Below are 57,532 nucleotides of genomic sequence, written 5' to 3'. Positions count from 1 at the left end.
GAGGTCGCCGACGAGGCCGCGCTGAAGGAGCGCAAGGAGGCCGCCGAGCAGGAGCTGCGCAGGGCGCTGCAGCGGGAGGCGCTCCTGGAGGACGAGGTCCGCCGCCTCACCCCACGCCTGCAGCGGGCGCAGCAGACCTGGTACGAGCTGTCCCAGCTCGCGGAACGGGTGCGCGGCACGATCTCGCTGGCCGAGGCCCGGGTCAAGAGCGCGACGTCCGCCCCGCCCGAGGAGCGGCGTGGCCGTGACCCCGAGGACATGGAGCGCGAGGCCCACCGCATCCGCGAGCAGGAGGCCGAGCTGGAGGCTGCCCTGGAGGCGGCCCAGCGGGCCCTGGACGACACGGTCGCCCACCGCGCCGAACTGGAGCGCGAGCTGGCGATCGAGGAACGCCGTCTGAAGGACGCGGCCCGCGCCATCGCCGACCGCCGCGAGGGGCTGGCGCGGCTGAACGGCCAGGTCGGCGCCGCCCGTTCGCGCGCGGCCTCCGCCCAGGCCGAGATCGACCGCCTCGCCGCCGCCCGCGACGAGGCACAGGAGCGCGCCGTCGCCGCGCAGGAGGAGTACGAGGCGCTCAAGGCCGAGGTCGACGGCCTCGACGCCGGCGACGCGGAACTCGCCGAGCGGCACGAGGCGGCCAAGCAGCAGCTGGCCGAGGCGGAGTCCGCCCTCGCCGCGGCCCGCGAGGCGGCCACGGCAGCGGAACGCGAGCGCGCCGCGACCCAGGCCCGCCACGACGCCCTGGCCATGGGCCTGCGCCGCAAGGACGGCACCGGAATACTGCTGGGGGCGCGGGACCGGCTCACCGGAGTCCTGGGTCCGGCGGCGGAGCTGCTGTCGGTGACCCCCGGATACGAGGTCCCGCTGGCCGCGGCCTTCGGTGCGGCAGCGGACGCCATCGCGGTGACGACACCCGCCTCGGCGGCGGAGGCCATCCGGCTGCTGCGCAAGCAGGACGGCGGCCGGGCGGCCCTGCTCCTGTCAGGCGCGCCGACAGCAACGCCCTCCAGGGGCGCGGGGAACTGCGCGACCAACCACGACGAACCCGCAGACGCACGACCCACTGAACCGGCACCTCCCGCCGCGCACTTCGTCCACGGCCCCCCCGACCTCATGCCCGCCGTACACCGCCTCCTGCACGACATCGTCGTGGTCGACACCCTGGAGGCCGCCGAAGAGCTGGTCTACGCGCATCCGCACCTCACCGCCGTCACCGCCGAAGGCGACCTGCTGGGCGCGCACTTCGCGCACGGCGGTTCCGCGGGGGCGCCGAGTCTGCTCGAAGTGCAGGCGTCGGTGGACGAGGCCGCCGCCGAACTCGAAGAGCTGGCCGTGCGGTGCGAGGAGCTGGCCGAGGCGCAGCGGGCGGCCGGTGAGCGGCGCAAAGAGGCCGCCGCGCTCGTCGAGGAACTGGGGGAGCGGCGGCGGGCCGCCGACCGCGAGAAGTCATCCGTGGCGCAGCAGCTCGGCCGCCTCGCCGGTCAGGCCCGCGCCGCCGCCGGCGAGGCCGAACGCAGTGTCGCCGCAGCCGCACGCGCGCAGGAGGCACTCGACAAGGCCCTGATGGACGTCGAGGAACTCGCCGAGCGGCTCGCCGTCGCCGAGGAGATGCCGTTCGAGGAGGAGCCCGACACCTCCGCACGCGACCGGCTCGCCGCCGACGGCGCCAACGCCCGCCAGACCGAGATGGAGGCCCGCCTCCAGGTCCGTACGCACGAGGAACGCGTCAAGGGACTCGCCGGCCGCGCCGACTCCCTCGACCGCGCCGCCCGCGCCGAACGCGAGGCACGCGCGCGTGCCGAGCAGCGGCGGGCGCGCCTCAGGCACGAGGCGGCCGTCGCCGAAGCCGTCGCCTCCGGTGCCCGCCAGCTGCTCGCGCACGTCGAGGTCTCCCTCGCCCGCGCCGAGCAGGAGCGCACCGCCGCCGAGGCCGCCAAGGCGCGCCGCGAGCAGGAACTCGCCGCCGCCCGCACCGAGGGCCGTGACCTCAAGGCCGAACTCGACAAGCTCACCGACTCCGTGCACCGCGGCGAGGTGCTCGGCGCCGAGAAGCGGCTGCGGATCGAGCAGCTGGAGACCAAGGCGCTGGAGGAGCTGGGCGTCGAGCCGGCGGGGCTGATCGCGGAGTACGGCCCCCATCAGCTCGTACCGCCCTCCCCGCCCGCCGAGGGCGAGGAGCTGCCGGAAGACCCCGAGCACCCGCGCAACCAGCCGAAGCCGTATCGGCGGGCCGAGCAGGAGAAGCGGCTGAAGTCGGCCGAGCGGGCCTACCAGCAGCTGGGCAAGGTGAACCCGCTGGCCCTGGAGGAGTTCGCGGCGCTGGAGGAACGGCACAAGTTCCTCAGCGAGCAGCTGGAGGACCTGAAGAAGACCCGTGCCGATCTGCTCCAGGTCGTCAAGGAGGTCGACCAGCGGGTCGAGCAGGTGTTCACCGAGGCCTACTGGGACACGGCCCGGGAGTTCGAGGGCGTCTTCAGCCGGCTCTTTCCGGGCGGCGAGGGGCGGCTGGTGCTGACCGACCCCGACAACATGCTCACCACGGGTGTCGACGTCGAGGCCCGGCCCCCGGGTAAGAAGGTCAAGCGGCTCAGCCTGCTCTCCGGCGGCGAGCGGTCGCTGACCGCCGTCGCCCTGCTCGTGTCGATCTTCAAGGCCCGGCCCAGCCCGTTCTACGTGATGGACGAGGTCGAGGCCGCGCTCGACGACACCAACCTGCAGCGGCTGATCCGGATCATGCAGGAGCTGCAGGAGGCCTCGCAGCTCATCGTCATCACGCACCAGAAGCGGACCATGGAGGTCGCCGACGCGCTGTACGGCGTCTCCATGCAGGGCGACGGTGTGTCGAAGGTCATCAGCCAGCGACTGCGCTGAGGGCGCGCTCGCGATCACACCTGCTCCGACCTGCGCTGGGACCTCTTCAACTGGTCTGATCATTCAAGTAATGAACACAACAGCGGCAGCGTCCAGGATCAAATTCTTAACATCACCTTATTGACTTCGAAACTTGAAGGCATAGTCTCTGCAACGTTGCTTTTACCTTCAGGTTCGCCACCTGCGAGGGCTCACCCCACTCCGGCAGCGTTGCCGGTGGCCCGAGGAGTACACGTGACCAGCACAGCGCAGGCACCCACGTCAGGAGCCAGGTCGGCTCAGCCCGAACATCTCGGGCACGTCATCTTCATCGCGGCGGCGGCCGCGATGGGCGGCTTCCTCTTCGGCTACGACAGTTCCGTGATCAACGGCGCCGTCGAGGCCATCCGGGACCGTTACGACATCGGCTCCGCGGCGCTCGCGCAGGTCATCGCCGTCGCGCTGATCGGCTGCGCCATCGGCGCCGCGACGGCGGGCCGGACAGCCGACCGCATCGGCCGGATCCGGTGCATGCAGATCGCCGCGGTGCTGTTCACCGTGAGCGCCGTGGGCTCCGCGCTGCCCTTCTCGCTGTACGACCTCGCCTTCTGGCGCGTCGTCGGCGGCTTCGCCATCGGCATGGCCTCCGTGATCGGCCCGGCCTACATCGCCGAGGTCGCCCCGCCTGCGTACCGCGGCCGGCTCGGCTCCTTCCAGCAGGCCGCGATCGTGGTCGGCATCGCCGTCTCGCAGCTGGTCAACTGGGGCATCCTGAACGCCGCGGGCGGCGACCAGCGCGGTGAGCTGATGGGCCTGGAGGCCTGGCAGCTGATGCTCGGCGTCATGGTCGTCCCGGCCGTCCTGTACGGCCTGCTCTCCTTCGCCATCCCCGAGTCCCCGCGCTACCTGCTCTCCGTCGGCAAGCGCGACCGCGCCCGCGAGATCCTCTCCGAGGTCGAGGGCCGCGACATCGACCTCGACGCCCGCGTCGCCGAGATCGAGAACGCCATGAAGAGCGAGCACAGGTCCACCTTCAAGGACCTGCTCGGCGGCAGCTTCTTCTTCAAGCCGATCGTCTGGATCGGTGTCGGCCTGTCGGTCTTCCAGCAGTTCGTCGGCATCAACGTCGCGTTCTACTACTCCTCGACGCTGTGGCAGTCGGTCGGCGTGGACCCGACGGACTCGTTCTTCTACTCGTTCACCACGTCGATCATCAACATCGTCGGCACCGTCATCGCGATGATCTTCGTCGACCGCATCGGCCGCCGGCCGCTCGCGATCATCGGTTCGGTCGGCATGGTGATCGGCCTCGCGCTGGAGGCCTGGGCGTTCTCCTTCGACCTCGTCGACGGCAGGCTCCCGGCCACCCAGGGCTGGGTCGCCCTGGTCGCCGCCCACGTGTTCGTCCTCTTCTTCGCCCTCTCGTGGGGTGTGGTCGTCTGGGTCATGCTCGGCGAGATGTTCCCGAACCGGATCCGCGCCGCCGCCCTGGGCGTGGCCGCCGCCGCGCAGTGGATCGCCAACTGGGCCATCACCGCGAGCTTCCCGTCGCTGGCCGACTGGAACCTCTCCATGACCTACGTGATCTACACCGTCTTCGCCGCGCTCTCCGTCCCGTTCGTCCTGAAGTTCGTGAAGGAGACGAAGGGCAAGACGCTGGAGGAGATGGGCTGAGCCTCGTACTGAGGCCCCTCGATCCCGAGGAGACGGGCCAAGTCCCCGCTGCCCCTCTCCTCGTCTCGTGAGAGCACGTGCCGCCCCGGCTCAGCCACTGAGCCGGGGCAGCACGTTCTCGCAGAACAGGTGCAGACTGCGCCAGCCCTCCTCCAGCGGCATCCCGCCCACCAGCGGATGCAGGACGAGGCTGTCGAGCCCCTGCGCCACACACTCGTCCGGCGTGAGCACCCGGTAGACGCCCTCGGCGCGCAACTCGTCCACCGTCGTGGCCCCCGACCGCACGGCCGAGCGGATGTCCGCCGACTGCCAGGACGCGTACGTGCGCGCCTCGTGCAGGAAGTGCCCGCCGTACTGCGCCCACGTCCGGTCCGGGTCCTCGGCGAGGTGCAGCAGCGGGGTCTCGGCGGCGGGCATCATGGTCCAGCCCTCGGTGCCGTACTCGACCAGGCGTTCCTTGTAGTAGGCCTCCAGCTCGGGCAGGTGCGCGCTGGGGAAGAAGGGCAGCCCCAGACGGGCGGCCCGGCGGGCGGCGGCCCTGGAGGAGCCGCCGACCAGGAGGAGGGGGTGCGGGTCGGTGTACGGGCGCGGGGTGACCCGTACCGTACGGCCCCGGTACTCGAACTCCTCGCCGGTCCACGCCTTGAGGAGCGTCTCGAGGAGCTCGTCCTGCAAGCGCCCTCGCCGCTTCCACTCCACGTCGAACAGGGCGTACTCCTCGGGCCGGTAACCGATTCCGGCGACCGTCACCAGCCGTCCGCCGCTCAGCAGATCCAGTACGGCGATGTCCTCGGCCAGCCGCAGCGGGTCGTGCAGCGGCCCGATGACCGCCGACACGGTGACCGCGAGGCGGCGGGTGGCCCCGAGCACCGCTCCCGCGAACGCGAACGGCGACGGCAGCCAGTTGTTCGGCGCGCCGTGGTGCTCCTCCGTCTGCACGGTGGCGATCCCCCGGTCGTCGGCGTACGCGGCCATCTCCAGGGCCGTCCGGTAGCGGGCGTGCAGGGAGGCGGGGGTGGCGCCGGGTTCGACGAGATTGAAACGGACGACCGAGACGGGCATGGGGGTCCCCTTCGCCGGGCGGGTGGGCTTCCGGTGCTGGGGGACGGTAGCTGACGGTGTGTCAGGTGGCCAGAGGTGCCGCCACAGGGTCACGGGTCACTTGTGCGAACGTACAAACTGGGTCCGCCCGAGGTCCATGGCTGATACTGGACGAGTTATGGAAATCGTCATCCTTGCTGTAGTCATCGCCGTGGTCGTGCTCGGCGCGATCGGCGGGCTCGTCGTCGGCAGCCGGCGCAGGAAGCCGCTGCCTCCGCCGCCGCCCACCACGCCCGACATCACCGCCCCTCCGGCCGAGCCGCATGTCGGCGACGAGGCCGAGACGCCGCGGGAGGAAACGCGCCGCACGATCGAGGAGGTGGACCTCCCGGACGGCTCGGCCCCGGTCGCCGTCGAGGAGCCGCCCGTCGTCGAGCTTCCGCCGACCGAGATCGAGGTCCCGGAGCCCACCGCGGGGCGGCTCGTCCGCCTCCGCGCCCGTCTGTCCCGCTCACAGAACGCCCTCGGCAAGGGGCTGCTCACGCTGCTCTCGCGCGAGCACCTCGACGAGGAGACCTGGGAGGAGATCGAGGACACCCTACTCACCGCCGACGTCGGTGTGCAGCCCACCCAGGAGCTGGTCGAACGGTTGCGCGAGCGGGTGAAGGTGCTCGGCACCCGCACCCCCCAGGAGCTGCGCGGCCTGCTGCGCGAGGAGCTGCTCACGCTCGTCGGCACCGACTTCGACCGCACCGTGAAGACCGAGCCCGAGACCAGCAAGCCCGGCATCGTGATGGTCGTCGGCGTCAACGGCACCGGAAAGACCACCACCACCGGCAAGCTCGCCCGTGTCCTGGTGGCCGACGGCCGCAGCGTCGTCCTCGGTGCCGCCGACACCTTCCGGGCCGCCGCCGCCGACCAGCTCCAGACCTGGGGCGAGCGGGTCGGCGCGTACACCGTGCGCGGGCCGGAGGCCGGCGACCCCGCCTCCGTCGCCTTCGACGCCGTCAAGGAGGGCAAGGAGATGGGCGCCGACGTGGTGCTCATCGACACCGCCGGGCGGCTGCACACCAAGACCGGGCTCATGGACGAGCTCGGCAAGGTCAAGCGCGTCGTCGAGAAGCACGCCCCGCTGGACGAGGTGCTGCTCGTCCTCGACGCCACCACCGGTCAGAACGGCCTCGTCCAGGCCCGCGTCTTCGCGGAGGTCGTCGACATCACCGGCATCGTCCTCACCAAGCTGGACGGCACGGCCAAGGGCGGCATCGTCGTCGCCGTGCAGCGCGCGCTCGGCGTCCCGGTCAAGCTGGTCGGGCTCGGCGAGGGCGCGGACGATCTGGCGCCGTTCGAGCCGGAGGCGTTCGTGGATGCGCTTATCGGAGAGTGAACACCCACGGCCATCCGTACACCAGGAAGCGCCCGCCCCGAGATGTCATCGGAGGCGGGCGCTTCGCTGTGTGCGGACGTGAAGGGAGGCGCGCCATGTACGGATGCGCAGGGATGCGCACCCGGTGTCGCGTGCGGCTACGCCCGCGACCGGTGCGCCACGTAGGCCAGCGTCCCCAGCAGCAGCCGCGCCGCCGGCGGTTTCCGTGCCGAGTCCAGGTCCGGTGGGCGCAGCCAGCGCACCGGGCCGAGGCCGGCGCGGTCGGAGGGCGGGGCCGTGATGTGCGTACCGGGGCCGAGCCCGCGCAGGTCGAGGTGCGGGTCGTCCCAGCCCATCCGGTACAGCAGCGCGGGCAGCTCGTACGCGGAGCCGGGGGCGACGAGGAAGTGGGCGCGGCCGTCGGGGGTGGCGGTGACGGGGCCGAGGGGCAGGCCCATGCGCTCCAGCCGGACCAGGGCCCGCCGTCCGGCGGGCTCGGCCACCTCGATCACGTCGAACGCCCGCCCGACCGGCAGCATCAGCGCCGCGCCCGGGAACTCCGCCCAATACGTGGTCACCTCGTCCAGCGTCGCCCCGGCCGGTACCTCCGGCGCGAAGTCCAGCGGATGCGCGCCCGGCGCCGGGCACTCGGGGTGCCCGCAGGAACAGACACCCGCGGCGGCCCGGGCGCCCGGGACGACGGCCCAGCCCCACAGTCCGGTGTACTCGGCCACGGCGGTGCACTCCGACGAGCGGCCGCGGCGGCGCGAGCCGGACCGGATGTCGCGGATGCCCCGACTACTGCCGATCGTGAAGCCCATGCCCCCTCCAACGGGTCCGGCGCACCGGTGGTTACGAGACGGAATCAGAACGTTACTCTCCGTATTCCGACTTCCCGGCTGGCGCGCGGTCCAGACGGCTTCCGGAAGCAAACCCGGGTGGTGCGCCCAGGTGTTCGCGCCCCGGCGTGCACCCGTCCGCCCACTTCCGTCCGTCCTATGTCAAGTGAATCGTGCGGAGGCGACCGGTAGTTCATTCGAAGGGGTGGCGAATGGTGGCGTTTCCGGGATCGCCGTGGCCGGGCGGGTGATCGTAGGATTACCGTGTGTGCACGGCAGTCGGGGCACATGCACTGCCGGGTATGCCGGAGGCAAGCCGGTTCCTCGTTCGAAGGCTGAGAACCGCCGGACGGGGGCTGCATTGACAGGCATTCTGATAAGGCTTGGCGCACTTGGTGACAGGCGATCTGAGGGATGGGGGCGTTCCAGTGGGCGGCAACGGCGGAGGCGGGATGAACGCTGAGAAGCGCCCGAATGAGCTGTTGGGCTCGTGGTTCGTGCGCAGCGGCTGGTCGAAGGGCGAGCTGGCGCGTCAAGTGAACCGCAGAGCACGCCAGTTGGGTGCCAACCACATCTCCACCGACACCTCCCGGGTACGCCGCTGGCTGGACGGCGAGAACCCGCGCGAGCCGATCCCAAGGATCCTGTCGGAGCTGTTCTCCGAGCGGTTCGGCTGCGTCGTCTCCATCGAGGACCTCGGCCTGCGCACCGCCCGCCAGTCGCCCTCCACCACCGGCGTCGACCTGCCCTGGACGGCCCCGCAGACGGTCGCCCTGCTCGGCGAGTTCTCGCGCAGCGACCTGATGCTGGCCCGCCGCGGCTTCCTCGGCACCTCGCTGGCCCTGTCCGCCGGCCCGGCCCTGATCGAGCCCATGCAGCGCTGGCTGGTCCCCGCGCCGCCCGCCCCCCGGCCCGAGCCCGCGTCGGTGCCGTCCACCCGCGCGCGGGGACGGCTCTCCAAGCCGGAGCTGGACCTGCTGGAGTCCACCACGGTGATGTTCCGCCAGTGGGACGCCCAGTGCGGCGGCGGCCTGCGCCGCAAGGCGGTCGTCGGCCAGCTGCACGAGGTGACCGACCTGCTCCAGGAGCCCCAGCCCGAGGCCACCACCCGCAAGCTGTTCAAGGTCGCCGCCGAGCTGGCCGAGCTGGCCGGCTGGATGTCGTACGACGTGGGGCTCCAGCCCACCGCGCAGAAGTACTTCGTGCTCGCCCTGCACGCCGCCAAGGAGGCCGGCGACAAGCCGCTCGGCTCGTACATCCTGTCCAGCATGAGCCGCCAGATGATCCACCTCGGGCGGCCCGAGGACGCCCTGGAGCTGATCCACCTCGCGCAGTACGGCAGCCGGGACTGCGCGAGCCCGCGCACCCAGTCGATGCTGTATGCGATGGAGGCCCGGGCGTACGCCAACATGGGCCAGCCCGGCAAGTGCAAACGGGCCGTGCGGCTGGCCGAGGACACCTTCACCGACGCCGACGACTGGGACGAGCCGGACCCCGACTGGATCCGCTTCTTCTCCGAGGCCGAGCTGTACGCCGAGAACAGCCACTCCTTCCGCGACCTCGCCTACGTCGCCGGCCGCAGCCCCTCCTACGCCTCCATGGCCGAGCCGCTGATGCGCCGGGCCGTGGAGCTGTTCGCGCAGGACACCGAGCACCAGCGGTCGTACGCGCTCAACCTCATCGGCATGGCCACCGTGCATCTGCTCCAGCGCGAGCCCGAGCAGAGCGCCGTGTTCGCCGACCGGGCCATGACGGTCGCCAAGAAGGTCCGTTCCGAGCGCGTCAACACTCGTATTCGAAAGACCGTCGACACCGCCGCCCGTGACTTCGGCGACGTCGCCGACGTCGTGGACCTTACCGACAAGCTCGCCGCCGAGCTGCCGGAGACCGCCGAGGCGGTCTGAGCACAGCGCCGAACCCCTGACCCCGGCCGCGGCCGGCCCTCCCGAACTGCCCGACTCGGCTCCCCCATGCCAGGTCATCGGAAGGCCGTCCGCGGCCGGTCTGTCTCCCCTGCGGAAGCATCCACGGAAGGTTGCGCCACGATAACGATCGGACTGCGGAACATCAGGCAGTTCATCGAGGTGTAACACGACACGCCTCTTCGTCACGGCCGGGAAACATCGAGGGGCCACGACGGAAACCCCGCTGCGCCAATCTCGTGGCTCATCGGCGGGCTCATCCCCCCTCAAAACCGCTCAGGCTTCGCCCGCACGGGGCCGTACCAACGATGAGGAGACACCGGCATTGAACGGCACAGATACCGGATTCGTACTGATCAGCGCGGCGCTCGTCATGCTGATGACGCCTGGCCTGGCCCTCTTCTACGGCGGCATGGTGCGGGCGAAGAGCGTGCTGAACATGCTCATGATGTCCTTCATCTCGCTGGGCATCGTGACCGTGCTCTGGGTGGCCTTCGGCTACACCCTGGCCTTCGGCGGTGACGCCGGCGGGTTCATCGGGAACCTCGACTTCCTGGGCATGAAGGGCATCACCGTCGAGTCGACGATGGAGAGCTTCACCGGGAACCAGATCTCCGTCCTCGCCTTCGCGCTGTTCCAGATGCTGTTCGCCGTGATCACCGCGGCACTGATCAGCGGTGCGCTCGCGGACCGCGTGAAGTTCGGCTCCTGGATGGTGTTCATCGCGCTCTGGGTGACCGCCGTATACTTCCCGGTCGCCCACTGGGTGTGGGGCGGTGGCTGGCTGGCCAACCTCGACCCGGCCGTGATCGACTTCGCGGGTGGCACCGCGGTCCACATCAACGCCGGTATCGCGGCGCTCGCCGTGGTACTCGTGGTCGGCAAGCGGGTCGGCTTCAAGAAGGACCCGATGCGGCCGCACAACATGCCGCTGGTCTTGCTCGGCACCGCCCTGCTGTGGTTCGGCTGGTTCGGCTTCAACGCCGGCTCCGAGCTCGGCGTCGACGCCACCACCGCCAACATGGCCATGAACACCCAGGTCGCCACCGGAGCGGCCGTCCTCGGCTGGCTCATCTACGAGCGCATCCGCCACGGTGCGTTCACCACCCTCGGCGCCTGCTCCGGCGCGGTCGCGGGTCTCGTCGCGATCACTCCGTCCGGCGGCAACGTCAACGTCTGGGGCGCCATGCTCATCGGTGTCGTCGCCGGTGTGGTCTGCTCCTGGGCGGTCAGCCTGAAGTACAAACTGGGCTACGACGACTCCCTCGACGTCGTCGGTGTCCACCTGGTCGGCGGTGTCATCGGCACGCTGATGGTCGGCTTCCTCGCCACCGGCGGGACCGGCGGCCTGGACCAGTTCGTGTCCCAGGCCATCGGTGCCTTCTCGGTCATGGGTTACACCTTCGTCGTGACCTACATCCTCGCCTTCGCGATCCAGAAGACCATCGGCTTCCGGGCATCCGAGGACGACGAGGTCAGCGGTATCGACCAAGCGTTCCACGCCGAGACTGCATACGACTTCAGCTCCACGGCGGCTTCGCACATCTCCACGTCCGCACCCGCCCAGACCAGCACCGCCGCAGCATCCAAGAAGGTTGAGGCATGAAACTCATCACCGCCGTCGTCAAGCCCCACCGGCTCGACGAGATCAAGGAAGCCCTCCAGGCGTTCGGAGTGCACGGACTGACGGTCACCGAGGCGAGCGGCTACGGTCGTCAGCGGGGCCACACCGAGGTCTACCGCGGTGCCGAGTACACCGTCGACCTGGTCCCCAAGATCCGTATCGAGGTGCTGGCCGAGGACGACGACGCCGAGCAGTTGATCGACGTCATCGTGAAGGCGGCCCGCACCGGCAAGATCGGTGACGGCAAGGTCTGGTCCCTTCCGGTCGAGACCGCCGTCCGGGTCCGCACCGGCGAGCGCGGCCCGGACGCGCTCTGACCGACAGAAGAACAGGAGTCGCTGGGTGACGAGTACGGACGTAACGGCGGAAGCAGAGGACTCGGGACCCAGCGGCTACGCGGCGGCCCGGCTGCGCCTCCTCACGGAGGGGGCGCGGTCCGGGCCGCCGCGCCGTGCAGCACTGGCCGAGCTGACCGACGACTGGCTGGCGGGGCTGTTCACCGCGGGGGCCGCCGGGCTGCGCGGGGTATCCCTCGTCGCCGTCGGCGGCTACGGCCGCGGTGAGCTGTCCCCGCGGAGTGATCTGGACCTCCTGCTGCTGCACGACGGGGGCGACTCCGCCGCGATCGCCGCCCTCGCCGACCGCATCTGGTACCCCGTCTGGGACCTGGGGCTCGCCCTCGACCACTCCGTGCGCACCCCGGCCGAGGCCCGCAAGACGGCCGGGGAGGATCTGAAGGTCCAGCTCGGGCTGCTGGACGCCCGCCACATCGCGGGCGACCTCGGCCTGACGGCGGGACTGCGTACGGCGGTCCTCGCCGACTGGCGCAACCAGGCGCCGAAACGTCTCCCCGAACTCCAGGAGCTGTGCGCGGAACGCGCCGAACGTCAGGGCGAGCTGCAGTACCTCCTGGAGCCGGACCTCAAGGAGGCCCGCGGCGGCCTCCGCGACGCCACGGCCCTGCGCGCCGTCGCCGCCTCCTGGCTGGCCGACGCCCCGCGCGAGGGCCTCGACGACGCCCGCCGCAGGCTGCTCGACGTCCGCGACGCCCTGCACCTCGCCACCGGGCGCGCCACCGACCGGCTCGCCCTGCAGGAACAGGACCAGGTCGCCGCCGAGCTGGGCCTGCTCGACGCCGACACGCTGCTGCGGCAGGTGTACGAGGCGGCGCGGGTCATTTCGTACGCCAGCGATGTCACCTGGCGGGAAGTGGGCCGCGTGCTGCGGTCGCGCTCCGTGCGGCCGCGGCTGCGTTCCATGCTGGGCGGCGGGAAGCCGACCGCAGAAAGGTCACCTCTGGCCGAAGGCGTGGTCGAGCAGGACGGCGAGGTGGTGCTCGCCCGTGCCGCGCGCCCCGATCGCGACCCCGTGCTCCCGTTGCGCGCCGCGGCCGCCGCCGCGCAGGCCGGACTGCCGCTCTCCCTGCACGCCGTACGGCGCATGGCTGCCGGTGTGCGCCCCTTGCCGACGCCGTGGCCCGCCGAGGCGCGCGAACAGCTGGTGACGCTGCTGGGCTCCGGCCGCCCGACCGTCGAGGTCTGGGAGGCCCTGGAGGCCGAGGGCCTGATCACCCGGCTCATCCCCGACTGGGAGCGGGTGCGCTGCCGCCCGCAGCGCAACGCCGTGCACATCTGGACCGTCGACCGGCACCTCATCGAGACGGCCGTCCGCGCCTCCGAGTTCACCCGCCGGGTCAGCCGCCCCGACCTGCTCCTGGTCGCCGCGCTGCTGCACGACATCGGCAAGGGCTGGCCCGGCGACCACTCGGTGGCGGGCGAGATCATCGCGCGCGACGTGGCGAGCCGGATCGGCTTCGACCGCGACGACGTGGCGGTGCTCGCCACCCTCGTACGCCACCATCTGCTGTTGGTGGAGACGGCCACCCGGCGTGACCTGGAGGACCCCGCCACCGTGCGCTCGGTCGCCGAGGCGGTCGGTTCGCAGGGCACGCTGGAGCTGCTGCACGCCCTCACCGAGGCCGACGCGCTGGCCACCGGGCCGGCCGCCTGGTCGTCCTGGCGGGGTTCGCTCGTCGCCGACCTGGTGAAACGGGTCTCGGCGGTGCTGTCCGGGGACGAGCTGGAGGACCCCGAGTCCGCCGCGCCCACCGCCGAGCAGGAGCGGCTCGCCATCGAGGCGATCGCGACGGGCAGCCCGGTGCTGGCGCTGCGGGCGCAGACCGAGGTGCCCACCGAGGAGCCGTCCGGTGAGCCCGAGCCGCTCGGCGTCGAACTGCTGATCGCCGTACCGGACCAGCCCGGTGTGCTGCCCGCCGTGTCCGGTGTCCTCGCCATGCACCGCCTGACCGTCCGCACGGCCGAGCTGCGGGCCCTTCAGCTGCCGGACGGCGTCGACGGCTCGGTACTGCTGCTCGACTGGCGGGTCGCCGCCGAGTACGGCTCCCTGCCCCAGGCCGCCCGGCTCCGCGCCGATCTCGTCCGTGCCCTGGACGGCACCCTGGACATCGCGAGCCGCCTCGCCGAGCGGGACGCCGCGTACCCGCGCCGCCGGGGTGTGGTGGCGCCGCCGCCGAGGGTGTCGGTCCACCCGGCCGCCTCCCGGCTGGCCACGGTGATCGAGGTGCGCGCACAGGACGCACCGGGGCTGCTGTTCCGGATCGGGCGCGCGCTGGAGGACGCCGGGGTGCGGGTGCGTAGCGCGCATGTGTCAACGCTGGGCGCGAACGCCGTCGACGCGTTCTATGTCACAGGGCCGGAGGGCGCGCCCCTGCCGGGCGCGGAGACGGCGGCGGTGGCGCGGAAGCTGGAGGAGACATTGCGCGGCTGACCCGTGACCCGCTCCAGTGGAGCCGGGATACCCTGGAGGGCGATTCATCCGTCAGCCACCGACCCTGAGGACCGCGAGCGCCGTGTTCGATACTCTCTCCGATCGCCTCTCAGCGACTTTCAAGAACCTGCGTGGCAAGGGACGGCTCTCCGAAGCGGACATCGACGCCACCGCGCGCGAGATCCGGATCGCGCTCCTCGAAGCGGACGTGGCGCTGCCGGTCGTCCGGGGCTTCATCAAGAACGTCAAGGAGCGGGCCCTCGGTGCCGAGGTCTCTCGCGCGCTGAATCCGGCCCAGCAGGTGCTGAAGATCGTCAACGACGAGCTCGTAACGATCCTCGGTGGCGAGACCCGGCGGCTGCGCTTCGCCAAGCAGCCCCCGACCGTGATCATGCTGGCGGGTCTGCAGGGTGCCGGTAAGACCACCCTCGCGGGCAAGCTCGGCAAGTGGCTCCAGGAGCAGGGGCACTCCCCGCTGCTGGTCGCCGCCGACCTCCAGCGCCCGAACGCGGTCAACCAGCTGAGCGTCGTCGCCGAGCGAGCCGGGGTCGCGGTCTTCGCGCCGGAGCCGGGCAACGGCGTCGGTGACCCGGTCAAGGTCGCCAAGGACTCCATCGACTTCGCGAAGTCCAAGGTCCACGACATCGTGATCGTGGACACCGCCGGCCGTCTCGGCATCGACCAGGAGATGATGCAGCAGGCCGCGGACATCCGGGACGCGGTCTCGCCGGACGAGATCCTGTTCGTCGTCGACGCGATGATCGGTCAGGACGCGGTCAACACCGCCGAGGCCTTCCGCGACGGCGTCGGCTTCGACGGCGTGGTGCTCTCCAAGCTCGACGGTGACGCCCGCGGTGGTGCGGCCCTGTCGATCCGCCAGATCACCGGCAAGCCGATCATGTTCGCGTCGAACGGCGAGAAGCTCGACGACTTCGACGCCTTCCACCCGGACCGGATGGCCTCCCGCATCCTCGACATGGGTGACCTGCTCACCCTGATCGAGCAGGCGGAGAAGACCTTCGACCAGGCCGAAGCCCAGAAGATGGCCGAGAAGCTGGCCTCCAAGAAGGGCCAGGACTTCACCCTCGACGACTTCCTGGCCCAGATGGAGCAGGTCAGGAAGATGGGCTCCATCTCCAAGCTGCTCGGCATGCTGCCCGGCATGGGCCAGATCAAGGACCAGATCAACAACCTCGACGAGCGGGACGTCGACCGCACCGCCGCGATCATCAAGTCGATGACCCCGGCCGAGCGCCAGGAGCCGACGATCATCAACGGCTCGCGGCGCGCCCGTATCGCGCGCGGTTCCGGTGTCGAGGTCAGCGCGGTCAAGAACCTGGTCGAGCGGTTCTTCGAGGCCCGCAAGATGATGTCCCGCATGGCCCAGGGCGGTGGCATGCCCGGTATGCCGGGGATGCCGGGCATGGGTGGCGGTCCCGGCCGTACGAAGAAGCAGCAGAAGAAGGCCAAGGGCAAGCAGCGCTCCGGCAACCCGATGAAGCGCAAGCAGCAGGAGCAGGAGGAGGCCGCCCGCCGCGCGGCCGCCGCTCAGGGCGGAGGCGCCTTCGGGCTGCCGCAGCAGGGCGGCAAGGACTTCGAGCTGCCGGACGAGTTCAAGAAGTTCATGGGCTAGAAGGCTGCTGAAAATCTCGGGTTCTGGCCCCGGTTCGGTTGAGTCGGGGCCAGTCTTGTGGGCATGCAGGGCGAATGGGCCGGGGAGATGGTCGGGCCGGATGTGTGGGAGACCTGCCGGGAGTTGATCCCGGCAGGCAGTGTGTTCGCGTTCCTGGCCGAGCATCGCGAGGTGCTGTTCCCGCCGGGGATGTTCGCGGACATGTATCCGTCGTCCAACGGCCGTCCGAGTCTGCCGCCGCAGGTCCTGGCCGCGACCGTGGTGCTGCAGAGCCTGCACGGGCTGTCGGACTTCGAGACAGTCCAGGAGTTGCGGTGTGATCTGCGGTGGAAGGCCGCCTGCGGGCTCGGTCTGTACGACACCGCTTTCGATCCGTCGCTGTTGACGTATTTCCGGCGCCGTTTGCGTCACTCGGCCGATCCAACGCGGATCTTCACCAAGGTCAAAGAGGTCGTGGCCGCGACCGGCGTACTCAAGGGCAGGCAACGGCGAGCACTGGACTCCACCGTCCTCGATGACGCGGTGGCCACCCAGGACACCGTCACCCAGATCATCTCCGCCATCCGCCGGGTGATCCGCGAGGTCCCCGGCGCGAAGGAGACCGCGCAGCAGTGGTGCACGGCGCACGACTACACCGACCCGGGCAAACCGAGGATCGCCTGGGACGACGAGGCCGCCCGCGCCACGCTGGTCGACGCGCTGGTCACCGACGCGATCAACCTGCTGGCGCACCTGCCCGAACAGGAACTGGGCGAGAAGGCGGCGAACGCGGTGGGCCTGCTGGCTCTGGTCGCGGGCCAGGACGTGGAACCGGCCGAGGACTCCGACGGACGCGACGGCCGTTGGCGCATCGCCCAGCGCACGGTCGCGGACCGGACCGTGTCCACCGTCGATACAGACGCACGCCACATCCACAAGAACCGCACCCGCCACCAGGACGGTTTCAAAGGGCATGCGTCCTTCGAGCCGGAGAGCGGGCTGTTCACCGCCGTCGCTGTCACCGGCGGCTATGGCCCCGACAGCCACGAGGCCGCTGTCGCCTGCGATCTGCTGGCCGACGAGGACGAGGGCCAGGAGTTAACCGTGCTCGGCGACTCCGCCTACGGCACCGGCCACCTGCGCGCACACCTGCAGGCCGCGGGCCACACCCCGGTGATCAAGCCGCCGCCGCTGCGGCAGGCCATCCCCGGCGGCTTCACCATCGACGACTTCCGCATCGACTCGGCAGCCGGCACCGCGACCTGCCCGGCCGGACACACCGCCAACCTCGGCCAGGTCAAAGCGGACGGCGCCCGCACCGCCCAGTTCAAGCGACTCTGCGCCGGCTGTCCCCTGCGCGGACGCTGCACCACCTCCAAGACCGGGCGCACCCTCAACGTCCACCCCCAGCACGAACTGCTCACCGCAGCCCGCCGAGAGGCCGCCGACCCCATCTGGCAGGACGAATACCGCAGATGGCGGCCCCCGGTCGAACGCGCCATCGCCTGGCTGGTCGCCAAGGGCAACCGGCGAGTCCCGCACCGCGGCGTCATCGCCAACAACATCTGGCTCCACCACCGCGCTGCCGCCCTCAACCTCCGCCGACTGATCAACCACGGACTCACCCGGGCCAACGGCAACTGGCACCTCACCCCGGCCACCGCATAAGCAAGAAGGGCCGCCCCGCCCACGGCCGGACAGCCCTCGACAAGATTTTCAGCAGCCTTCTAGACGCTGGGCTAGACGGGCTGGCACTTCCCGTTACGGCGCCGGGGGCGCCCCTCTCCGCGGGGGCACCCCCGGCGCCGTATCCGCACATGCTTGCGGCGCCGGTGTGGCGTAACGTCCCGATATGACCAACCCCGCGCCGCCACGCAAGTCGCCGGACCTGCCCTGGCGCACCGAGGGCGCCCCGGAGGAGCCGCCGAAGTCCGCGCCCGGCGGGCGGCGGATGCGCGGCGGCTGGTGGGGCCTCGTCGTCGCCGCGCTGGTCGTGTTCCTGCTCGCCAACCTCGTGCTGTCGTTCCTCGACGAGGAGGAGCCGACCATCTCGTACACGGCATTCAGCAGGCAGGTCGACGACGGCAACGTCAGCAAGATCTACGCCAAGGGCGACGCGATCCAGGGCCAGCTGAAGAAGGCCCAGGACAACCCCGAGGGCGAGGGCACCTACACCCGGTTCAAGACACAGCGGCCGGCCTTCGCGGACGACCAGCTCTGGGAGGAACTGACCCGGCACAACGTCACGGTCACCGCGGAGCCGGTCGTCCAGCAGCGCGGCTTTCTGACCAACCTGCTGATCTCGCTGGCGCCGCTGCTGCTGCTCGTCGTGCTGTGGCTCTTCATTGCGCGGCGGGTGAGGGCGGGGCTGGGCGGGGCGGGCGGCATGTTCGGGCGCAAGCCGCCGCCCAGGCCGGTCGAGCTGGAGCCGGGGCAGAAGCGGACGACGTTCGCGGACGTGGCGGGCATCGACGAGGTGGAGGGCGAGCTCAACGACGTCGTCGACTTCCTGAAGAACCCGGACGCCTATCGGCGGATGGGCGCCAAGATGCCGCGCGGTGTGCTGCTCGCCGGTCCGCCCGGCACCGGCAAGACACTGCTCGCGCGGGCGGTGGCGGGGGAGGCGGGGGTGCCGTTCTTCTCGGCGTCCGCGTCGGAGTTCATCGAGATGATCGTCGGCGTGGGCGCATCCCGTGTGCGGGAACTGTTCGCGGAGGCGCGGAAGGTGGCCCCGTCGATCATCTTCATCGACGAGATCGACACCATCGGCCGGGCACGTGGCGGCGGCGCCGGTGTGGGCGGGCACGACGAGCGCGAGCAGACCCTGAACCAGATCCTGACCGAAATGGACGGCTTCTCCGGCTCGGAGGGCGTGATCGTGATCGCCGCGACCAACCGCGCGGACGTCCTGGATCCGGCCCTGACCCGCCCCGGCCGGTTCGACCGGGTCGTCCACGTCGCGCCGCCGGACCGTGGCGGCCGCGAGGCGATCCTGAGGATCCACACCCGGGAGATCCCGCTCGGCCCGGACGTCGACCTCGCCCAGGTCGCCCGTACGACCCCGGGGATGACCGGCGCCGAGCTGGCCAACCTCGCCAACGAGGCCGCCCTGCTCGCCGTCAAGCGGGGGCAGGAGACGGTGACGCAGTCCGACCTCTCGGAGGCGCTGGAGAAGGTACAGCTGGGTGCCGAGCGCGCGCTGGTGATGCCCGAGGAAGAACGCCGGCGCACCGCCTACCACGAGAGCGGGCACGCCCTGCTGGGCATGCTGCAGCCGGGCGCCGACCCTGTCCGCAAGATCACCATCGTGCCCCGCGGGAGGGCGTTGGGGGTGACGCTGTCGACGCCGGAATCGGACAAGTACGCGTACACCGAGGAGTACCTGCGCGGCCGGATCATCGGCGCGCTGGGCGGGATGGCGGCGGAGCACGTCGTCTACGGGGTCGTCACGACCGGCTCGGAGAACGATCTGGAGCAGGTCACCAAGATCGTGCGCGGCATGGTCGCCCGCTGGGGCATGAGCCGGCAGGTGGGCCGGTTGTCGGCGCTGCCCGACGACGCGCAGCAGGCGTACGGGCTGGCGGCGGCGCCGCAGACGCTGGACGTGATCGACGGCGAGATGCGGCGGATCGTCGACGAGTGCTACGAGGAGGCCTGCCGCAAGCTGCGCGACCACCGCGGCCAACTGGACGCGCTGGCTCAGGCGTTGCTGGAGCGGGAGACGCTGGAGGAGGCGGACGCGTACCGGATCGCGGGGATCACGCGGCTGGCCAAGGCGGATGCGGAGGGGTAGGGCGGCCCCTGGCCCGAGGGCCGCTGCCCGGGGCGCCTCACGCACCCTCCGCTTTTCCTACGGCGTCACCTCTGGGGAGTCCGGGCGATCAGATAGCGGAACACGTTCGGCATCCACACCGTGCCGTCGGGCCGCCGGTGCGGATGCAGCGCCTCGGTCAGCTCCTTGTCGACCTGCTCCTGGTCGGTCGCCATGATCGCCGCGTCGAACAGCCCGGTCGACAGCAGCCCGCGTACCGCGCTGTCCACGTCGGCGTACCCGAACGCGCAGGCGACCCGCCCAGAACCGTCCGGCCTGAGCCCGGCCCGCTGGGCGACCTCCTCCAGGTCGTCGCGGAGCGCCGGGCGCCAACTGCCGCCGCCGCGCAGCGGATCGGCCAGCTTGGTGGCCACCCGCAGCACCGACGACGTCGCGCACCGTTCCGGTGGCCCCCAGCCGGCCAGCACCACCGACGCGTCCCGCTCGGCGAGCGGTGTCGCCGCGGCGAGCAGCCCACTGAGGCCCTCCGCGTCACCCGCGAGACACCCGATGGGCTCGAAGGCGGTGACGAGGGTGTACGCCGGTGCCTGCGCGTCGGCGGCCGCCTCGGGGACGGCGTCTTCGGGGGAGCCCTCGACGAGCCGGGCACCCGTACGCGCGCGCGTGCTCTGTGCCTGCGTCGCCTCGGTCGCCCCCGTCGTCTCCGGCAGCAGGCGCTCGCGCGCGAGGGCCAGTCTCTCCGGGGAGGACGACTCGACACCGGTGACGGCGGCGCCCCGGGCGGCCGCCATCAGCAGGGCGAGTCCGGAACCGCAGCCCAGGCCCAGCAGCCGGGTGCCGGGCCCCACGTCCAGCCGCTCGTAGACGGCCTCGTAGAGCGGTACGAGCATCCGCTCCTGGATCTCCGACCAGTCACGCGCGCGTGCACGCAGGTCCACACGGGGTGCGGGTCCCGCGTGAGGCTGGTGCTGCCGCACGAGCGTAGGTGTCATCGAAGCGCCCCAATCCGCAGAGAGTTGCCGCTGTCCCGGTTTTCGTCGCCCCCGTCGCGTACGTCCACCCTCCCCCCGTATGCCAGGTAACTCCGAGCCCGCGGCGGCGTCCAGGGGTCGCGGCGGCCCGCTTGTGAGGTGCCCCCGTGAGTGGCGAGAATTCACATTCCGGCAACGCCGGTGTCCCTCTTTACGACGGAATTCCTCCGTCCAGGGGGCGCGGAGTGGCGTGTTCATGCCGTAGGCGATGACCGTGGGTCGCGGGGCGGGGCGGCGGCCCGGTTCCGGCCAAGGTCGAGAGCGCCGGCCGCCGCCCGGCCGCTGGGGGTCAGGGAGGTGGCGGACCGCGGACGCGGACCAGGTATGGTCACGGTCGAACCGCGCGTATGCCGGGCGCGGACGCGAGGCGGCCGAAACGGCTCTTGCGCACCCGCGGACCCACACACCCCGGCGTGCGGACACGCTCTACGCGCCGGGTCGTACGTCAGGCTACGCACCACCTTGGTATGAGCTGTGCGGCTTCTCCGCAGATCAGCGCACCCGCCCTCGTCAGGACGCATCAGCGGCAACTGACGGGTACGTGCAAATTATTTGGGATGCCCCGGAATAGGAACACAGCGGGACTCAGGCTCGTTGTCATTACGTGAGCACGACACCACCTGTTCTCGCCGCAGAGCTGGCACAGGCGTGGGCCGACATTCAGCGGTACCACCCCGAGCTGCCGGACCTTGCCGCGCCCGAGTCCCTGATCGGGGAGTCGTCGTCCGCCTGCGGGCACGAACTCTCCTTCGAACGGCTGCTCCATGAGGCAGTCCACGGCATCGCCGCCGCGCGCGGAATCCGCGACACCTCCCGCGCCGGCCGGTACCACAACCGCAGATTCCTCGCCATCGCCGAGGAGCTGGGCCTGGACCACCCCGAGGAGCCGCACCCCAGCAGCGGCTTCTCGCTGGTCACGCTCAACCCCGAGGCGAAGCGGCGCTACCGCCCGACGATCGAGCGCCTCCAGCGCGCCCTGAAGGCCCACACCGCCGCCACCACCGCCGACACCGGCCGCGCCTTCCGTGGCCCGGCCGCCCGCCACGGCTCCTCCGGCGGCGGCGTCCGGGTCAAGGCGGTGTGCGACTGCGGCCGCAATGTACGGGTCGTTCCGTCCGTCCTCGCCCAGGCCCCGATCGTCTGCGGCGGCTGCGGCAAGCCGTTCCGGATCCCCGAGGTGGTGGGCGCGGGCGCGAGGTGAGTGCACGGCTGCTCGTGGCAGCCGTGCGGCACCGTAGTGCCGCGGGTCGCGCACCCGGCGTCGGTCGCGGGGACGCCGGGTGTCGCTCCGGCGTGCCTCGGCGCACCCTCGGTCTGAAGCGGTCCGCGGGGTGTGGCAGAATGGCTAGCTGTACTCGACAGCCGCACAGGACCCCTCTCTCCTCCGGCTGACGCGTCCATCGGGCACTCGGGTACCGCAACCCCACGCGGCCTTCTCGCCGTGCCCAACCACGTCAAATCCAGGAGAACCCACTCCCGTGGCAGTCAAGATCAAGCTGAAGCGTCTGGGCAAGATCCGTTCGCCTCACTACCGCATCGTCGTCGCCGACTCCCGCACCCGCCGTGACGGCCGTGCGATCGAGGAGATCGGCAAGTACCACCCGACGTACCACCCGTCGGTGATCGAGGTCGACGCCGAGCGTGTGGCGTACTGGCTCGGTGTCGGCGCCCAGCCGACCGAGCCCGTGCTCGCCATCCTCAAGAAGACCGGCGACTGGCAGAAGTTCAAGGGTGAGCCCGCCCCGGCGCCGCTGCTGACCGCCGAGCCGAAGAAGGCCCGCCCGTCGTTCGAGGCCCTCGGTGGCGAAGGCGAGGGCAAGGGTGAGGCGATCACCCAGAAGAAGAAGGCTGACAAGAAGGACGAGGCTGCGGCTGAGTCCGAGTCGACCGAGGCCTGAGCATGCTCGAGGAGGCTCTCGAGCACCTCGTGAAGGGCATCGTCGACAACCCTGACGATGTGCAGGTCGCCTCGCGCAACCTGCGCCGTGGACGTGTGCTGGAGGTCCGGGTCCACCCCGACGACCTCGGCAAGGTGATCGGCCGCAATGGCCGCACCGCACGCGCTCTGCGCACCGTCGTGGGCGCCATCGGCGGCCGCGGCGTCCGCGTCGACCTCGTCGACGTGGACCACGTCCGCTGACGCTTATCGCAACCGGCTCGGGCCGGGGAGGGCCATAGGGCCGTCCCCGGCCCGCAGTCGTATGGCCGGTCGTATGACAGGAGAACAAGCACAGTGCAGCTGGTAGTCGCACGGATCGGCCGTGCCCACGGCATCAAGGGCGAGGTCACCGTGGAGGTACGTACCGACGAGCCCGAGCTCAGGCTCGCGCCCGGCGCCGTCCTGGCCACCGACCCGGCCTCCGCCGGGCCCCTCACCATCGAGACCGGCCGGGTGCACAGCGGCCGTCTGCTGCTGCGCTTCGAGGGCGTGAACGACCGCAACGCCGCCGAGGCCCTGCGCAACATCCTCCTGATCGCCGAGATCGACCCGGACGAGCTGCCCGAGGGCGAGGACGAGTACTACGACCACCAGCTGATCGACCTCGACGTCGTCACCAAGGACGGGGTGGCGGTCGGCCGGATCACCGAGATCTCGCACCTGCCCTCGCAGGACCTGTTCATCGTGGAGCGCCCCGACGGCAGCGAGGTCATGGTCCCGTTCGTGGAGGAGATCGTCACCGAGATCGACCTGGAGGAGCAGCGGGCCGTCATCGACCCGCCGCCCGGGCTGATCGACGACCGCGCGGACATCGCCTCGTCCAGGGATGAGTCCTGATGCGGCTCGACGTCGTCACGATCTTCCCCGAGTACCTCGACCCGCTGAACGTCTCCCTGGTCGGCAAGGCACGCGCGCGTGGACAGCTGATGGTGCACGTGCATGATCTGCGCACCTGGACGTACGACCGCCACCACACGGTCGACGACACCCCGTACGGCGGCGGCCCCGGCATGGTCATGAAGACCGAGCCGTGGGGCGACGCCCTCGATTCCGTCCTCGCCGACGGCTACGAGACGGGCTCCCACGGGCCGGCCCTGATCGTCCCCACGCCCAGCGGCCGCCCCTTCACCCAGGAACTCGCCGTGGAGCTCTCCGAGCGCCCGTGGCTGATCTTCACCCCGGCCCGCTACGAGGGCATCGACCGGCGGGTCATCGACGAGTACGCCACCCGGACACCGGTGTACGAGGTGTCCATCGGCGACTACGTCCTCGCCGGCGGGGAGGCGGCCGTACTGGTCATCACGGAGGCCGTGGCGCGGCTGCTGCCCGGCGTCCTCGGGAACGCCGAGTCGCACCGGGACGACTCCTTCGCGCCCGGTGCCATGGCCAACCTCCTGGAGGGGCCCGTCTACACCAAGCCGCCCGAGTGGCGGGGCCGCGGGATCCCGGACGTGCTGCTCAGCGGCCATCACGGGAAGATCGCCCGCTGGCGGCGCGACGAGGCGCTGCGGCGTACGACGGCCCACCGGCCGGACCTGATCGAGCGGTGCGATCCCAAGGCCTTCGACAAGAAGGACCGCGAGATGCTCTCCATCCTGGGCTGGGAACCGGACCCCGCAGGGGAGCCGTACGGCCGATTTTGGCGCAGGACCGAGAGCGTGGAAGAATAGACCGCTGTTGTGCGCCCGTCCGGCGTGCGCCCCTGCCACAGGGGGACACGACGCCCGCTTCGACCCGCACGACTCTCGTACCAGAAACCTAGTTTCCGTTGATGACCTGTGGCATCAGCGAAGAAAGCAGACGAAATGTCGCACCTGCTCGACTCCGTCGACTCCGCGTCGCTGCGCAGCGACGTCCCGGCGTTCCGCCCGGGTGACACCGTGAACGTCCACGTCCGCGTCATCGAGGGCAACCGCTCCCGTGTGCAGCAGTTCAAGGGCGTGGTGATCCGCCGCCAGGGTTCCGGCGTGCGCGAGACCTTCACGGTCCGCAAGGTCTCCTTCTCCGTCGGCGTCGAGCGCACCTTCCCGGTGCACACCCCGATCGTGGAGAAGATCGAGCTCGTCACCAGGGGTGACGTCCGCCGCGCCAAGCTGTACTACCTGCGCGACCTGCGCGGCAAGGCGGCGAAGATCAAGGAGAAGCGCGAGAGCTGAGCGCCTCCCGGGGTTCACAGCGGGGCCGGATAGCATCTGGCTCCGATGGACACCGAAGCACAGCCGACGGAGCGCGACCGCTCCTCCCGCCCTTCCGATGCCGAGGAGATCTCGGACACAGAGGGACCGGAGGGCCGGTCGCGTTTCGCGTTGGTGGCGCGGGTCGCCGGGTGGGTCCCGGGCGGTCGGATCACCCTGACGCTGCTTGCCTGCCTGGTGTTCGCGCTGCTGCTCAACACGTTCGTGGTGCAGCCGTTCCAGATCCCCAGCGGATCGATGGAGCAGGCATTGAGGATCGGCGACCGCGTTCTCGTAAATAAGTTGGCGTACCGTTTCGGTGCTCAGCCGCGCCGCGGCGACGTGGTCGTGTTCGACGGCGCCGGAAACTTCGGGGACGCCGACTACGTCAAACGTGTTGTGGGTGTGGGTGGAGATCACGTCGTCTGCTGCGACAAGGAGGGGAGGCTCCAGGTGAACGGCCGGTCCGTCGACGAGTCGACGTTCCTGTACCCCGGCGACAGCGCGTCCACGGTGCCCTTCGACGTCGTCGTGCCCGACGGCACCCTGTTCGTTCTCGGCGACCACCGCAGCGCCTCCAGCGACTCCCGCGACCGCCTCGGCTCACCCGGCGGCGGCATGATCCCCGTCGGCGATGTGATCGGCCGGGCCGACTGGATCGTCTGGCCCCTCGCCCACGCCACCCACCTGGACCGAACCGGCGCCTACGCGCGCGTGCCCGCGGCGGAGGGCACGCATGGGTAACCGCGGCAAACCGCGCGGTACGCCCGCCAGTGCCGCCGAGAACCTGCTGCCCACCGGTACCCGGCGTGCCGCCGTCCCGGCCGGGGGCGGCCGTACGCGCGCGGAGCGGCGCAAGCTGCAGCGGAAGGTCAAGCGGCGCCGGCGCCGGTCGGCCATAAAGGAGATACCGCTCCTGGTCGGTGTGGCCGTGCTGATAGCCCTCGTCCTGAAGACGTTCCTGGTCCAGGCGTTCGTGATCCCGTCGGGCTCCATGGAGCAGACGATCCAGATCGGCGACCGGGTCCTGGTCGACAAGCTCACGCCGTGGTTCGGTGCCCAGCCGCAACGCGGCGACGTCGTGGTCTTCAAGGACCCCGGCGGCTGGCTCCAGGACGAGCAGCCCACGCCGCAGAAGGAGGACCCCATCGTCGTCAAGCAGGTCAAGGAGGGGCTCACCTTCATCGGCCTGCTGCCGTCCGACAACGAGAAGGACCTCATCAAGCGGGTCGTCGGCGTCGGCGGAGACCGGGTGCAGTGCTGTGACACGCAAGGGCGGGTCACGGTCAACGGCATTCCGCTGAACGAGGACTACCTGTACCCCGGCAACGAGCCGTCCGCGACCGGGTTCGACATCACCGTGCCCCAGGGGCGGCTGTGGGTGATGGGCGACCACCGGTCCAACTCCGCGGACTCCCGCTCCCACCAGGACACCGACTACGGCGGCACCGTCTCCGTGGACGAGGTGGTCGGCCGGGCCGTCGTCATCGCCTGGCCGCTGGACCACTGGACCACGCTGAACGAACCGAAAACCTACGCTTCCGTGTCCGACTCGGCGGGCGGGTCGACCGCGGCCCCCCAGCCGTCGCATAGGGTTGCCCCCAACGATTCGAACGGAACGATCCAGCTCCCGACCCCTGCGGAACTCCCGCTCGTTATGGGAGTGGTGGGCCTGCGTCGTGTGTGGGGCAGGCGGTGGCACAGAGTAAGGAGTTGGCGTGGGGGATGTGGCGGTTGGCGCACGGTCCGGACACGACGGCGAGGAGCACCGCGGACGCCCCGTGGAAGCGGCCCCCCGGGCCACGGACAGCGCCGCAAACTCCGGGAATGAAGGCCAGGCGGCCGAGGACGGCACGGTGACGGACGAACAGAGCCAGACCGGGGACCAGGGGCCGTCGGGCCCCGCCCCCAGGCAGCCGAAGAAGCAGCGCTCCTTCTGGAAGGAGCTGCCGATCCTGATCGGTATCGCGCTGGTGCTGGCGCTGCTGATCAAGACGTTCCTCGTGCAGGCGTTCTCGATCCCCTCCGACTCGATGCAGAACACCCTGCAGGAGGGCGACCGCGTACTCGTCGACAAGCTCACCCCCTGGTTCGGCTCCGAGCCCGAGCGCGGCGAGGTCGTCGTCTTCCACGACCCCGACAACTGGCTGGCGGGCGAGCCGACGCCGGATCCGAACGCCCTGCAGACGTTCCTCAGCTGGATCGGCCTGATGCCGTCCGCCGAGGAGAAGGACCTCATCAAGCGCGTCATCGGCGTCGGCGGCGACACGGTCGAGTGCAACGGCACCGGCCCGCTGAAGGTCAACGGCAAGGCGCTGAACGAGCCGTACGTCTACCCCGGCAACACGCCGTGCAGCCAGGACGACCAGGGCGGCCAGTTCAAGGTGAAGGTCCCCGAGGGCTTCATCTGGGTCATGGGCGACCACCGGCAGAACTCCCGGGACTCCCGCTACAACCAGGGCGACGCCAACAAGGGCATGGTCCCGGTCGACAAGGTCGTCGGACGCGCCATCGTGAAGGCCTGGCCGATCAACCGCTGGGGCACCCTCCCGGTGCCGGACACCTTCGACCAGCCCGGCCTGAACGACCAGTCGGCCACGGCGGCGGCCCTGACCAACGCGCCGAACGCGCTGGCCCTCGCGGGGGTCGTGCCGGTGGCACTGTGGCGCCGTCGGCGGCCGGGGGCGTGAAGCTCGCTCGCGGTTTGGCGGCCGGGGGTCTGATGCGGGTCGTGGTCCGGCGGTCGGTGTGTTCTCGGCGGTTGCGGTCCGGTCGGCGGCCTGGTCGTCGGTGTGGTCTCCGGTCCGCGTGAAGTCATCGTGGAGCTGTCCGCGCGGCGGGACGAAGGGCTGACCGGGCCAGGTACCGCCGGGTAGGGTGCGGATCCATGGGTGGCGAGAGCGCGACACGTACGGCCCCGCACAGCGGTGGGACGAACAAGGGCCCGGCGGGCGGCCGGATCGGACAGGGGTTGTCCGGGCTGGCGGTCGCGCTGGGCCTCGTGCTGTTCCTGGGCGGTTTCGGCTGGGGAGCGGTGACCTATCTGCCGTACACCGTGCCCACCGGCTCCATGACGCCGACCATCGACGCGGGCGACAGGGTGCTGGCCCAGCGTGTCGACGGCGCCGAGGTGCGCCGTGGTGACGTCGTCGTGTTCAAGGACGCGGCTTGGGGCGACGCGCCGCTGATCAAGCGGGTGGTGGCCGTCGGCGGCGACAAGGTCGCCTGCTGCCAGGACGGCAAGCTCACCGTCAACGGCAAGGAGATCGACGAACCGTATCTGTCCAAGGGGCAGCGGGCCTCGGACATGAACTTCGGCGTGACCGTGCCCGAGGGGCGGCTGTTCCTGCTCGGCGACGAGCGGCACGGCTCCCTGGACTCCACCGCCCACCTCACGGACGCCGCGAGCGGCACCGTGGCCCGCGACGACGTCTCCGGCCGGGTGGACGCCGTGGTCTGGCCCATGAACGGCATGCTGGCACGCCCCACGGGCTTCGAGGCCCTCGGCGGCCTGTCCGCGCCGGGGCCGCTGCGGACGATCGGCGCCCTGATCGTCGTAGGCGCCGTGCTGGTGCTCGCTGGTGCCGCGTACGGGCCGATCGCGAAGCGTCTGGGATCCCGGGCGAGGACGGAGCCCGCCGGTGTCCGCTGAGGCCACGGAGGGGTACGAGCTCGTCGGCGCCCGTGCGACGCGCAAGGTGGCGCGGGTCGTGCTGCTCGACCCGGAGGACCGGATCCTGCTGCTGCACGGCCACGAGCCGGACGACCCGGCGGACGACTGGTGGTTCACGCCGGGCGGCGGACTGGAGGGCGAGGAGACCCGTGAGGAGGCCGCGCTGCGGGAACTCGCGGAGGAGACGGGAATCACGGAGGTCCGGCTCGGTCCGGTGCTGTGGCGGCGGATGTGTTCCTTCCCGTTCGCCGGGCGCCGCTGGGACCAGGACGAGTGGTACTACCTGGCCCGTACCACCCAGACGACGACGCAGGCCGCCGCCCTCACCGAGCTGGAGCGACGCAGCGTCGTGGGAGCCCGGTGGTGGACTTGTGAGGAACTGACCCGGGCTCATGAGACGGTGTATCCGACCAGACTCGCCGAGCTGCTGCGCAGGCTGCTCGACGAAGGTCCCCCCGCCAGACCCGAGATCCTCGACACGGAAATCGTCTAGGGGCTCACGGGACTGGCGCACAATGGTGGGATCGCACGGCTGAAGGGGAACATGCCATGAGCGCCGAGGACCTCGAAAAGTACGAGACCGAGATGGAGCTCAAGCTCTACCGGGAGTACCGCGATGTCGTCGGTCTGTTCAAATACGTGATCGAGACCGAGCGGCGCTTCTACCTGACCAACGACTACGAGATGCAGGTGCACTCGGTCCAGGGAGAGGTGTTCTTCGAGGTGTCCATGGCGGACGCCTGGGTGTGGGACATGTACCGGCCGGCCCGGTTCGTGAAGCAGGTACGAGTCCTCACGTTCAAGGACGTGAACATCGAGGAGCTGAACAAGAGCGATCTCGAACTGCCGAGTGGGTGATGTTTCGCCGGTGGGCTGGGCTTTGGTTGCTTGGGCTGGGCTTTGGTCGCTCGTGTGGGTGACGAAGTTGTCCACAACCGCTGAGTAGCCCACCAAGATCCACTTCTTGGTGGTGGATGCGTGACCGTTGGCGCCCAAGGAGGTGCCGACATGAACGCACGAGACGCACTCGGCAGGTACGGCGAGGAACTGGCCGCCCGACGGCTGACGGCCGCCGGTATGACGGTCCTGGAGCGCAACTGGCGCTGTGGCAGGACCGGTGAGATCGACATCGTGGCGCGGGACGGGGATGTCCTGGTCGTCTGCGAGGTGAAGACGCGCAGGGCCGGCCGGTTCCAGCATCCGATGGGGGCGGTGCAGCAGGCGAAGGCCGAGCGGCTGCGCGGCCTCGCCGAACGCTGGATCCACACCCACGGAGGGGCACCACCGGGAGGCGTCCGTATCGACCTGATCGGCGTCGTCCTGCCCGACCGGGGCGCGCCCGTGGTCGAGCACGCGCGGGGGGTGGCCTGAGATGGGCTTCGCACGTACGTGCTCCGTCGCCCTCGTCGGGGTCGAGGGCGTGGTGGTGGAGGTCCAGGCCGACCTGGAACCGGGCGTCGCCGCGTTCACGCTGGTGGGGCTGCCGGACAAGAGCCTGACCGAGAGTCGGGATCGGGTGCGGGCGGCTGTGGTGAATTCCGGCGCCGAATGGCCGCAGAAGAAGCTCACGGTCGGGCTCAGCCCGGCGTCCGTACCGAAGGCCGGCAGTGGGTTCGACCTGGCCGTCGCCTGCGCGGTGCTGGGGGCCAGTGAGCGGATCGACCCGCGGGTGCTCGCCGACATCGTGATGATCGGAGAGCTCGGCCTGGACGGGCGGGTGCGGCCGGTGCGCGGCATCCTGCCGGCGGTGCTGGCGGCGGCGGACGCGGGCTATGAGCAGGTGGTCGTACCCGAGTGCGCGGCCGCCGAGGCGTCGCTGGTCCCGGGGGTGTCCGTGCTGGGCGTCCGCAGTCTGCGCCAGCTGATCGCGGTCCTCGCGGACGAGCCCGTGCCGGAGGAGGAACCGGACGCGCACGACCGCCCCGATCCCCTGCTCGCCGGGCTGCGCGTCCCCGGCACCGGCTCGGCCACGGGCATGCACAGCGTCGGCGCCGCCCAGCACGACCACGGGCACGATCTGGCCGACGTCGTGGGCCAGATCTCGGCGCGCACGGCGGTGGAGGTCGCCGCGGCCGGCGGACATCACGTGTTCCTGCAGGGTCCGCCCGGCGCCGGCAAGACGATGCTCGCGGAGCGGCTGCCGGGGATCCTGCCCCGGCTCACCCGCGAGGAGTCCCTGGAGGTCACGGCGGTGCACTCGGTGGCCGGGCTGCTGCCGCCCGGCAAGCCGCTGATCGACGTCGCCCCGTACTGCGCCCCGCACCACTCGGCCACCATGCAGGCGCTCGTCGGCGGCGGCGCCGGCATCGCCCGGCCCGGCGCGGTGTCGCTCTCGCATCGAGGGGTGCTGTTCCTCGACGAGACGCCGGAGTTCAACAGCCAGGCGCTCGACGCCCTGCGGCAGCCCCTGGAGGCGGGGCATGTCGTGATCGCCCGCAGTGCCGGCGTGGTGCGGTTCCCGGCGAAGTTCCTGATGGTGCTCGCCGCCAACCCCTGCCCGTGCGGGCGCTTCTCCCAGCGGGACGACCTGTGCGAGTGCCCGCCCTCGGCGATCCGCCGCTACCAGGCCCGGCTGTCGGGACCGCTGCTGGACCGGGTCGACCTCCGCGTCGAGGTGGATCGCGTCACGCGGGCCGAGCTCACCGACCGCGGCGCGCGCGGCGAGCCCACCGCGGCCGTCGCCGAACGCGTGCGCGCCGCCCGGGAACGGGCGGCCGCCCGCCTCGCGGGCACTCCGTGGCGGACGAACAGCGAGGTGCCCGGCCGGGAGCTGCGCAGCCGCTGGTACGCCGCGATCGGCGCGATGGACGAGGCGGAACGGAATCTGGAGCGCGGTGTGCTCACGGCTCGCGGTCTCGACCGGGTCCTGCGGGTCGCCTGGACCGTGGCGGACCTCGTGGGGCACGACCGGCCCGACGCGACGGACGTGGCCCTGGCGCTGCAACTGCGCACCGGCGTGCCACGCGGTGTGCCGATGGCCATCGGGGCCCTGACGTGACCGGCGGTGACGATCCGGACGACGAGCTGCTCGGGCGGATCTTTCTCACGCGGGTGCTTGAGCCCGGTGATGAGGTCGCCGGGCGGTGGGTGCGGGAGTTGGGGGTTGGTGAGGTGGTGCGGCATTTGCGAAGCGGTGGGGTGCCGTTGGCGGGGGTGAGCGACAAGCGGTGGGCAGGGCTGTTGGCGCGGGCTCGACGGGCCGAGCCGGAGCGGGATCTTGAGGTGGCTCGGGCGGCCGGGGTGCGGTTCGTGTGCCCGGGGACGACGGAGTGGCCGGGACAGCTCGATGATCTGGGGGACGGCCGGCCGCTGGGGCTCTGGGTGCGGGGGCGGGCCGGCCTGCGGATGTGGGCGCTGCGGTCCGTCGCCGTCGTGGGGGCGCGGGCCTGCACGGAGTACGGCGCCCATATGGCCGTCACCCTCGCCTCCGGCCTCGCCGAGCGCGGCTGGGTGGTCGTCTCCGGCGGCGCCTACGGCGTCGACGGCGCCGCCCACCGGGGCGCCCTCGGCGCCGGCGGAGCCACCGTCGCCGTACTGGCCTGTGGCGTGGACCGGCCCTATCCCCGCGGGCACGCCCAGCTGATCGGCAGGATCGCCGAGCAGGGGCTGGTGGTGGGCGAGCTGCCGCCGGGGGATCATCCGACGCCCAGCCGCTTCATCGTGCGCAACCGTGTGATCGCCGCGCTGACCAGGGGGACCGTGGTCGTCGAGGCCGCCCACCGCAGCGGCTCGCTCGTCACCGCGCGGGCGGCACAGCGGCTGGGGCGGCACACCATGGGCGTGCCCGGTCCGGCCACCAGCGCGCAGTCGGCCGGGGTGCACGAGCTGCTGCGCGGTGAGGCGACGCTGGTCACCGACGCGGCCGAGGTCGTCGAGCTGGTCGGTGACATGGGGGAGCTGGCCCCCGTCCGGCGCGGGCCGGTGCTGCCGCGCGACCTGCTGGCGCCCGGCATCCGGCACGTCCTGGCGGCACTGCCCGGACGCGGGGCGGCCACCGCCGAGGAGATCGCGCGGGGCGTGCCGACGACGGAGGACGACGCGATCGCGAGGCTGTACGAACTCAGGGCACTTGGTTACGTCGAACGACACGGCGACGGCTGGAAGTTGACACGCCAGGCGATGATCGCCCTTCGGAGCGGACGGGACGGATGTTGACAGAGCGTGTTCGGCCGTCCGGGGGAATCCCGATGTCCTTGGGAAATCCGGCAGTTGGCGGGCCATGGCGGTCACGGAGAGCGACCGTCCTGACCCGGTGGAGCGCTCCGTGGAACGTTTCTGCGTACAGTGCCCGCCCCATCCTTCGCACACCGCGACTCTTCAGTCACGCTACGCTCACGAGGATCCCGGCACAGTCCGGCAACTCGACATCAGAGCGACAGCTCACCCAGTACCACCCTTCACGGCAGAACGGCACAAGGCGACGAATGCCCCAGCACACCTCCGGGTCCGACCGGGCGGCGATCCCCCCAGCCGCCCGCGACGGTGGCAGCGATCGGCCGCCCGCTCCCTCGACGCTCGACGAGCTCTGGCGGTCGTACAAGGAGACGGGGGACGAGCGGCTGCGGGAGCAGCTGATTCTGCACTACTCGCCGCTGGTGAAATACGTCGCCGGGCGGGTGAGCGTGGGGCTGCCGCCCAATGTCGAGCAGGCGGACTTCGTGTCGTCCGGGGTGTTCGGGCTGATCGACGCGATCGAGAAGTTCGACATCGACCGGGAGATCAAGTTCGAGACGTACGCGATCACGCGGATCCGGGGCGCGATGATCGACGAGCTGCGGGCGCTGGACTGGATTCCACGGTCGGTGCGGCAGAAGGCGCGGAACGTGGAGCGGGCGTACGCGACGCTGGAGGCGCGGCTGCGGCGGACGCCGAGCGAAGGGGAGGTGGCCGCCGAGCTGGGCATCCCGGTGGATGAGCTGCATGCCGTTTTCAGCCAGTTGTCGCTGGCGAACGTGGTGGCGCTGGAGGAGCTGCTGCACGTCGGGGGCGACGGCGGCGACGGACTGAGCGTCATGGACACGCTGGAGGACACCGCCGCCGACAATCCGGTGGAGGTGGCCGAGGACCGGGAGCTGCGGCGGTTCCTGGCGCGGGCGATCAACACGCTGCCCGAGCGGGAGAAGACCGTGGTCACGCTGTACTACTACGAGGGGCTCACGCTCGCCGAGATCGGCAATGTGCTGGGGGTGACCGAGAGCCGGGTGAGCCAGATCCACACCAAGTCCGTGCTGCAGTTGCGCGCGAAACTGGCCGGCTTCGGCCGGTGACCTGGCTGAACGCCGACGGCGTGGTGTGCTGCACTCCCGCCCGGGGTGGTGCGTCCGTAAAGTGGTCGGCGTGCCTAGGATTCGAGCGGCCTCCGTGGCCGAGCACCGGTCGATGCAGCGAGCCGCCCTGCTGGACGCGGCTCGTTCCCTGCTGTCCGAGGGCGGGACGGAGGCGCTGACCTTCCCGGCCCTCGCCGAGCGGACGGGGCTTGCGCGGTCGTCCGTGTACGAGTACTTCCGGTCCCGGGCCGCCGTGGTCGAGGAGCTGTGCGCGGTCGACTTCCCGGTCTGGGCGGCGGAGGTCGAGACGGCGATGGCCGCGGTGGACGGCGCCGAGGCCAAGGTCGAGGCGTATGTGCGCGCGCAGCTTGCGCTGGTGGGGGACCAGCGGCATCGGGCTGTCGTGGCGATCTCCGCGAGCGAGCTGGACGCCGGGGCCCGGGAGAAGATCCGGGCGGCGCATGGGGGGCTCGTGGCGATGATCGTGGAGGCGCTGCGGGAACTGGGCCACGCGGAGCCCCGGCTGGCGGCGATGCTGGTGCAGGGGGTGGTGGACTCGGCCGTGCGGCGGATCGAGCTGGGGGTGGAGGAGCCGTCGGTGGTGGCTGAGGCTGCGGTGGGGATGGTGCTGCGGGGCGTGCGCGGCTGAAGGTTGGCTGGGGCTGAGCGGCGTTGCGGCTGAGGGTTGGCTGAGCCTGAGCGTCGGCTGGGGCTGAGCGGGGGGAGGGTGCGCAGCCCGGCGCGACGGGGTGCCGCCCGCGCCCACCCGTGCCGCCCCAGGCGGCACGAATGCCCGCGGACTGACGGACTGACGGCTCGCGGCGCGTATGCCCGCGGCGTGACGGCTTGGTGGCGCGTATGCCTGCGGCGTGACGGCTTGGCGTGCGCGTATGCCCGCGGGGTTCACGGACTGACGGCCCGGCGGCGCGCATGCCCGCGGGCTCAGTTGCGTCGGGAGCCGCATGCATGCCCTCAGGCTCGGCTACGACGGCAGTGGCACCCCCAGTACCGGCAACAGGCGGGACGGTCCCCGTCGTAGGAGCCACGGTGGGAGTACGGACAGCGGGTCTACGTACGTGTCGCCTCTGCGCAGGCCCCAGTGGACGCATGTCGTCGTGCAGTGGGAACCCCTCGGCTCCACCGTGCCGACCACCTCCCCCGCCGCCACCTCGTCGCCTTTCCTCACCGACGCCCTCACCGGCTCGTACGTGGTTCGCAGGGGCGGGGTGCCCGTGCCGCTCAGCTCCACCGACACCACGCCCTTCCCGGCCACCCGGCCCGCGTACGAGACACGGCCGGGGGCGATGGCTCGTACTGGTGTGCCGGGTGGGGCCGCCAGGTCCACGCCTCGGTGGCCACGGCCGTAGCGCGTCGCCGGGGGTTCCCAGCCGCGGAGGACCGGTGGGCGGGTGCCCACGGGCCAGGTGCGGCCGATCGCCGGTACCGGGGCGTCCGGCCTCGTCGGGGCCGGCGCCGGGGGGTCGGCCGCCAGGGCCGCGGGGGTCAGGACCACCGGCGCCACCACCAGCAGTAGCGCCCACGTCACTCGTGCGCATCGCTTCGCTCGCATGGACCGAACCGTGCCGTATCAGCCACGATCCCGGCCCAAGCCTGTGGAGTACCGCCGGGTTGTGGACAGCGGCGTCACCCGGCGGGTCGACGGTCCCGTACACTTCTGGTGGCGATCCGGGTCACCGGGTCGACTTCGCACGCCCCGATACGGCCACCGGAGACGGTCCGTATCAGCGCCTCTCGGTCCTTCGTGGCACGGCGCATGTGGGCGTCAGGCGCGGGAGCCACCCGGCATCCGCGGCACAACCGAGAACATTCAAGGAGATACGGCCATGGCCGTCGTCACGATGCGGGAGCTGCTGGAGAGCGGCGTCCACTTCGGTCACCAGACCCGTCGCTGGAACCCGAAGATGAAGCGCTTCATCTTCACCGAGCGCAACGGCATCTACATCATCGACCTGCTCCAGTCGCTGTCGTACATCGACCGCGCCTACGAGTTCGTCAAGGAGACCGTCGCCCACGGCGGCACGGTCATGTTCGTCGGCACCAAGAAGCAGGCGCAGGAGGCCATCGCCGAGCAGGCCACCCGCGTCGGCATGCCCTACGTCAACCAGCGCTGGCTGGGCGGCATGCTCACCAACTTCTCGACCGTCTACAAGCGTCTGCAGCGCCTGAAGGAGCTCGAGCAGATCGACTTCGAGGACGTCGCGTCCTCCGGTCTGACCAAGAAGGAGCTTCTCGTGCTCTCGCGCGAGAAGGCCAAGCTGGAGAAGACCCTCGGTGGTATCCGCGAGATGCAGAAGGTGCCCAGCGCCGTCTGGATCGTGGACACCAAGAAGGAGCACATTGCTGTCGGTGAGGCCCGGAAGCTGAACATCCCGGTCGTCGCCATCCTCGACACCAACTGTGACCCGGACGAGGTCGACTACAAGATCCCGGGCAACGACGACGCGATCCGCTCCGTCACCCTGCTCACCCGCGTGATCGCCGACGCCGTCGCCGAGGGCCTGATCGCCCGCTCCGGTGGTGCCGGTGAGGGCAAGGGCGAGAAGGCCGAGGGCGAGCCGCTCGCCGAGTGGGAGCGCGACCTGCTCGAGGGTGAGAAGAAGGCCGAGGAGGCCCCGGCCGCTGCCGAGGCGCCCGCCGCCGAGGCTCCGGCCGCTGAGGCTCCGGCTGCCGAGGGCGAGCAGGCCTGACCTCCGTCGGGACGTACGGCGGGGCGGTACTGAGCCACTAGCGCCTCCGGCGCGGTGAAGTCCGCTCCCGCCGTTCACCTGTAGGTCAGCGGAAGGACAGTGCCCCCCGGCTACATGGGGGGCGCGTACCCCGTAGATCTTCGATCTTCCAGACTTCGAGAAAGACTCACAGACTCATGGCGAACTACACCGCCGCCGACGTCAAGAAGCTCCGCGAGCTCACCGGCGCCGGCATGATGGACTGCAAGAAGGCGCTGGACGAGGCCGAGGGCAACGTCGAGAAGGCCGTCGAGGCGCTGCGCATCAAGGGCCAGAAGGGCGTCGCCAAGCGTGAGGGCCGCTCCGCCGAGAACGGCGCCGTGGTCTCCATCATCGCCGACGACAACTCCTCCGGCGTCCTGGTCGAGCTGAAGTGCGAGACGGACTTCGTCGCCAAGGGCGAGAAGTTCCAGGCCGTGGCCCGGGCCATCGCCGAGCACGTCGCCAAGACCTCCCCGGCCGACCTTCAGGCCCTGCTCGCCTCCGAGATCGAGGCCGGCAAGACCGTCCAGGCGTTCGTGGACGAGGCCAACGCCAACCTCGGCGAGAAGATCGTCCTGGACCGCTTCGCGCAGTTCGCCGACGGCTTCGTGCTCGCCTACATGCACCGCACGATGCCCGACCTGCCGCCGCAGATCGGTGTCCTCGTCGAGTTCGACAAGCCGAACGCCGAGGTCGCCAAGGGCGTCGCGCAGCACATCGCCGCCTTCGCGCCGAAGTACCTCTCCAAGGAGGACGTCCCGGCCGAGGTCGTCGAGACCGAGCGCCGGATCGCCGAGGAGACCACCCGCGCCGAGGGCAAGCCCGAGGCCGCGATCGGCAAGATCGTCGAGGGTCGCCTGAACGGCTTCTTCAAGGACGCCACGCTGCTCGGCCAGCCGTACGCCCTCGACAACAAGAAGTCCGTCCAGAAGGTCCTGGACGAGGCCGGTGTCACCCTGAAGCGCTTCGCGCGCATCAAGGTCGGCATCTGAGTCCGTACCGCGATCGACGCACGGCCCGGGGCGGAATGCCGCTAGGGTCGACCGCAGTCGTCCGCGTCGCCCACGTGGGCCGGCGCGCACGCGAGCGTGACGGACGACAGCAGATCTGACGAGGAGGCCATTGCCGCGTAGGGGATGAGAAACCCACCACCGGCAATGGCCTTCCTCGTATGTGCAACCCGTAAAAGAGGCGAGAACCCCATGACCACCAAGCCCCAGAAGAGCGACGACGGCAAAGTACGCGGCCGGTTTCTGCTGAAGCTGTCCGGAGAGGCCTTCTCCGGCGGCGGGGGCCTGGGCGTGGACCCCGACGTGGTGCACAAGATCGCCTATGAGATCGCGGCCGTCGTACGTGACGGCGCGCAGATCGCGGTCGTCATCGGCGGCGGGAACTTCTTCCGCGGTGCCGAACTGCAGGTGCGCGGCATGGACCGGGCCCGCTCCGACTACATGGGCATGCTCGGCACCGTGATGAACTGCCTTGCCCTCCAGGACTTCCTGGAGAAGGAGGGCATCCAGTGCCGGGTGCAGACCGCCATCACCATGGGGCAGGTCGCCGAACCGTACATCCCGCTGCGCGCCGTACGGCACCTGGAGAAGGGCCGCGTGGTCATCTTCGGCGCCGGTATGGGCATGCCGTACTTCTCCACCGACACCACCGCCGCCCAGCGCGCCCTGGAGATCGACGCCGAGGCCCTGCTGATGGGCAAGAACGGGGTGGACGGGGTCTACGACTCCGACCCGAAGACCAATCCGGACGCGGTCAAGTTCGACTCGCTCGGCTATGGCGAGGTCATCACCCGCGACCTGAAGGTCGCCGACGCCACCGCCATCACGCTGTGCCGCGACAACAAGCTGCCGATCGTGGTCTTCGAACTGCTGAAGGAGGGCAATATCGCCCGCGCCGTCAAGGGTGAGAAGATCGGCACGCTGGTGGGTGAGCAGGGCAGCCGGGGCTGACCCGGCTTCAGCCATGCCGTCCGCCGGACGCCACCTGTACGGGGGACGGACGGGACGGACCCTGGCCGGGGGATGGACAATGGTCTGCCGGTCGGGAACCGTGCAGGAAGAAGACGCGACGCAGCCGGCCGCCGCCGCAAAGGAACCGCAGCCGGGCCTACTCAAGACACGCAGGAGCAAGTGGTGATCGAAGAGACCCTCCTCGAGGCCGAGGAGAAGATGGAGAAGGCCGTCGTGGTCGCCAAGGAGGACTTCGCCGCGATCCGCACCGGCCGTGCGCACCCGGCGATGTTCAACAAGATCGTGGCCGACTACTACGGCGCGCCGACGCCGATCAACCAGTTGGCTTCGTTCTCCGTGCCGGAGCCGCGCATGGCGGTCGTCACCCCGTTCGACAAGAGCGCGCTGCGCAACATCGAGCAGGCGATCCGCGACTCCGACCTGGGCGTCAATCCGAGCAACGACGGCAACATCATCCGGGTGGTGTTCCCCGAGCTGACCGAAGAGCGCCGGCGCGAGTACATCAAGGTCGCCAAGGGCAAGGGCGAGGACGCCAAGGTGTCCATCCGCTCCGTCCGCCGCAAGGCCAAGGACGCCATCGACAAGCTGATCAAGGACGGCGAGGTCGGTGAGGACGAGGGCCGTCGTGCGGAGAAGGAGCTCGACGACACCACGGCGAAGTACGTCGCCCAGGTGGACGAGCTGCTCAAGCACAAGGAAGCCGAGCTGCTCGAGGTCTGATGAACGACTCTCCCTGGGGGGCGCCGCCCCACGCCGGGTACTGGGGGCCGTCCGACCGAGGGCCTGTCCAGGGGGCCGCCCCGGCGGGTCCCACGTACGATGCGCTTGACGCGCAGCAGACTCGCCCCATGCCCATCGTGCCCGACGTATCCGCCCATGGCGGAAACCAGGATGACGACCGGGGGGCCGCTCGGCTGAGCGGCCCCTTGTTCCGCGACGAGAGCCCGTCGGCGCCGCCCTACGGCGCGGCGCCGCAGAATCCGGAGCCCATGCACGACGCCCCTCAGCCGGCACCCGCACCGCAGAAGAAGAGTGCGGGCCGTGACCTGGGCGCGGCGATAGGGGTCGGGGTCGGACTCGGTGCGGTGATCATCACGTCCCTGTTCATCGTCAAGGCGGTGTTCGTCGGGGTCGTGGCGGTGGCCGTCGTGGTGGGGCTGTGGGAGCTGACCAAGCGGCTGGACGAGCGCAAGGGCATTCACGCGCCGCTGGTTCCGCTCGCGGTCGGTGGTGCGGCGATGGTCGTCGCCGGGTATGTGCGGGGCGCCGAGGGCGCGTGGGTGGCGATGGCGCTCACCGCGCTGGCGGTGCTGGTCTGGCGGATGACGGAACCGCCGGAGGGCTATCTCAAGGACGTCACGGCCGGGGTCTTCGCGGCCTTCTACGTGCCGTTCCTGGCGACGTTCGTCGCGATGATGCTGACCGCGGCGGACGGGCCGCAGCGGGTGTTCATGTTCCTGCTGCTCACCGTGGTCAGCGACACGGGCGCCTACGCCGTCGGCTGGCGCTTCGGGCGGCACAAGCTCGCCCCGCGCATCAGTCCCGGCAAGACCCGGGAGGGCCTGGTCGGCGCGGTCAGCTTCGCCATGGCCGCCGGTGCGCTGTGCATGGAGTTCCTGATCGACGACGGCACCTGGTGGCAGGGCCTGCTCCTGGGCCTCGCGGTCGCCGGCAGCGCGACGCTGGGCGACCTCGGCGAGTCGATGATCAAACGCGACCTGGGCATCAAGGACATGGGCACGCTGCTGCCGGGTCATGGCGGGATCATGGACCGACTGGACTCGTTGCTGCCTACGGCGCCGGTGGTGTGGTTGCTGCTGGTGCTGTTCGTGGGTTCCGGCTGAGCCGTCGGGTGGGCTGGAGAGCCCCTGCACTCTGGGCGGGGGCTCTTGCCGCCCCCGGGAGGTGTTCGGCACCTCACGGCCTGGCCGCACGGGCGGGTGAATTGATCTGCGACACTGGTTGAGCCATGCCTAAGCCCGGAGAACTCACATTCGTCGCCCCGCGCGGAGCCAAGAAGCCGCCGCGGCATCTTGCCGATCTCACGCCTGCCGAGCGCAAGGAAGCCGTTGCCGAGATCGGTGAGAAGCCGTTTCGTGCCAAGCAGCTCTCGCAGCACTACTTCGCGCGGTACGCGCACGATCCCGAGCAGTGGACCGACATCCCGGCCGCGTCGCGGGGGAAGTTGCGGGAGGCGTTGCTTCCGGAGCTGATGACCGTCGTGCGGCATCTGTCGACGGACCAGGGCACCACCCGCAAGACGCTGTGGCGGCTGTTCGACGGGACGCTCGTCGAGTCGGTGCTGATGCGGTACCCGGACCGGGTCACCATGTGCATCAGCTCGCAGGCCGGGTGCGGTATGAACTGCCCCTTCTGTGCCACCGGGCAGGCCGGGCTCGACCGGAATCTGTCCACCGCGGAGATCGTGCACCAGATCGTCGACGGCATGCGGGCGCTGCGCGACGGCGAGGTGCCCGGCGGGCCCGCGCGGCTGTCCAACATCGTCTTCATGGGCATGGGCGAGCCCCTCGCCAACTACAAGCGCGTCGTCGGCGCCATCCGCGCCCTCACCGACCCCGAGCCGGACGGGCTCGGGCTGTCGCAGCGCGGCATCACCGTCTCGACCGTCGGGCTCGTCCCGGCGATTCACCGGTTCGTCGACGAGGGCTTCAAGTGCCGCCTCGCCATCTCGCTGCACGCCCCCGACGACGAACTGCGCGACACCCTCGTCCCCGTCAACACCCGCTGGAAGGTGCGCGAGGTGCTCGACGCCGGGTTCGAGTACGCCGCCAAGTCCGGGCGTCGGCTGTCCATCGAGTACGCGCTGATCCGGGACATCAACGACCAGGCCTGGCGCGGTGACCGGCTCGGCCGACTGCTCAAGGGCAGGCCGGTGCACGTCAATCTGATCCCGCTCAACCCGACGCCCGGGTCCAAGTGGACCGCGTCGCGGCCCGAGGACGAGAAGGCCTTCGTCGAGGCCATCGCCGCGCATGGTGTACCGGTGACGATCCGGGACACCCGTGGTCAGGAGATCGACGGGGCGTGTGGTCAGCTCGCGGCCACCGAGCGGTAGTCTGACGCCGTACACATCCTTATATTCATCTGCATATTCATCTGCATATTCCGGCAGGGGAGCGCCACAGCGCTGAGAGTGCGGCAGCCATGTCTTCGGTGAGCCGCAGACCCTCTGAACCTGGCCCAGGTCATTCTGGGTAGGGAGATCGGTCGTCACTCAAGCTGTTGCGCCCTGCCCGGGAACCCGTTTCAGGTCCCGGGCAGGGCCGCGTCTCTTCCTGGTCAGCCAGGAGGACATCAGTGAGCAACACCAAGAAGTTCACAGCCGTCGTCGTCGGGCTGGGCCTGGTCACGCTGTCCGCGTGCGGGTCCGGCGAGTCCGGCAGCGGGGGTTCCGGGGACTCCAAGACGGTCACCCTCGTCAGCCACGACTCGTGGGTCGTGTCCAAGAGCGTGCTCGCCGACTTCGAGAAGCAGTCCGGCTACCAGGTCAAGGTCCTCAAGGACGGCGACGCCGGACAGGCCGTCAACAAGGCCATCCTGACCAAGGACAACCCGCAGGGCGACGTCCTCTTCGGCGTCGACAACACCCTGCTGTCCCGCGCGCTCGACAACGACCTCTTCCAGCCGTACGAGGCGAAGGGCGCAGACCAGGTCGAGCCGGAGTACCGGGCCGACAAGGACCAGCACCGGGTCACGCCCGTCGACACCGGCGACATCTGCGTCAACTACGACAAGGCCTACTTCAGCGAGCGCGACCTCGACCCGCCGAAGACCCTCGACGACCTGATCAAGCCCGAGTACAAGAACCTCCTCGTCACCGAGAACGCCGCCACCTCCTCACCGGGCCTCGGCTTCCTGCTCGGCACCGCCGCCGAGTACGGTGACGACGGCTGGGCGGGCTACTGGAAGAAGCTCAAGGCCAACGGCGTGAAGGTCGTCGACGGCTGGGAGCAGGCGTACAACGAGGAGTTCTCCGGTTCCGCGAGCGGCAAGAAGGCGGGCGGCGACCGGCCGCTGGTCGTGTCCTACGCATCCTCGCCGCCCGCCGAGGTCGTCTTCGCCGACCCGAAGCCGAAGACGGCCCCGACCGGCGTGGCCACCGGCACCTGCTTCCGGCAGGTGGAGTACGCCGGGCTGCTGAGCAACGCGAGGAACCCCGAGGGCGGAAAGGCGCTGATCGACTTCATGCTCGGCGAGCAGTTCCAGGAGGACATGCCGCTGAACATGTTCGTCTACCCGGTGCGGGAGGGCGCCCAGGTGCCCGAGGAGTTCGTGAAGTACGGCCCGCAGGCCGAGGATCCCGAGACCATGGATCCGGCGCAGATCGCCGAACACCGTGACGAGTGGGTCAAATCGTGGACGTCGCTCGTACTGAAGTAGCCCCACGGAAGCGGCCTGAAGCAGCCGCCAGGGCACGGAGCAACGCGGCGCGGCTCGGGCTTCTCGCCCTGCCCGTCGCGTTCTTCGCCGTCTTCTTCGCCTACCCCGTCGCCGCGATCGTCGGCCGTGGGCTGAAGGCCGACGGGGCCTGGCAGTTCGGGCGACTTGTCGACGTACTGACCCAGTCCGGCATCCGGCACGTCCTGTGGTTCACCACCTGGCAGGCGCTCGCCTCGACCGCGCTGACGCTGCTGATCGCGCTGCCCGGCGCGTATGCGTTCGCCCGGTTCGACTTCCCCGGCAAGCAGGTGCTGCGGGCAGTCGTGACCGTGCCGTTCGTGCTGCCGACGGTCGTGGTCGGTACGGCGTTCCTGGCGCTGATCGGACGCGGCGGGCTGCTGGACGAGCTGTGGGGCGTACGGCTGGACACCACCGTGTGGGCGATTCTGCTCGCCCATGTCTTCTTCAACTACGCAGTCGTCGTACGCACCGTCGGCGGGCTCTGGGCGCAGCTCGACCCGCGGCAGGAGGAGGCCGCGCGGATGCTGGGCGCCTCGCGCCTCACCGCCTGGCGGACCGTCACCCTGCCCGCCCTCGCGCCGGCCGTCGCCGCGGCCGCGCTGATGGTCTTCCTGTTCACCTTCACCTCCTTCGGTGTGGTGCAGATCCTCGGCGGGCCCACCTTCTCCACTCTCGAAGTGGAGATCTACCGGCAGACGACGGAGGTCTTCGACCTCACCACCGCCGCCGTGCTGACGATGGTCCAGTTCGTGGCGGTGGGCGCGGTGCTCGCCGTGCACGCCTGGACCGTACGGCGGCGGGAGACCGCCCTGCGGCTGGTGGACGCGTCGGTGACCGCGCGCCGGCCGCGCGGCGCCGGGCAGTGGGCGCTGCTGGCCGGTGTCCTGGTCACCGTCGCCGTACTGTTTCTGCTGCCGCTGGCCGTGCTGGTGCAGCGGTCGCTGGACGCACCTGGCTTCGGCTACTACCGGGCGCTGACCAGCGAGGACGGCGGTACCTTCCTCGTCCCGCCGATCGACGCGATCGGCAATTCGCTGTCGTATGCCGTCGTCGCCACCGCGATCGCCGTGCTGGTCGGTGGGCTGGCCGCCGTGGCGCTGACCCGGCGGGACGCGGGGCGGTTCGTGCGCGGGTTCGACGCGCTGCTGATGCTGCCGCTGGGCGTGTCCGCGGTGACGGTCGGGTTCGGGTTCCTGATCGCGCTCGACGAACCGCCGCTGGATCTGCGTGCCTCGTGGATTCTGGTGCCGCTGGCGCAGGCGCTGGTCGGGGTGCCGTTCGTCGTACGGACCATGCTGCCGGTGCTGCGGGCGGTGGATGTACGGCTGCGTGAAGCGGCGACCGTGCTGGGGGCGTCGCCGTGGCGGGCGTGGCGTGAGGTGGATCTGCCGATGGTGCGGCGGGCGTTGCTGGTCGCGGCCGGGTTCGCCTTCGCGGTGTCGCTGGGGGAGTTCGGGGCGACCGTGTTCATCGCGCGGCCGGACAATCCGACGCTGCCGGTCGCCGTGGCGCGGCTGCTGGGGCGGCCCGGTGATCTCAACTACGGGCAGGCGATGGCCCTTTCGACGATTCTGATGGTGGTGTGCGCGGTGGCGCTGCTGGTGCTGGAGCGGCTGCGGACCGACCGGACGGGGGAGTTCTGATGCTGCTCGGCCTGGAGGAGGCGACCGTACGGTTCGGTGGGCGGGCCGTGCTGGACGGGGTGGATCTGCCCGTCGCCGAGCACGAGGTGGTGTGTGTGCTCGGGCCCAGCGGCAGCGGCAAGTCGACGCTGCTGCGGGCGGTGGCCGGACTGCAACCGCTGGATTCCGGGCGGGTGTTGCTCGATGGGCGGGACCAGGCGGGGGTGCCCGCGCATCAGCGGGGGGTCGGGCTGATGTTCCAGGACCATCAGCTGTTCCCGCAGCGGGATGTCGGCGGCAATGTGGCGTTCGGGCTGCGCATGCGCGGGACGTCCCGCGGCGAACAGGAGTCCAGGGTCCGGGAGTTGCTGGACCTGGTCGGGCTGCCCGGTGCCGCGCGCCGGGCGGTCGCCGCGCTGTCCGGCGGTGAGCAGCAGCGGGTGGCGCTGGCCCGGGCGCTGGCGCCGCGGCCGAGGCTGCTGATGCTGGACGAGCCGCTCGGGCAGCTGGACCGGTCGCTGCGGGAGCGGCTGGTCGTGGAACTGCGGGAGCTGTTCCGCCGGTTGGGGACGACCGTGCTCGCGGTGACGCACGACCAGGGGGAGGCCTTCGCGCTGGCCGACCGGGTCGTGGTGATGCGGGACGGGCGGATCGCGCAGTCCGGTACGCCGCTTCAGGTGTGGCAGCGGCCCGCGGACGAGTTCGTGGCACGCTTCCTCGGCTTCGACAACGTGGTCGACGCGACCGTGAGCGGGCAGGTCGCGGACACGGCGTGGGGGAAGCTGCCGGTGCCGGAGGGCGCGGCGCAGGGGCCGGGGACGGTGCTCGTACGGCCCGCCGGTGTGCGCCTCGTGGCCGCCGACGCCGGGCTGCGGTGCACGGTGGCCGCGCGGACGTTCAAAGGCACCCATGTCGCCGTACATCTGCAACCCCTCGACGGCGCGCCCCGGTTGGAGGCGGCATGTGCGCTGCGCGAGGCGCCGGAGGTGGGGGAGACGGTGGGCGTCGAGTTCGACGCGGCGGAAGTCGTCGTGCTCGGCTGATCCGGGCGATCGTAGAGTGCGGGCATGACGCGACTTGCACATGAACGTTACTGCGACGAAATCGCCCATCAGGTGGGACTGCTGAGGTCCGTCGTCACCTCCGGGGCCGATCTGTCGGCCACCGTGCCGACCTGCCCCGAGTGGTCCCTGGAACAGCTCCTGCGGCATGTGGGCGGTGCCCTGCGTTGGGCCGAACTGCTGGTGCGCACCCGGGCGCAGGAGATGATCCCGACGGATCAGGTGCCGGACGGCGGTGGGCCGGAGGCCCGGGGGGACGCGGCGGCGCTGGACGCCTGGCTGGCCGAGTCCGGTGACCTGGCCGTTCGCGCGCTGCGGGAGGCGGGACCGAACGTCAAGATGTGGAGCTGGGCGGGTGTGCCCGATGCCGGTTTCTGGGCGCGGCGGATGACCCACGAGATCACCGTCCACCGTGCCGACGCCACGCTGGCCGCCGGACTGCCGTACGAGGTGGCTCCCGAGGTGGCCGCGGACGCGATCGACGAGTGGCTGGAGATCGTGGAGTTCGTGCAGCGGACGATGCCGCACGACGCGGCGCGGGAGCTGCGCGGCCCGGGGAAGAGCATCCATCTGCACGCCACGGACACCGGACCCGAGCTGAACGCCGAGCGAAGCGAGATGGGGGTCCCCCCGCCCGAAGGGTGGGGGAGGGTCGTCGAACTCACCGAGGACGGGGTCGCCTGGCGGCGCGGGCACGAGAAGGCGACCGTGGCGCTGCGCGGGCCGCTCACCTCGGTGCTGCTGGCGTTCTATCGGCGGGTGCCGCTGGACAGTACGGAGGTGGAGGTGCTGGGCGAGCGGGAGTTGCTGGAGTTCTGGCTGGAGCGGGCGACGTTCGGCTGAGGGCCGCCGTACGGCCGGTGGCCCGTTCCCTCACACCAGGCGAGGGGACGGGCCACCGTTGCTCACACCGTGCGCACGGGGTCAGCGGTCGCTGCTCGCCCCACGGCGGCGCATGCCGAAGAACACCGCGCCGCCGCCCACGACGACCAGAGCCGCCGCGATACCGGCGATCAGGCCGGTGTTGGAGTCGGCGCCGGTCTCGGCGAGGTTGGAGTCACCGGCCGCGGGCGACGGGGCGTTGCTCGCGGCGGCCGCGGGCGGGGTGCTGCCGTCCGCGGAGGGCGACGGGGTCGACGGGGTCGACGGGGTCGGAGTGGCGGACCCGGCCGGGGTCGAGGGGGTGGCCGACGGCTGCGGTGTCGTGTCCGACGGGGTCGGCGTCGGGGTGTCCTTGGTCGTGCAGGCGGTGGCCGGGGTGACCAGGTTCGGCTTGATGTCCGCGTCCACGTACGGGTCGGCCTTGACGCGGATGCGGTACTCGGCGTTCGGCTGCCAGTCCTCCTCGAAGGTGATGGTCACACCTTCGCGCGAGCCCCTGACCACCTGCTGGCCGACCTTCTTCAGGTCGGCGCCGTTGTTCTGCAGATACACGGTGACGGTGGCCGGAACGCCGGCGGGGTCCACGTCGGTGACGGTGATGACACCCTTGTCGCCGTCGCACTTGGCTGCGGCCGAGAACTCATTGATGTTGCAGGCGAGCGCGTTGCCCGCGGCGCCGAGCGCGAGCGCGGCGGAGGCGGCGGTGACACCGAGAATGCGCACGGAACGACGTGCGTTACGGCGAGTTATGGACACGTTTGTCCTTCATGGGATGCGCGAATTGCGGGGGGTTGAGGGGGAGATGAGGCACCAGCGACCGCCGGAGCCCCTTCCTCCCCACGAGGCTCACAGGTTTATAAGCGCTCCATAAGCAGTGTCAATCCGTGGGCGCGCTCTGTCCGTTGGCTTTGCCCGCTTATTAACCGCCGATACGTTTCAACGCGTCCGGAGCATCGGGGCCTTGGCGAGGAGTTGGAGCGCCTGGTCGAGCATGTCGTCGGCGTGCGGGGCCGCGTACGCGCAGACTCACGGCCGAGGCGCGCGGCGCGTCGGAGACGGCGTCGTCGGGGACGGCGCGGAGCACCGACGCGAAGACGTCGTCGGGGGTGTGGCGTGGGCGGGTGGTGTGGCACGCACCCGCCCACGCCACGGGCATGGCTTGCTCAGCCCTCGATGGCCGCCGGGTCCATCCACACGACCTCCCAGGTGTGGCCGTCCAGGTCGTCGAAGGCGCGGCCGTACATGAAACCGTGGTCCTGTGTCTCGCCCGTGGCGGAGCCGCCGGCTGCGATCGCCTTCTCCACCAGCTCGTCGACCTTCTCGCGGCTCTCCGCGCTCAGACACAGCAGCACCTCGCTGGACTTGGTGGCGTCCACGATCTCCTTCTTGGTGAACTGGCCGTACTTCTCCTTGGTGAGCAGCATGGCCACGATCGTGTCGCTGATCACGACCGAGGCGGCGGTCTCGTCGCTGAACTGGGCGTTGATCGAGTAGCCGAGCTCGGTGAAGAACTTCTTCGAGGCGTCGAGGTCGTTCACGGGCAGGTTCACGAAGATCATCTGCTGGTACATCTGCGGTCTCTCCCATCGGTGTGGTGCCGTTCGGTGGGGTAGACCCGGGGGCGGTGCGGAACTCATCGCCGGGCGCGGACTTTTTTTCGTACAGGTTTTCAGCGGGCGTCTCAGCGGGTCAGCGGCTGTGCGGCGAGTGCGGCGACGATCAGGGTCAGGGGAGCGAACACCGCGACCAGCGCGGCGGCGCGCACCGTGGCGGCGGCGCGCAGCATGGCCGTAGGGGCGCCGAGGCGGACCAGGGCGGCGGTGGTGTCGGCGCGGGCGTGCTTGGCCTCGACGGCCGTGGTGAGCAGGGTGGCCAGCGTGCAGCCCCCTACGAGGAGTGCGCCGAGGGTGGTGAGGGGGCCGAAGGTGGGGCCGTCGGGCTTCTGCAGGGCGGCCATGGCGTAGGCGGCGGACGCGACCGCGCAGACGATGCCGAGGGGGCGGCCGATGCGGGACGCCTCCTCCATCAGGACGCGGCCGGCCAGGAGGCGCAGGGCGCCGGGGCGGACGGTCTGGAGGAGGCGGCCGCACAGGTACGTGATGCCGGGGCCCGCGACGGCGAGGGCGACGGCGGTGAGCAGCCAGCCGAGGAGGACGCCCACGGGGCCGCTGGTGAGGCCGCCGGGCATGTCGGTGGTGGCGGTGGTGTTCCCGGCGTAGGCCTCCACGGCGAGACCGGCGGCGAGGGTGGCGATGCTCCAGGGGAGGGTGGCGGTGGGGTTGGGGTGCTGGTCCGAGGTTTCGGGGGCGGATGGTGACGGTGTGTTCGCGGCGGGGCCGACGGGTTCCTGCTCGGGGGCGGCCGCGGGTGGTTGCGGCTGGACGTCGCGCGGCCCCCGCCTCAGATGCGCGCCGAAACGCCCGTACGCCCCGAACGTCTCCCGCATCGTCCCGCTTCCGTACGCCCCGAAGCGGCCGAACGCCCTGAGCGGGACGCGCGCCGGTGCCGGGCTCGGCTCGCGCGGGCGCAGGACCAGGGACACCGACAGGGAGGCGGCTGCCGGGACCAGGGACAGGAGGGTCAGGGTCGCCGGAACCGGGAGGGGCCGGCCCACCGCCAGGAACTGGGCCGCCGCTCCGTCGAAGGGCATGCCGGTGATGTCGCCGCGCAGGTGGAGGAAGACGAGGAGGGCCAGCATCGAGCCGAGGGCCGTGGACAGGGCCGTCGTGGTGGCCGAGACGGCCATCAGGCGGGCCGGGCCCAGGCCGATCGCCGACAGGCCGGGGCGGGGACGGGTGCCGGGGTCCGTGCGGGCGGCGGCGACGGCGAAGTGGACCGTGGCGGCCAGCGGGACCGTGCACCAGCCGAGGCGGAGCAGGGCGCCGGGAGGATCGTCCGGGTGGCTCAGCGCGTAGCCGAGGGTGCACAACAGCAAAAGGCCCGTTCCGGCCGACGCCGCCGCGACGAGCAGGCGGCGCAGCTGGACGGCCGGGTGTGCGCCGCGGGTCAGACGGAGAGCGAGCACGCGGCCCGGCCTTCCGACTCGGGGACCGGGGGCAGGTGCACGGTGGTGACGCACCGGCCGTCCAGGAGGGAGACGGTGCGGTCGGCCTGGGCCGCGGTGTGCGGGTCGTGAGTGGCAAGGACCACCGTGATGCCGTGCGAGCGGGCCGCCGTGGTGAGGGTGCGCAGCACGTGCCCCCGGTCGGCGTGGTGCAGCGGGGCGGTGGGCTCGTCGGCGAACAGGACCGTCGGCGCGGGGGCCAGCGCGCGGGCGATGCACACCCGCTGCCGCTCGGCCTGACGCAGTTCGTGCGGGCGCCGGCGGGCGCAGTCGCCGACGTCGAGGCGGTCCAGCCACTCCAGGGCGACCGTCTTGGCCCGCCGCCGGCTGGTGCCGCGCAGCATCAGGGGGAGCGCGGCGTTCTCCCAGACGTTCAGCTCCGGTACGAGGACGGGGGCGGGGTCGATCCAGCCGAACCGGTCGCGGCGCAGCCGTTCGCGGCTGACGGGGCCCATGGTGTGCACGGGGACGCTGTTGAACCAGACCTCGCCGTCGCGGGGGCGCAGCAGGCCGGACAGACAGGCCAGCAGCGTGCTCTTGCCGCTGCCGCGCGGGCCGGTGACGGCGAGGATCTCGGCCACCTGGACGCCCAGCGAGACACCGTTGAGCCCGGGGGAGCCGTCGGGGTGCTGGAAGTGCAGGGCGCGTGCCCAGAGGACGTCGTTGTCCGGCGGAGCCACCATGGGCGTACACCTCAGTTCGGATCCGTATGTGCCGTGCCAGGTCCCTCGTGCGGGGGAACGAAGGCTGGGCCGATCGGTCACTGGGCACGCTAGGCAGCGGCCACCGGGCTCCCGGACAGCACACGGCCCCGGGCCGCCGTTTCTCACTCGAACGGACGGCACCGGGGCCGTTGTTGATCAGCCCGAAGGAAGATCACCGCGTCAGCTGATCACAGCTTCGTCCAGGCCTCCGTGAGCGTGGCGCGCAGGATCTGCTCGATCTCGTCGAAGGTCTCCTGGTTGGAGATCAGCGGCGGCGCGAGCTGGACGACCGGGTCGCCGCGGTCGTCGGCACGGCAGTACAGGCCGTTGTCGAACAGGGCCTTGGACAGGAAGCCGTACAGGACGCGCTCGGTCTCCTCGTCGTTGAAGGTCTCCTTCGTGGCCTTGTCCTTGACCAGCTCGATGCCGTAGAAGAAGCCGTTGCCGCGGACGTCGCCGACGATCGGCAGGTCGTGCAGCTTCTGCAGGGTGGCGAGGAAGGCGCCCTCGTTGTCGAGCACGTGCTGGGGGAGGTTCTCGCGCTCGAACAGGTCGAGGTTGGCCAGGCCCACGGCCGCGGAGACCGGGTGGCCGCCGAAGGTGTAGCCGTGCAGGAAGGTGTTGTCGCCCTTGTAGAACGGCTCGGCGACACGGTCGGAGACGATGCACGCGCCGATCGGGGAGTAGCCCGAGGTCATGCCCTTGGCGCAGGTGATCATGTCCGGGACGTAGCCGAACTTGTCGCAGGCGAAGATCGTGCCGAGGCGGCCGAAGGCGCAGATGACCTCGTCCGACACGAGCAGGACGTCGTACTGGTCGCAGATCTCGCGCACCCGCTGGAAGTAGCCGGGCGGCGGCGGGAAGCAGCCACCGGCGTTCTGCACCGGCTCCAGGAAGACGGCGGCGACCGTCTCCGGGCCCTCGAAGAGGATCTGCTGCTCGATCTGGTCGGCGGCCCAGCGGCCGAAGGCCTCGGGGTCGTCGCCGTGGATCGGGGCGCGGTAGATGTTGGTGTTCGGGACCTTGTGAGCGCCCGGGACCAGCGGCTCGAAGGGGGCCTTCAGGGCGGGCAGGCCGGTGATGGACAGGGCGCCCTGCGGGGTGCCGTGGTAGGCGACGGCGCGGGAGATGACCTTGTACTTGGTCGGCTTGCCCTTGAGCTTGAAGTACTGCTTGGCGAGCTTCCAGGCGGTCTCGACCGCCTCGCCGCCGCCGGTGGTGAAGAAGACCTTGTTCAGATCGCCCGGCGCGTAGTCGGCGAGACGCTCGGCCAGCTCGACGGCCTTGGGGTGGGCGTAGGACCACACCGGGAAGAACGCCAGCTCCTGGGCCTGCTTGGACGCGGTCTCGGCGAGCTCGACGCGGCCGTGACCGGCCTGGACCACGAACAGACCCGCCAGACCGTCGAGGTAGCGCTTGCCCCTGTCGTCGTAGATGTAGGTGCCCTCACCGCGCACGATCGTCGGTACGGGGGAGTTCTCGTACGAGGACATGCGGGTGAAGTGCATCCACAGGTGGTCGTACGCGGATTTGCTGAGGTCCTTGGTACTCACGGTTATCGGGTTCCCCACATGTAGGTCTGCTTCTTGAGCTTCAGATAGACGAAGCTCTCGGTGGAGCGCACGCCGGGCAGCGCCCGGATGCGTTTGTTGATGACGTCCAGCAGGTGGTCGTCGTCCTCGCAGACGATCTCGGCGAGGATGTCGAACGAGCCCGCGGTCATCACCACGTACTCGACTTCCGACATGCCGGTCAGCGCGTCGGCCACGGACTCCGTGTCACCCTCGACGTTGATCCCGACCATTGCCTGCCGGCGGAAGCCCACGGTGAGCGGGTCCGTGACGGCGACGATCTGCATCACGCCCTGGTCGAGCAGCTTCTGCACGCGCTGACGCACGGCCGCCTCGGACAGGCCGACGGCCTTGCCGATGGCGGCGTACGGCCGGCGGCCGTCCTCCTGGAGCTGCTCGATGATGGCGAGGGAGACGGCGTCCAGCTGGGGACTGCCGTTTCTCGGGTCTGCGCTTCGACTGGCCACGACGTCACTCTGCACGACGTCTCGACAGTTTCGCAAGGCGGCATCGATGAAATTCGTTGTCTGTGAGTTGGAAACTTGCGGATATCGCAGATCTGGCGCGGCGGGGGGTGTTGAAACCGTGGGACTACCGATTAGGGTGGGTGTCTCAGTGATTGGACACCCGACTTTGGAGGGCCGGCAGTGAGCACCGAGCTGCGTCGTCTGCGCAACTACATCGACGGAGAGTTCCGGGACGCCGCCGACGGACGGACCACCGAGGTGGTGAACCCGGCCACCGGCGAGGCGTACGCCACCGCCCCGCTGTCCGGGCAGGCCGACGTCGACGCCGCGATGGCGGCCGCCGAGGCCGCGTTCCCGGGATGGCGGGACACGACCCCGGCCGAGCGGCAGAAGGCCCTCCTGAAGATCGCCGACGCGTTCGAGGAGCGCGCCGAGGACCTGATCGCGGCCGAGGTGGAGAACACGGGCAAGCCGGTGGGGCTGACCCGCTCCGAGGAGATCCCGCCGATGGTCGACCAGATCCGCTTCTTCGCGGGCGCGGCCCGGATGCTGGAGGGCCGTTCGGCCGGTGAGTACATGGACGGGATGACCTCGATCATCCGCCGTGAGCCGGTCGGCGTCTGCGCGCAGGTCGCGCCGTGGAACTACCCGATGATGATGGCCGTGTGGAAGTTCGCCCCGGCGATCGCGGCGGGCAACACGGTCGTACTGAAGCCGTCGGACACCACCCCGGCGTCCACGGTGCTCATCGCGGAGATCCTCGGGGAGATCCTGCCCAAGGGCGTCTTCAACGTCATCTGCGGTGACCGCGAGACCGGCCGCATGATGGTCGAGCACCCGACCCCGGCGATGGCCTCCATCACCGGCTCGGTGCGCGCCGGCATGTCCGTCGCCGAGTCCGCCGCCAAGGACGTCAAGCGCGTCCACCTGGAGCTGGGCGGCAAGGCGCCGGTCGTCGTCTTCGAGGACACCGACATCGCCAAGGCCGTCGAGGACATCTCCGTGGCGGGCTTCTTCAACGCCGGGCAGGACTGTACGGCGGCCTGCCGCGTCCTCGTCCACGAGGCGATCCACGACGAGTTCGTCGCCGCCCTCGCCAAGGCCGCGGCCGACACGAAGACCGGCCGGCCGGACGACGAGGACGTGCTGTACGGGCCGCTCAACAACCCCAACCAGCTCAAGCAGGTCGAGGGCTTCATCGAGCGGCTGCCCGCGCACGCGCGCGTGGAGGCCGGCGGCAAGCGCGTCGGCGACAAGGGCTACTTCTTCGCGCCGACCGTCGTCTCGGGCGTCACGCAGGACGACGAGATCATCCAGAACGAGGTCTTCGGGCCGGTCATCACCGTCCAGTCCTTCCGTGACGAGGACCAGGCGGTCGCGTACGCCAACGGCGTCGAGTACGCCCTCGCGTCCTCCGTCTGGACCAAGGACCACGGCCGCGCGATGCGGATGTCGAAGAAGCTCGACTTCGGCTGCGTGTGGATCAACACCCACATCCCGCTGGTCGCCGAGATGCCGCACGGCGGCTTCAAGAAGTCCGGCTACGGCAAGGACCTGTCGGCGTACGGCTTCGACGACTACACGCGGATCAAGCACGTGATGACCTCGCTGGAGGCGTGAGGTCTCCCTGGCTCGCGGCCCCGGACGGAGGACGGACCGTCCGGGGCCGTGGTCTGTCCGGCGGTGTCCTGCGGTGGTCGACAAGGCGCCCGCGCCGCGCGGGACCTCGGCTCAGACGGTGTCCGGAGCGGCGTCGAGGATCGTGGAGTGGTGCATCGTGTGCTTCCGCTTGATCTCCACGAGGACTCCTCGTCAGTAGTCGATGCGGTCGGGTTTGGCCAGCCACGCGTCGAACGGCGCCGTACGGTTCGGCAGGTCCAGGTGCGCGACCGACATCGGCCACATCGACTCGGGCTTCTTCTCGAACAGGTCGTAGAACCTGCGGTCGTCGAAACCGGCCACCGCGGCATCGTGCCGGTCAGCGGAGTAGACGACCCGGTCGACTCGCGCCCACAGTGCGGCGGAGAGGCACATCGGACAGGGCTCGCACGACGTGATCAGGACACAGCCCTCCAGCGAGAAGGTGTCCAGTTTCTTGCAGGCGGCGCGCATCGCGCTCACCTCGGCGTGCGCCACCGGGTCCAGGGTCGCGGTGACCTGGTTGTTCCCGATCGCGACGACCTCGCCGCCCTTGGCGACCAGCGCGCCGAACGGACCGCCGCCGTTCGTCACGCTGGTGGTGGCCAGCGTGATCGCCTTTTCCATCCAGACGCGCTCGAACTCCTGGACGTTCGTTTCCTGGGTGTGCGTGGTCATGGTCACTCCAGTTCCGGAGACGGTGGGGTGGGAGATCACGGCTGAACGCCGCAGATGTGCTCCGGCTTGACCGGGGTGTGGGTCAGGTTCAGCCCCGTCGCGTTGCGGATGGCGTTCACGATCGCCGGGGTGGCGGAGATGGTGGGCGGTTCGCCGACACCGCGCACTCCGTACGGCGCGTTCGGGTCCGCCTTCTCGATCACGTCCACCGTCATCGGCGGCGTGTCCAGGATGGTCGGGATCAGGTAGTCGGTGAACGACGGATTGCGGATCTTGCCGTCCTTGACCTGGATCTCCTCCATCACGGCGAGGCCGAGCCCCTGGGCGGAACCGCCCTGGATCTGCCCGACGACGGCGTCCGGGTTGATCGCCTTGCCGACGTCCTGCGCACAGTCCAACTGCACGACCTTCACCAGGCCCAGATCGGTGTCCACGTCCACCACCGCCCGGTGCGCGGAGAAGGCGTGCTGGACGTGCACCCGCGGGCTCCGCCCGGTCACCGGGTCCATCGCGTGGGTCTGGAGGTGGTGGTACTCCCTGGTTTCCTCGATGACGTCATCGCCGAGTACGGCGACAAGATCGGCGATGAAGCCGGTGGTCTCGGAGACGACCTTGCCGCCGGTGAGCGACAGGTCCGCCGGGTCCTCACCGAAACGCCGGGCGACCCGGTCGAAGATCACCTCGCGGACGGCGTCACAGGCGTTCCTGACGGCACCGCCGGTGATGTAGGTCTGCCGGGAGGCCGAACTCGACCCCGCATCGCCGACGTTGGTGTCGGCCGGGTGGATGGTCACCCGCTCCACGCCCAGTTCGGTGCGGGCGATCTGCTGCTGCACGGTGATCAGGCCCTGCCCGACCTCGGCCGCGGCGGTGTGCACCATCGCGACCGGTTCGCCGCCGATGACCTCCAGCCGTACCCGTGCGGTGGAGTAGTCGTCGACGCCCTCCGCGTAGGAGACGTTCTTGATGATCACGCTGTAGCCGACGCCCCGGACAATGCCTTCGCCGTGCGTGATGTTGGACACCCCGCCCGGCAGATCCCGGACGTCCACCGGCACGGTCCGGTTCTCCGGCGGCATCGGTAGCTTCTTCAGACGTGCCAGCAACTCCGCGACCGGCGCCGGGTAGTCCAGCACCTGCCCGGTGTGCATGGTCGAGCCCTCCTCGACGGCGTTGAGCTGCCGCAGCCGCACCGGGTCCATGCCCAACGCCTTGGCGAGCTTGTCCATTTGCAGCTCGTAGGCGAACGCAGGCTGCACGGCCCCGAGACCACGCATCGCGCCGCACGGCGGATTGTTGGTGTACAGGCCCCAACCCTCGATCCGGACGTTGGGCACCTCGTACGGCCCGACGCCCAGCGAGGTGGCGTTGCTGACCACGACCGGGGTCTTGGAGGCGTACGCGCCGCCGTCGAAGTACATCTTCGCCCGGACGTAGACGAGCTTGCCGTCCTTGGTCGCCCCGTGCTCGTAGTACATCTTTGCCGGGTGCCGGTGCACATGGCCGAAGAACGACTCGAACCGGTTGTAGACCATCTTCACCGGCTTGCCGGTGTGCAGCGCCAGCAGGCAGGCGTGGATCTGCATGGACAGATCCTCGCGGCCGCCGAAGGCGCCCCCGACTCCGGACATGGTGAACCGCACCTTCTCGACGGGGAGACCGAGGGCCCGCGCCGTCTGCTTCTGGTCCACGTGCAGCCACTGGGTGGCGATGAACAGGTCGACCCCGCCGTCCTCGGCCGGGACGGCCAGACCGGATTCCGGCCCGAGGAACGCCTGGTCCTGCATGCCGAGGGTGTACACGTCGGACACCACGACATCGGCCCTGGCTTCCGGATCGCCCTTGACGATCGGCTGGTAGCGCACCACGTTGCCACCAGGGTGCAGCTTGGGCAGCGTGTCGTCGTGCGCGGCCCGCTCCGGGTCCGTGATCGGCTCCAGCACCTCGAAGTCGACGACGATCTTCGCCAGTGCGCGCCGGGCCGTCTCCGGGTGATCGGCCGCGACCAGGGCGACCGGCTCGCCCTGGTACCGCACGACGTCTTCGGCAAGCACCGGCGTATCGGAGACCTTCAGGCCGTAGATGTTCTCGCCGGGGATGTCCTTGTGGGTGAGTACCGCGTACACGCCGGGGTGCTTGAGCGCGGGGCCGATGTCGATCGAGGTGATCCGCGCATAGGGGTGCGGGCTGCGCAGTGTCGCGCCCCAGAGCATGTCCTCCGCCCACAGATCCGAGGAATAGGCGTACTCCCCGCGTACCTTGAGCGTTCCGTCCGGCCGTAGTGGGCTGTCGCCGATTCCGCCGGTGATCGCCTCATCGAGGTCCTGTGGGGTGCGGGAGGGAGAAGTCTGGTTGGCCATCAGGAAGCCTCCACCTTTGAGAAGAGACAGTCGCCGAGCATGAGGTAGTCGATCTCCGTTCCGAGGAAGCAGTTCAGGGCGTCGGCCACGTTCGGCGCGATGCCTTCGGCACGAGTTGCCATGTCATGGCAACTCGTCTGGCTCCGTTGCAACTTGTCGAGGAGTACACAGGCGGCCGGGTGGAGTCAGCCAGGAGTGGAAGGCATGAAAGCGTCCGCAGGCCGGGGATGGCTCTTCGTAGGTTTCTACAAGAGCCGGTGAGGCCCGCAGCGTTAGGAAACTCCTAGGGGCCAGTGGCGGGACCGCCGCCGAAAGGTGCGCCGAAAAAGTGTTATCCGCCCGTCTCCCACCCCGTCCCCGACAGGGGGATGTGACCCCCGGCATAGCCAGCAGTGCGGGTCGGACTGAGAAGGTGCGTGCGGACGTCGGATGAGGGTGGAGAGGACTGAGGTGGACGGGCGGCAGTGGCGGTCGACCATCGCGGCGGCGCAGGCCGGGGACCGGCGGGCGCTGGACGAGCTGGTCGAGGGCTGGCTGCCGCTGGTCTACAACATCGTCGGCCGCGCCCTGAACGGCCACGCCGACGTCGACGACGTCGTCCAGGAGACGATGCTGCGCGCCGTCGGCAACCTGGGCTCGCTGCGCGACCCGGACAGCTTCCGGTCCTGGCTGGTGGCGATCGCCATGCGGCAGATACGGGACCGGGCCCGGCGCAGCCGCCCCACCGCGCCCGCCGACGAGTTGCCCTCCGACGCCGCCGATTTCGCAGAACTCACCGTGC

General features: G+C 70.6%; 52 protein-coding genes and 1 riboswitch (2 of these 53 only partly in view). Of the genes, 39 read left to right on the top strand and 13 right to left on the bottom strand.

The features are described 5' to 3' along the window. Together smc and HJD23_RS10940 are read left to right on the top strand one after the other, a co-directional pair. Positions 1-2,871 carry the 3' portion of a chromosome segregation protein SMC gene (smc, locus tag HJD23_RS10945; protein ID WP_171114421.1) on the top strand. It extends 729 nt beyond the left edge of the window, so 2,871 of the gene's 3,600 nt are visible here — the last part of the coding sequence; the start codon falls outside the window, past its left edge; its stop codon occupies positions 2,869-2,871. Between the two features lie 234 nt (positions 2,872-3,105). Next, positions 3,106-4,524 (top strand): sugar porter family MFS transporter, encoded by a 1,419-nt coding sequence (locus tag HJD23_RS10940; RefSeq protein WP_171114422.1) that lies wholly within the window; start codon positions 3,106-3,108, stop codon positions 4,522-4,524. A 90-nt stretch (positions 4,525-4,614) separates the two neighbouring features. On the opposite strand, the gene HJD23_RS10935 is transcribed toward HJD23_RS10940, so the two are convergent. Then, positions 4,615-5,586 carry an LLM class flavin-dependent oxidoreductase gene (locus tag HJD23_RS10935; protein ID WP_171114423.1) on the bottom strand — a complete coding sequence of 324 codons (972 nt, stop codon included), beginning with the start codon at positions 5,584-5,586 and terminating at the stop codon, positions 4,615-4,617. 157 nt (positions 5,587-5,743) lie between these two features. On the opposite strand from HJD23_RS10935, the gene ftsY reads away from it, so the two are divergent. Then, positions 5,744-6,952: a signal recognition particle-docking protein FtsY gene (gene ftsY, locus HJD23_RS10930; RefSeq protein WP_171114424.1), complete on the top strand. Its 1,209-nt coding sequence runs from the start codon at positions 5,744-5,746 to the stop codon at positions 6,950-6,952. 137 nt (positions 6,953-7,089) lie between these two features. On the opposite strand, the gene HJD23_RS10925 is transcribed toward ftsY, so the two are convergent. Beyond that, entirely contained in the window at positions 7,090-7,752 is a 663-nt protein-coding gene (locus HJD23_RS10925; protein ID WP_171134013.1) for a bifunctional DNA primase/polymerase, read from the bottom strand. A 446-nt stretch (positions 7,753-8,198) separates the two neighbouring features. On the opposite strand from HJD23_RS10925, the gene HJD23_RS10920 reads away from it, so the two are divergent. The 7 genes from HJD23_RS10920 (at position 8,199) to ftsH (ending at position 19,508) form a co-directional block, all read left to right on the top strand. Next, complete coding sequence (locus HJD23_RS10920; protein ID WP_171114426.1) at positions 8,199-9,674, top strand: hypothetical protein; 1,476 nt, start codon at positions 8,199-8,201, stop codon at positions 9,672-9,674. A gap of 343 nt (positions 9,675-10,017) precedes the next feature. Continuing rightward, entirely contained in the window at positions 10,018-11,298 is a 1,281-nt protein-coding gene (locus tag HJD23_RS10915) for an ammonium transporter (protein ID WP_171114427.1), read from the top strand. Further along, on the top strand, positions 11,295-11,633 hold the full coding sequence (locus HJD23_RS10910; protein ID WP_003997576.1) for a P-II family nitrogen regulator: 339 nt from the start codon (positions 11,295-11,297) through the stop codon (positions 11,631-11,633). The genes HJD23_RS10915 and HJD23_RS10910 overlap by 4 nt, the downstream gene beginning before the upstream one ends. Before the next feature lie 25 nt (positions 11,634-11,658). Then, positions 11,659-14,103 (top strand): [protein-PII] uridylyltransferase, encoded by a 2,445-nt coding sequence (locus HJD23_RS10905; RefSeq protein ID WP_171114428.1) that lies wholly within the window; start codon positions 11,659-11,661, stop codon positions 14,101-14,103. A gap of 82 nt (positions 14,104-14,185) precedes the next feature. Further along, positions 14,186-15,736, top strand: coding sequence for a signal recognition particle protein (gene ffh / locus HJD23_RS10900; protein ID WP_171114429.1), 1,551 nt, complete (start codon positions 14,186-14,188; stop codon positions 15,734-15,736). Between the two features lie 63 nt (positions 15,737-15,799). After that, entirely contained in the window at positions 15,800-17,383 is a 1,584-nt protein-coding gene (locus HJD23_RS10895) for an IS1182 family transposase (protein ID WP_171114430.1), read from the top strand. A gap of 184 nt (positions 17,384-17,567) precedes the next feature. After that, positions 17,568-19,508, top strand: a complete 1,941-nt coding sequence (ftsH, locus tag HJD23_RS10890; protein WP_171114431.1) for an ATP-dependent zinc metalloprotease FtsH — start codon at positions 17,568-17,570, stop codon at positions 19,506-19,508. Positions 19,509-19,573: 65 nt separating this feature from the next. On the opposite strand, the gene HJD23_RS10885 is transcribed toward ftsH, so the two are convergent. Further along, positions 19,574-20,479, bottom strand: coding sequence for a class I SAM-dependent methyltransferase (locus tag HJD23_RS10885; RefSeq protein ID WP_171114432.1), 906 nt, complete (start codon positions 20,477-20,479; stop codon positions 19,574-19,576). Positions 20,480-21,122: 643 nt separating this feature from the next. Between HJD23_RS10885 and HJD23_RS10880 the strand changes: the two genes are divergently transcribed. From HJD23_RS10880 to HJD23_RS10800, 17 genes are all read left to right on the top strand, one after another. Further along, the gene (locus HJD23_RS10880; protein ID WP_141311121.1) at positions 21,123-21,719 is read left to right on the top strand and encodes a hypothetical protein; all 597 of its coding nucleotides are present in this window, start codon (positions 21,123-21,125) and stop codon (positions 21,717-21,719) included. A gap of 277 nt (positions 21,720-21,996) precedes the next feature. Next, positions 21,997-22,416 carry a 30S ribosomal protein S16 gene (gene rpsP, locus HJD23_RS10875; RefSeq protein WP_171114433.1) on the top strand — a complete coding sequence of 140 codons (420 nt, stop codon included), beginning with the start codon at positions 21,997-21,999 and terminating at the stop codon, positions 22,414-22,416. A 2-nt stretch (positions 22,417-22,418) separates the two neighbouring features. Next, a complete protein-coding gene (locus tag HJD23_RS10870) occupies positions 22,419-22,658 on the top strand; it encodes an RNA-binding protein (RefSeq protein ID WP_003973401.1) in 240 nt (79 codons plus the stop codon). A gap of 93 nt (positions 22,659-22,751) precedes the next feature. Then, positions 22,752-23,294, top strand: a complete 543-nt coding sequence (rimM, locus tag HJD23_RS10865; RefSeq protein ID WP_171114434.1) for a ribosome maturation factor RimM — start codon at positions 22,752-22,754, stop codon at positions 23,292-23,294. After that, complete coding sequence (gene trmD / locus HJD23_RS10860; protein WP_171114435.1) at positions 23,294-24,127, top strand: tRNA (guanosine(37)-N1)-methyltransferase TrmD; 834 nt, start codon at positions 23,294-23,296, stop codon at positions 24,125-24,127. Before rimM ends, trmD begins: the two co-directional genes overlap by 1 nt. Positions 24,128-24,262: 135 nt before the next feature. After that, entirely contained in the window at positions 24,263-24,613 is a 351-nt protein-coding gene (gene rplS, locus HJD23_RS10855) for a 50S ribosomal protein L19 (protein ID WP_171114436.1), read from the top strand. 45 nt (positions 24,614-24,658) lie between these two features. After that, positions 24,659-25,375, top strand: coding sequence for a signal peptidase I (lepB, locus tag HJD23_RS10850; protein WP_171114437.1), 717 nt, complete (start codon positions 24,659-24,661; stop codon positions 25,373-25,375). Further along, positions 25,368-26,462, top strand: coding sequence for a signal peptidase I (gene lepB, locus HJD23_RS10845; protein ID WP_171114438.1), 1,095 nt, complete (start codon positions 25,368-25,370; stop codon positions 26,460-26,462). The genes lepB (HJD23_RS10850) and lepB (HJD23_RS10845) overlap by 8 nt, the downstream gene beginning before the upstream one ends. Then, entirely contained in the window at positions 26,350-27,321 is a 972-nt protein-coding gene (gene lepB / locus HJD23_RS10840; RefSeq protein WP_171114439.1) for a signal peptidase I, read from the top strand. The genes lepB (HJD23_RS10845) and lepB (HJD23_RS10840) overlap by 113 nt, the downstream gene beginning before the upstream one ends. A gap of 197 nt (positions 27,322-27,518) precedes the next feature. Then, positions 27,519-28,283 (top strand): signal peptidase I, encoded by a 765-nt coding sequence (gene lepB / locus HJD23_RS10835; protein WP_171114440.1) that lies wholly within the window; start codon positions 27,519-27,521, stop codon positions 28,281-28,283. Continuing rightward, positions 28,273-28,797, top strand: coding sequence for an NUDIX domain-containing protein (locus tag HJD23_RS10830; RefSeq protein ID WP_171114441.1), 525 nt, complete (start codon positions 28,273-28,275; stop codon positions 28,795-28,797). Before lepB (HJD23_RS10835) ends, HJD23_RS10830 begins: the two co-directional genes overlap by 11 nt. A 56-nt stretch (positions 28,798-28,853) precedes the next feature. Next, positions 28,854-29,162 (top strand): DUF2469 domain-containing protein, encoded by a 309-nt coding sequence (locus HJD23_RS10825; RefSeq protein ID WP_003993268.1) that lies wholly within the window; start codon positions 28,854-28,856, stop codon positions 29,160-29,162. Positions 29,163-29,312: 150 nt separating this feature from the next. Next, the gene (locus tag HJD23_RS10820) at positions 29,313-29,675 is read left to right on the top strand and encodes a YraN family protein (protein ID WP_171114442.1); all 363 of its coding nucleotides are present in this window, start codon (positions 29,313-29,315) and stop codon (positions 29,673-29,675) included. 1 nt (position 29,676) lies between these two features. Continuing rightward, positions 29,677-31,302 (top strand): YifB family Mg chelatase-like AAA ATPase, encoded by a 1,626-nt coding sequence (locus HJD23_RS10815; RefSeq protein WP_171114443.1) that lies wholly within the window; start codon positions 29,677-29,679, stop codon positions 31,300-31,302. Continuing rightward, complete coding sequence (gene dprA, locus HJD23_RS10810) at positions 31,299-32,459, top strand: DNA-processing protein DprA (RefSeq protein WP_171114444.1); 1,161 nt, start codon at positions 31,299-31,301, stop codon at positions 32,457-32,459. The genes HJD23_RS10815 and dprA overlap by 4 nt, the downstream gene beginning before the upstream one ends. A gap of 269 nt (positions 32,460-32,728) precedes the next feature. Next, the gene (whiG, locus tag HJD23_RS10805; protein ID WP_141311108.1) at positions 32,729-33,571 is read left to right on the top strand and encodes an RNA polymerase sigma factor WhiG; all 843 of its coding nucleotides are present in this window, start codon (positions 32,729-32,731) and stop codon (positions 33,569-33,571) included. 94 nt (positions 33,572-33,665) lie between these two features. Next, on the top strand, positions 33,666-34,220 hold the full coding sequence (locus HJD23_RS10800) for a TetR/AcrR family transcriptional regulator (RefSeq protein ID WP_171118816.1): 555 nt from the start codon (positions 33,666-33,668) through the stop codon (positions 34,218-34,220). A 333-nt stretch (positions 34,221-34,553) separates the two neighbouring features. Here HJD23_RS10800 and HJD23_RS10795 read toward each other — a convergent pair whose 3' ends face one another. Beyond that, a complete protein-coding gene (locus HJD23_RS10795; RefSeq protein ID WP_171114445.1) occupies positions 34,554-35,141 on the bottom strand; it encodes a M23 family metallopeptidase in 588 nt (195 codons plus the stop codon). A 274-nt stretch (positions 35,142-35,415) separates the two neighbouring features. On the opposite strand from HJD23_RS10795, the gene rpsB reads away from it, so the two are divergent. The 10 genes from rpsB (at position 35,416) to HJD23_RS10745 (ending at position 46,230) form a co-directional block, all read left to right on the top strand. Further along, on the top strand, positions 35,416-36,279 hold the full coding sequence (rpsB, locus tag HJD23_RS10790) for a 30S ribosomal protein S2 (RefSeq protein WP_171114446.1): 864 nt from the start codon (positions 35,416-35,418) through the stop codon (positions 36,277-36,279). 176 nt (positions 36,280-36,455) lie between these two features. Continuing rightward, the gene (gene tsf, locus HJD23_RS10785) at positions 36,456-37,292 is read left to right on the top strand and encodes a translation elongation factor Ts (RefSeq protein ID WP_171114447.1); all 837 of its coding nucleotides are present in this window, start codon (positions 36,456-36,458) and stop codon (positions 37,290-37,292) included. A 210-nt stretch (positions 37,293-37,502) separates the two neighbouring features. After that, positions 37,503-38,261: a UMP kinase gene (pyrH, locus tag HJD23_RS10780; RefSeq protein ID WP_171114448.1), complete on the top strand. Its 759-nt coding sequence runs from the start codon at positions 37,503-37,505 to the stop codon at positions 38,259-38,261. A gap of 183 nt (positions 38,262-38,444) precedes the next feature. Then, on the top strand, positions 38,445-39,002 hold the full coding sequence (gene frr / locus HJD23_RS10775; protein ID WP_014675285.1) for a ribosome recycling factor: 558 nt from the start codon (positions 38,445-38,447) through the stop codon (positions 39,000-39,002). Then, positions 39,002-40,126, top strand: a complete 1,125-nt coding sequence (locus HJD23_RS10770) for a phosphatidate cytidylyltransferase (protein ID WP_171114449.1) — start codon at positions 39,002-39,004, stop codon at positions 40,124-40,126. The genes frr and HJD23_RS10770 overlap by 1 nt, the downstream gene beginning before the upstream one ends. A 125-nt stretch (positions 40,127-40,251) precedes the next feature. Next, a complete protein-coding gene (gene rlmN / locus HJD23_RS10765) occupies positions 40,252-41,358 on the top strand; it encodes a 23S rRNA (adenine(2503)-C(2))-methyltransferase RlmN (protein ID WP_171114450.1) in 1,107 nt (368 codons plus the stop codon). Between the two features lie 45 nt (positions 41,359-41,403). Then, positions 41,404-41,522: riboswitch (TPP riboswitch) on the top strand. Positions 41,523-41,600: 78 nt separating this feature from the next. Next, positions 41,601-42,683, top strand: coding sequence for a thiamine ABC transporter substrate-binding protein (locus HJD23_RS10760; protein ID WP_171114451.1), 1,083 nt, complete (start codon positions 41,601-41,603; stop codon positions 42,681-42,683). Next, positions 42,659-44,347: an iron ABC transporter permease gene (locus HJD23_RS10755; protein ID WP_171114452.1), complete on the top strand. Its 1,689-nt coding sequence runs from the start codon at positions 42,659-42,661 to the stop codon at positions 44,345-44,347. Before HJD23_RS10760 ends, HJD23_RS10755 begins: the two co-directional genes overlap by 25 nt. Further along, complete coding sequence (locus tag HJD23_RS10750; RefSeq protein ID WP_171114453.1) at positions 44,347-45,369, top strand: ABC transporter ATP-binding protein; 1,023 nt, start codon at positions 44,347-44,349, stop codon at positions 45,367-45,369. Before HJD23_RS10755 ends, HJD23_RS10750 begins: the two co-directional genes overlap by 1 nt. A gap of 24 nt (positions 45,370-45,393) precedes the next feature. Beyond that, positions 45,394-46,230 carry a maleylpyruvate isomerase family mycothiol-dependent enzyme gene (locus HJD23_RS10745; protein WP_171114454.1) on the top strand — a complete coding sequence of 279 codons (837 nt, stop codon included), beginning with the start codon at positions 45,394-45,396 and terminating at the stop codon, positions 46,228-46,230. An 81-nt stretch (positions 46,231-46,311) separates the two neighbouring features. Here HJD23_RS10745 and HJD23_RS10740 read toward each other — a convergent pair whose 3' ends face one another. The 6 genes from HJD23_RS10740 to HJD23_RS10715 form a co-directional block, all read right to left on the bottom strand. Next, complete coding sequence (locus tag HJD23_RS10740; protein ID WP_171114455.1) at positions 46,312-47,025, bottom strand: LAETG motif-containing sortase-dependent surface protein; 714 nt, start codon at positions 47,023-47,025, stop codon at positions 46,312-46,314. Between the two features lie 407 nt (positions 47,026-47,432). After that, positions 47,433-47,840, bottom strand: coding sequence for a VOC family protein (locus HJD23_RS10735; RefSeq protein WP_171114456.1), 408 nt, complete (start codon positions 47,838-47,840; stop codon positions 47,433-47,435). A gap of 110 nt (positions 47,841-47,950) precedes the next feature. Beyond that, positions 47,951-49,294 (bottom strand): hypothetical protein, encoded by a 1,344-nt coding sequence (locus tag HJD23_RS10730; protein ID WP_171114457.1) that lies wholly within the window; start codon positions 49,292-49,294, stop codon positions 47,951-47,953. Then, on the bottom strand, positions 49,276-50,016 hold the full coding sequence (locus HJD23_RS10725) for an ATP-binding cassette domain-containing protein (protein WP_171114458.1): 741 nt from the start codon (positions 50,014-50,016) through the stop codon (positions 49,276-49,278). Before HJD23_RS10725 ends, HJD23_RS10730 begins: the two co-directional genes overlap by 19 nt. A gap of 209 nt (positions 50,017-50,225) precedes the next feature. After that, entirely contained in the window at positions 50,226-51,590 is a 1,365-nt protein-coding gene (locus tag HJD23_RS10720; protein WP_171114459.1) for an aspartate aminotransferase family protein, read from the bottom strand. A 2-nt stretch (positions 51,591-51,592) separates the two neighbouring features. Next, complete coding sequence (locus tag HJD23_RS10715; RefSeq protein WP_171114460.1) at positions 51,593-52,090, bottom strand: Lrp/AsnC family transcriptional regulator; 498 nt, start codon at positions 52,088-52,090, stop codon at positions 51,593-51,595. Between the two features lie 165 nt (positions 52,091-52,255). Between HJD23_RS10715 and HJD23_RS10710 the strand changes: the two genes are divergently transcribed. Continuing rightward, the gene (locus HJD23_RS10710) at positions 52,256-53,695 is read left to right on the top strand and encodes a gamma-aminobutyraldehyde dehydrogenase (RefSeq protein ID WP_171114461.1); all 1,440 of its coding nucleotides are present in this window, start codon (positions 52,256-52,258) and stop codon (positions 53,693-53,695) included. Between the two features lie 192 nt (positions 53,696-53,887). Here the strand turns inward: HJD23_RS10710 and HJD23_RS10705 are convergent, their stop codons facing one another. Genes HJD23_RS10705 through HJD23_RS44710 form a run of 3 tightly spaced genes read right to left on the bottom strand, consistent with a single transcriptional unit; the run spans position 53,888 to position 56,873 of the window. Beyond that, positions 53,888-54,391: a nucleoside deaminase gene (locus HJD23_RS10705; protein WP_171114462.1), complete on the bottom strand. Its 504-nt coding sequence runs from the start codon at positions 54,389-54,391 to the stop codon at positions 53,888-53,890. Positions 54,392-54,426: 35 nt separating this feature from the next. Next, positions 54,427-56,751 carry a xanthine dehydrogenase subunit D gene (gene pucD, locus HJD23_RS10700; protein WP_171114463.1) on the bottom strand — a complete coding sequence of 775 codons (2,325 nt, stop codon included), beginning with the start codon at positions 56,749-56,751 and terminating at the stop codon, positions 54,427-54,429. Then, positions 56,751-56,873: a hypothetical protein gene (locus HJD23_RS44710; RefSeq protein ID WP_260462894.1), complete on the bottom strand. Its 123-nt coding sequence runs from the start codon at positions 56,871-56,873 to the stop codon at positions 56,751-56,753. The genes pucD and HJD23_RS44710 overlap by 1 nt, the downstream gene beginning before the upstream one ends. 307 nt (positions 56,874-57,180) lie before the next feature. Here HJD23_RS44710 and HJD23_RS10695 point away from each other — a divergent pair, with 307 nt between their 5' ends. Next, positions 57,181-57,532, top strand: the 5' end (the start) of a protein-coding gene (locus HJD23_RS10695; RefSeq protein ID WP_171114464.1) for a sigma-70 family RNA polymerase sigma factor. 1,334 nt of this gene lie beyond the right edge of the window; the window shows 352 of its 1,686 coding nt (coding positions 1-352); the start codon lies at positions 57,181-57,183; its stop codon lies off the right edge, out of view.

The sequence above is a fragment of the Streptomyces sp. Z423-1 genome (assembly GCF_013009255.1).
GTDB classification, from domain to species: Bacteria; Actinomycetota; Actinomycetes; order Streptomycetales; family Streptomycetaceae; genus Streptomyces; species Streptomyces gossypiisoli.
This window is presented reverse-complemented; position numbering and strand designations above follow the sequence as displayed.

Excerpts from the sequence above, each read along its gene's own strand:
- HJD23_RS10935 (WP_171114423.1), bottom strand. The coding sequence starts at position 5,586 with ATGCCCGTCTCGGTCGTCCGTTTCAATCTCGTCGAACCCGGCGCCACC.
- ftsY (WP_171114424.1), top strand. The coding sequence starts at position 5,744 with ATGGAAATCGTCATCCTTGCTGTAGTCATCGCCGTGGTCGTGCTCGGC.
- HJD23_RS10925 (WP_171134013.1), bottom strand. The coding sequence starts at position 7,752 with ATGGGCTTCACGATCGGCAGTAGTCGGGGCATCCGCGACATCCGGTCC.
- HJD23_RS10910 (WP_003997576.1), top strand. The coding sequence starts at position 11,295 with ATGAAACTCATCACCGCCGTCGTCAAGCCCCACCGGCTCGACGAGATC.
- HJD23_RS10895 (WP_171114430.1), top strand. The coding sequence starts at position 15,800 with ATGCAGGGCGAATGGGCCGGGGAGATGGTCGGGCCGGATGTGTGGGAG.
- ftsH (WP_171114431.1), top strand. The coding sequence starts at position 17,568 with ATGACCAACCCCGCGCCGCCACGCAAGTCGCCGGACCTGCCCTGGCGC.
- HJD23_RS10885 (WP_171114432.1), bottom strand. The coding sequence starts at position 20,479 with ATGACACCTACGCTCGTGCGGCAGCACCAGCCTCACGCGGGACCCGCA.
- HJD23_RS10870 (WP_003973401.1), top strand. The coding sequence starts at position 22,419 with ATGCTCGAGGAGGCTCTCGAGCACCTCGTGAAGGGCATCGTCGACAAC.
- trmD (WP_171114435.1), top strand. The coding sequence starts at position 23,294 with ATGCGGCTCGACGTCGTCACGATCTTCCCCGAGTACCTCGACCCGCTG.
- rplS (WP_171114436.1), top strand. The coding sequence starts at position 24,263 with ATGTCGCACCTGCTCGACTCCGTCGACTCCGCGTCGCTGCGCAGCGAC.
- lepB (WP_171114437.1), top strand. The coding sequence starts at position 24,659 with ATGGACACCGAAGCACAGCCGACGGAGCGCGACCGCTCCTCCCGCCCT.
- lepB (WP_171114438.1), top strand. The coding sequence starts at position 25,368 with ATGGGTAACCGCGGCAAACCGCGCGGTACGCCCGCCAGTGCCGCCGAG.
- lepB (WP_171114440.1), top strand. The coding sequence starts at position 27,519 with ATGGGTGGCGAGAGCGCGACACGTACGGCCCCGCACAGCGGTGGGACG.
- HJD23_RS10825 (WP_003993268.1), top strand. The coding sequence starts at position 28,854 with ATGAGCGCCGAGGACCTCGAAAAGTACGAGACCGAGATGGAGCTCAAG.
- HJD23_RS10820 (WP_171114442.1), top strand. The coding sequence starts at position 29,313 with ATGAACGCACGAGACGCACTCGGCAGGTACGGCGAGGAACTGGCCGCC.
- HJD23_RS10815 (WP_171114443.1), top strand. The coding sequence starts at position 29,677 with ATGGGCTTCGCACGTACGTGCTCCGTCGCCCTCGTCGGGGTCGAGGGC.
- whiG (WP_141311108.1), top strand. The coding sequence starts at position 32,729 with ATGCCCCAGCACACCTCCGGGTCCGACCGGGCGGCGATCCCCCCAGCC.
- HJD23_RS10795 (WP_171114445.1), bottom strand. The coding sequence starts at position 35,141 with ATGCGAGCGAAGCGATGCGCACGAGTGACGTGGGCGCTACTGCTGGTG.
- rpsB (WP_171114446.1), top strand. The coding sequence starts at position 35,416 with ATGGCCGTCGTCACGATGCGGGAGCTGCTGGAGAGCGGCGTCCACTTC.
- tsf (WP_171114447.1), top strand. The coding sequence starts at position 36,456 with ATGGCGAACTACACCGCCGCCGACGTCAAGAAGCTCCGCGAGCTCACC.
- pyrH (WP_171114448.1), top strand. The coding sequence starts at position 37,503 with ATGACCACCAAGCCCCAGAAGAGCGACGACGGCAAAGTACGCGGCCGG.
- HJD23_RS10770 (WP_171114449.1), top strand. The coding sequence starts at position 39,002 with ATGAACGACTCTCCCTGGGGGGCGCCGCCCCACGCCGGGTACTGGGGG.
- rlmN (WP_171114450.1), top strand. The coding sequence starts at position 40,252 with ATGCCTAAGCCCGGAGAACTCACATTCGTCGCCCCGCGCGGAGCCAAG.
- HJD23_RS10750 (WP_171114453.1), top strand. The coding sequence starts at position 44,347 with ATGCTGCTCGGCCTGGAGGAGGCGACCGTACGGTTCGGTGGGCGGGCC.
- HJD23_RS10745 (WP_171114454.1), top strand. The coding sequence starts at position 45,394 with ATGACGCGACTTGCACATGAACGTTACTGCGACGAAATCGCCCATCAG.
- HJD23_RS10735 (WP_171114456.1), bottom strand. The coding sequence starts at position 47,840 with ATGTACCAGCAGATGATCTTCGTGAACCTGCCCGTGAACGACCTCGAC.
- HJD23_RS10725 (WP_171114458.1), bottom strand. The coding sequence starts at position 50,016 with ATGGTGGCTCCGCCGGACAACGACGTCCTCTGGGCACGCGCCCTGCAC.
- HJD23_RS10705 (WP_171114462.1), bottom strand. The coding sequence starts at position 54,391 with ATGACCACGCACACCCAGGAAACGAACGTCCAGGAGTTCGAGCGCGTC.
- pucD (WP_171114463.1), bottom strand. The coding sequence starts at position 56,751 with ATGGCCAACCAGACTTCTCCCTCCCGCACCCCACAGGACCTCGATGAG.
- HJD23_RS44710 (WP_260462894.1), bottom strand. The coding sequence starts at position 56,873 with ATGGCAACTCGTGCCGAAGGCATCGCGCCGAACGTGGCCGACGCCCTG.